This window comes from Nocardia lijiangensis NBRC 108240 (assembly GCF_001613045.1).
Lineage (GTDB): Bacteria > Actinomycetota > Actinomycetes > Mycobacteriales > Mycobacteriaceae > Nocardia > Nocardia lijiangensis.
In genome coordinates, this window is record NZ_BDBP01000069.1 from 1 (window position 1) to 57,192 (window position 57,192).

Sequence of the window (57,192 nt, forward strand, 5' to 3'; positions counted from 1 at the left end):
GCGCCCGCCGATGCCCCGGACGCCGCGCGGTCCGCGGCGGTGCTGCGGGAGACGCTGGCCGTGGTGATCCCGGCCGTGGCCGCCGTCTCCGGGGCGGGAGTGCCCGCGCTGTGGGCCATCGTCGCCGACGCGATGGGCAACCGCGCCCTCGACGCGGGCGACGGCCCCGCGGGAGCCGAGCTGGCCACCTCGGTGGGCGGGAAGTTGCCGGTGCCGCGTTTCGTGACGATCGGCGGACGCACCTTCGTGCGCCGGATCTCCTGCTGCCTCGTCTACGAGGTCCCCGGCTGCGAGATGTGCACGAGCTGCCCCAAACGCCCCGCCGCGGAACGCGAGGCGCTGCTGGCGAAGCTCGCCGCGGGCCGCTGATCCGCCTGCTCACGGCGGCGGAATTCGAGTTGCGCGCGCCCGGATGTGCTGCAAGATGGGTGCCGACACGCCGACAGCGAGCTACCCCGCGGCGACACCAGGTTTCGCGAGCACACCCACCCCTCACCGGATACGCCCAGAACCCGGCCGTGGACTCGGCAGCCGGCTCGTGACGCCACGCTCGAGGCGCTCGCGACCGGCGCGAATCGCCCGTCGGCGGGACCGCTAGCATTGGTCGCGCCGGGGCGATTCGCCGCCCGGTGACGACGCGCGGGAACAGGCCCGCCCACGAGAACCCCAAGGAGTGCGCCGCCGTGACCACCTCAGCCCCGATCAGCCCAGCCACCCTCGTCCGGGTGCCGGCCGGGACTACGGCGGGTGCCGCGGTGCGCGAGGCGGGTCTGCCGACCAAGGGACCCGACACCATCGTCGTGGTGCGCGACGCCGAGGGCGCGCTCAAGGACCTGTCCTGGACCCCGGACACCGACGTCGAGGTCGAGGCGGTCGCCGCGAGCACCGAAGCCGGACGCAGCGTGATCCGGCACTCCGCCGCGCACGTGCTCGCCCAGGCCGTGCAGCAGGAGTTCCCGGAGGCCAAGCTGGGCATCGGCCCGCCCATCAAGGACGGCTTCTACTACGACTTCCGCGTCGACCGCCCGTTCACTCCCGAGGATCTGGCCAAGCTGGAATCCCGGATGAAGAAGATCGTCAAAGGCGCGCAGCGCTTTTCGCGTCGCGTCGTGGAGCTCGACGAGGCCCGCGTCGAGCTGGCGAAGGAGCCGTTCAAGCTCGAGCTGATCAGCGACAAGTCCGGCATCGACGACCCCGAGGTCATGGAGGTCGGCGGCAAAGAGCTGACCATCTACGACAACCTGGATCCGCGCACCGGCGAGAAGATCTGGGGCGACCTGTGCCGCGGCCCGCACATCCCCACCACCAAGTTCATCCCGGCCTTCAAGCTGACCCGCAGCTCGGCCGCCTACTGGCGCGGCGACCAGAACCGCGAGGACCTGCAGCGCGTCTACGGCACCGCCTGGGAATCCCAGGAGGCCATGGACGAGCACCTGCACCTGCTCGCCGAGGCCGAGCGCCGCGACCACCGCAAGCTCGGCCTGGAACTGGACCTGTTCAGCTTCCCCGACGAGCTCGGCTCGGGCCTTCCGGTGTTCCACCCCAAGGGTGGCATCATCCGCAAGGAGCTCGAGGAGTACTCGCGCCGCCGCCACGTGGCCGCGGGCTACGAGTTCGTGAACACCCCGCACATCACCAAGGGCCACCTGTTCGAGGTCTCCGGCCACCTGGACTGGTACAAGGACGGCATGTTCCCGGCCATGCACCTGGACGCGGAGCTCAACGAGGACGGCACCGTCCGCAAGCCGGGCCAGGACTACTACGTCAAGCCGATGAACTGCCCGATGCACAACCTGATCTTCCGCGCCCGCGGCCGGTCGTATCGGGAACTGCCGCTGCGGCTGTTCGAGTTCGGCTCGGTCTACCGCTACGAGAAGTCGGGCGTGGTGCACGGCCTGACCCGGGTGCGCGGCATGACCCAGGACGACGCGCACATCTACTGCACCAAGGAGCAGATGCACGCGGAGCTGACCGACACGCTGCGCTTCGTGCTGGATCTGCTCAAGGACTACGGCCTGGACGACTTCTACCTCGAACTGTCCACCAAGGACCCGGAGAAGTCCGTCGGCTCCGACGAGATCTGGGAGGAGGCCACCGAGACCCTGTCAAAGGTCGCCTCGGCCTCCGGCCTCGAGCTGGTGCCCGATCCGGGCGGGGCGGCGTTCTACGGTCCGAAGATCTCGGTGCAGGCCAAGGACGCGCTCGGCCGCACCTGGCAGATGTCGACCATCCAGCTCGACTTCAACCTGCCCGAGCGCTTCAACCTGGAATACACCGCCTCCGACGGCACCAAGCAGCGGCCGGTGATGATCCACCGCGCGCTGTTCGGCTCCATCGAACGCTTCTTCGGCGTGCTCACCGAGCACTACGCGGGCGCCTTCCCCGCCTGGCTCTCGCCGGTGCAGGTGGTCGGCATCCCGGTCGCGGAAGCCTTTGCGCCGCACCTGGATCGAGTGATCGAGCTGCTGCACGACCAGGGTATCCGCGCCCAGGTGGACCGCAGCGACGACCGGATGCAGAAGAAGATCTTCAACAACACCGCGCAGAAGGTGCCGTTCATGCTGCTCGCCGGTGAGCGTGACGTGAACGCGGGCGCGGTGAGCTTCCGCTTCCGGGACGGCACCCAGGTCAACGGGGTGCCGGTGGCCGACGCGGTGGCCACCGTCGTGGCGTGGATCAAGCACCGCGAGAACGCCTCGCCCACCGCCGAGGGGTTCGAGATCGTGCAGGCGGGCCGGGAATGACCGCGGACGGGCTGTACGACCTGGACGACACGGAGCAGGGGAACATCGTGGACATCGGCGCGGGCGACCCCGATCGGCTGCAACGAATCTGGACCCCGTACCGGATGTCGTACATCACCGAGGCCGCGGGATCCCGTCCGACGGACGCCACCGGGCACCCGTTCACCGACATTCCCAAGATGTCCGACGAGGACGGCCTTATCGTCGCCCGCGGTGAGCTGGTGTACGCGGTGCTCAACCTGTACCCGTACAACCCCGGGCACATGATGGTGGTGCCGTACCGCAGGGTGGCTAACCTGGAGGACCTCACCGAGGCCGAGAGCGCCGAGCTGATGGCGTTCACGCAGCGGGCCATCCGGGTGATGAAGAGCGTCTCGCGCCCGCACGGCTTCAACGTCGGGCTCAATCTCGGCGGCATCGCGGGCGGCTCGCTGGCCGACCACCTGCACCAGCACATCGTGCCGCGCTGGGGCGGGGACGCGAACTTCATCACCGTGGTCGGCGGGGTCAAGGTGATGCCGCAGTTGCTGCGCGAGACCAGGGCGCTGCTTGCCGCCGCATGGAAGGAAACGGAGTGAACCACCGCCGTGGTGCGTCGTGCGTCCGAACCGACCGGGCGCGGGTGTAGCCGGTGCTGAGCTTCTTCGGCCGCGAGACGTTCGCCAAGGCCACCGCTCCGCTGGGCAAGGCGCTGGTACGCACCGGTCTGACGCCCGACGCCGTCACCCTCATCGGCACCGCCGCCTCCATCACGGCCGCGGTCACTCTCTTCCCGACCGGTCACCTGTTCTGGGGAACGATGGTGATCTGGTTGTTCGTCATGTTCGACATGCTCGACGGCGCCATGGCGCGGGCCCGCGGCGGCGGCACCAAATACGGCGCGGTGCTGGACGCCACCTGCGACCGGGTCGCCGACGGCGCGATCTTCGGCGGGCTGGCCTGGTGGGCGGTGTACCACGAGCACAGCAAGTGGTTGTTCTTCGCCACCCTGGTGGTGCTGGTGACCTCGCAGGTGATCTCCTACGCGAAGGCGCGTGCCGAGGCGAGCGGTCTGTCCGCCGACGGCGGCATCATCGAGCGCCCCGACCGGCTGGTCATCGTGCTCGTCGGCGCGGGCCTGACCGGTCTCGGCGGCCACTGGGGGATCGAGTGGCTCACCTGGGCGGTGCACGTGGCCATGTGGATCCTCGCGGTGCTCAGCATCGTGACGGTGTTCCAGCGGGTGCTCGCGGTGCGCAATTCGCCCGGCGCCCGCGAAGTCATCCCGCCCGCCGCGCCGCAGGAGGCGCGGTGAGCGCACGTGAACTGCGCGCACTGATCCGGGTTTTCGGTCGTATCGTCGGTGCTGTGGAATCGGGGGAACGGTGAGTATCGGGGAACGGCTGAGCGCTGCCGGATACGCGGCGGGCTGGCGGCTGGTCCGTGCGCTTCCCGAGGGCACGGCCCGCCGGTTGTTCGACTGGGGCGGTGCGCGCGCGGCCCGCAACGGCGGCCCGATCCAGTTGCGGCGCAACCTAGCCCGCGTGCTCGGCGTGGCGCCCGAGCGAGTGCCCGACGAACTGATACGGGCCAGCATGCGCTCCTACGCGCGGTACTGGCGCGAGGCGTTCCGGCTGCCGACGATGGATCACGCGGCGCTGGGTAAGTCGTCGCGGCTGCCCGTGGAGGAACTGCACAACTTGGACGCGGCGGTGGCCGCGGGGCGCGGCGTGATCTTGGTGCTGCCGCATTCCGGGAACTGGGACATGGCCGGGATGTGGCTGGTGCAGAACTACGGCGGGCTCACCACGGTGGCCGAGCGCCTGAAGCCGGAGTCGCTGTTCGAGCGCTTCATCGCCTACCGGGAAAGCCTCGGCTTCGAGGTGTTCCCGCTCACCGGCGGCGAGGAGCCGCCGTTCGGCAGGCTGGCCGAACGACTGCGCCAGAACAAGATCGTCTGCCTGATGGGCGAGCGCGATCTCACCGGCCGTGGGGTGCCCGTCACCTTCTTCGGTGAGCGCACCTGGATGCCCGCGGGCGCGGCCAAGCTGGCCATCGAGACCGGCGCCGCGCTCATACCGGTGCACATCTGGTTCACGGTCGGCGACGACGGCGTGGAGGCCTGGGGCTTGAAAACCGAGGCGCCGCTGGATGTCTCGGGTGGCGTGGCGGCGGCGACGCAGCTGCTTGCGGACCGGTTCGCGGCCAATATCGCCGAGCATCCCGCCGACTGGCACATGCTGCAACCGCTGTGGGAGAGCGATCTGTCCGAGGAACGCCGGGCCAGGATCGCCGCCGCGCAGACCGGGCCCGCGGTGCCGGGCGGGAGAGACGAGACGCCATGAAGATCGGCATGGTCTGCCCGTACTCGTTCGACGTGCCCGGCGGCGTGCAGGCGCACGTGGTGGACCTGGCCAGGGTGCTCATCGAGCGCGGGCACCGGGTGAGCGTGCTCGCGCCCGCCTCGGAGGGCACCTCGCTGCCGGAGTTCGTGGTCTCGGCCGGACGCGCGGTGGCGATTCCCTACAACGGCTCGGTGGCCCGGCTCTCCTTCGGACCCATGGCCTACACCAGGATTCGCCGCTGGATCGACGGCAACGATTTCGACGTGCTGCACATCCACGAGCCCAACGCACCGAGCCTGTCCATGCTCGCGCTCAAGATCGCCGAGGGCCCGATCGTCGCGACGTTCCACACCTCCACCACGAAATCCTTGGTGCTCAGCACTTTTCAGGGCGTGCTCCGGCCGTACCACGAGAAGATCAGCGGCCGGATCGCGGTGTCGGAGCTGGCCAGGCGCTGGCAGGTGGAGGCGCTCGGTTCCGACGCGGTGGAGATTCCCAACGGCGTGGACGTGACCGCCTTCGCGCGCGCGCCGATGCTGCCCGGCTATCCGCGCGCGGGCGGCACGGTGCTGTTCCTCGGCCGGTACGACGAGCCGCGCAAGGGCATGGACGTGCTGCTCGGCGCGCTGCCGGAGCTGGTGCGCCGCCACCCCGACGTGGAGATCCTGATCGTCGGGCGCGGCGACGAGGAAAGGCTGCGGCGCGAGGCCGGGCCGCATGCCGGGCACCTGCGCTTCCTCGGCCAGGTCTCCGACGAGGAGAAGGCCTCGGCCATGCGCAGCGCCGACGTCTACGTGGCGCCGAACCTGGGCGGGGAGAGCTTCGGCATCATCCTGATCGAAGCCATGGCCGCAGGCACCGCCGTGGTGGCCAGCGAACTCGACGCGTTCCGGCGGGTGCTGCGCGACGGCACCGCGGGGATACTCGTCCCGGTCGGCGATTCGGCGCGGCTCGCGGCCGCGCTGGACACCGTGCTCACCGACGAGGTGCGCAGGGAATCGCTGGTGCACACCGCGAATCAGGTGGTCGGCGAATACGACTGGCCGGTGGTGGCCGAGCAGATCCTGCGCGTCTACGAGACCGTCACCATCGGCGACACGCGGGTGCGGGCCGCCGGATGATCACCTTCTCGGCCACAACGGTCCTCGTTCTCGCACTCATCGCGGCCGTTGTCGTCGCGATCGGACTGTGGGCCTACTCGACCGCCAACCGGCTGGACCGGCTGCACGTGCGCTCCGACCAGTCCTGGCAGGCGCTGGACTCGGCGCTGGCGCGGCGCGCGGTGGTGGCCCGCGCCGTGGCGATGGCGATCGCGGGCCCGGTCTCCGATCCGGCGCTGGCCGAGCAGGCCACACGCTTGTCCGCTCTGGCAGGACGGGCCGAACGCGCGGGACGGGCGGAGCGCGAGACGGTGGAAAACCAGCTGTCGTCGGCGCTGTCGGCCGTCGACATCGCGCAGCTGCGCCCGCAATTGGTCGCCGAACTCGCGGACGCGGAGGCCAGGGTGCTGATCGCCCGGCGCTTCCACAACGACGCGGTCCGCGACACGCTCGCGCTGCGCACCCGGCGTCCCGTGCGCGTGCTGCACCTGGGCGGCACCGCCCCGCTGCCCACCTATTTCGAGATCACCGAGCGGGCGACGCCCGCCGCGTCGACCGGATTGGCGGTGGACACCATCCGCACGTCGGCGCGAGTCGTGCTGCTCGACGAGCAGGACCGGGTGCTGCTGATGCGCGGCAACGATCCGAAGACCCCGGCGGACTCGTTCTGGTTCACCATCGGCGGCGGTGTGGATCCGGGGGAGACGCTGCGGGCCGCCGCCGTGCGCGAGCTGTGGGAGGAGACCGGGCACCGCGCCGCCCCGGAGAGCCTGCGCGGTCCGATCTGGCGGCGCGTCGCGGTGTTCCCGTTCGACGGGCAGCTGATCCGCGCCGAGGAGTTGTTCTTCGCGCTGCGGGTGCCCGCCTTCACACCCGAACCGGGCAATCGGACCGTGATCGAGCGCCGATCCATCACCGGGCATCAATGGTGCACGCCCGCCGACATCGGCACCCTCGACCGCTCCGGTGAGACGGTCTACCCCTACCACCTCGACGAACTGCTTCCGGAGGCCGCCACGATCGCGTCCGGATCCGGCGATCCCGAGGTCCGCTCCATCCGCTGAGGCCGCTTGACACACCTGTGATCTGCTTCACGCTCGTGATAGCTTCGTGACTGAATCGCGCCCTGGCGGGTATCAGGTCTCCGTGCTCCCCGACGACGCGGAGCGGTCATTGTCCGGTTGTTGGAGGTTAGTTCCATGTCGTATCTGCTGTTCGATTTCCTGTTGCCGATCGTCGGTCCGGCGGCCGCCGAGTACTGGGCGCAGCTGCTCGTCGTGAATCCGATCTGAGTCCGGTAGACCCGGCGAATTCCGCGAGTGCGGACGCCCGCTCGATAGCGAAGGGTTCGCCGGGACACGGCGGGTGATCCACGGCGAGCATGGCGTGCGTCACGTCGCGCGGAGCTGGCCCCCGAGCTGACCTCGGCACCAGTCCAGTGGCCCGCAACTGGCTATCAAGTGGCTTTCTCTCCGCGCCTAGACTTAGGTCGTTTCGTTCCGCGCGACTTGATAGGCGCACATGACTCAGGAGTTTGCCGTGACCACGCCCGAGACCACCAACACCGTCGGCACCGCTCGCGTCAAGCGCGGCATGGCCGAGATGCTCAAGGGCGGGGTGATCATGGACGTCGTCACCCCCGAGCAGGCCAAGATCGCCGAGGACGCCGGCGCGGTCGCGGTCATGGCACTGGAGCGCGTGCCCGCCGACATCCGCGCCCAGGGCGGGGTGTCCCGGATGAGCGACCCCGACATGATCGAGGGCATCATCGCCGCCGTCTCCATCCCGGTCATGGCGAAGGCCCGCATCGGCCACTTCGTGGAGGCGCAGATCCTGCAGAGCCTCGGCGTCGACTACATCGACGAGTCCGAGGTGCTCACCCCCGCCGACTACACCAACCACATCGACAAGTGGAACTTCACCGTTCCCTTCGTCTGTGGCGCCACCAACCTGGGCGAGGCGCTGCGCCGCATCACCGAGGGCGCGGCCATGATCCGCTCGAAGGGCGAGGCGGGCACCGGCGACGTGTCCAACGCGACCACCCACATGCGCCAGATCCGCCAGGAGATCCGCAAGCTCGCCGCGCTGCCCGCCGACGAGCTCTACGTCGCGGCCAAGGAGCTGCAGGCCCCCTACGAGCTGGTCCGCGAGGTCGCCGAGACCGGCAAGCTCCCCGTCGTGCTGTTCACCGCGGGCGGCATCGCCACCCCGGCCGACGCCGCCATGATGATGCAGCTCGGCGCCGAGGGCGTCTTCGTCGGCTCGGGCATCTTCAAGTCCGGCAACCCGGCGCAGCGCGCCGCCGCCATCGTCAAGGCCACCACCTTCTACGACGACCCCGACGTGCTGGCGAAGGTCTCCCGTGGTCTCGGCGAGGCCATGGTCGGCATCAACGTCGAGGAGATCGCGCAGCCGCACCGGCTCGCCGAACGCGGCTGGTGAGCGTCGCGGCGCTTGCCGCACTTGCCTTTTCGTCACGCCCGGTCCCAGGCCGCAGCCAGGGGCCGGGCGTTTCGCGTTGCCCGGCCCTCGACTCTTCGACCCGCCACACAGCGATCACAGAGTTCCCACAGAGCTGCGGATTAGGTTCGATGCACGGCGAGCAGCACGGTCGCCGATGACGCCGACCGATTCGAACGCAAAGGACCACAGTTGATGCTTCGCAAGACCGGACGAATCGCGATCGCAGGCCTGGCCGTCGCGGCCGCGCTGAGCCTGACGGCCTGCGGCAGCGACGACAAGAGCCAGGACGCCACGCCTGCCCGCACCACCACCAGCGCCAAGGCCAGTGCCGCGGCAGCCGGCCTGCCGCCGGTTCCGAGCGTGCCGGAGTTGAACACGCAGCTGCAGCGGGCGCTCGACCCGGCGGTGCCGAACCAGGAGAAGCTGGCGATGATCCAGGGCGCCGAGGCCGATCCGGAGCTGCCGAGCCGGCTGTCGCAGGCCTACCAGCAGACCGGGGCCAGCGTCACGGTGACGGAGGTGACCGCCTTCGGCGACACCATCAACGCCAAGGCCAAGATCGTGCTGAACGGTCAGGAGAACATCGCGGACGTGCCGTTCGTCGCCGAGAACGGCACATGGAAGGTCCAGAAGGCATGGGCGTGCGGGATGCTGACCAACCTCGGCCAGCAGTCGGCCGCCTGCGCCTGACAGCGCTGATCCGCCGAAACGCGGATCGTGCCGCACACGTGTCGGCGGACGAGTGGCACACAACGTCGGGGGTGGCGGAAGCTCCGCTACCGCTGTGTGTGCCACTCGTCGAGTAACGCCGAATCTCTGCACCACCAAGACACCCGGTCGCGAATCGCGTCCGGGTGTCGGCTTTCCGCCCGGTGCGATCTGGTTTGTCCTGCGGCGCAACGGTATACGTGGGCCGGGTCTCAGATCCGGCTCAGCGCGGGGCGATCGGGATGGTCCCAGCGCACCGAAAATGTTGGTATCTCGGGATTCTCGCGGTCGTATCGCAGCAGGGCGGGGATGGTCCAGTGCTCGTCCGGCGGCGTCCGGCGGCGCAGTGCCGCTTCGCTGAGGTCCAGACGCACCGTCAGATCGCAGGCGAGATCGCGGCCGAGCAGCATGGGGCCCGCGAGGAACAGCACCAGATCGGCGGGGGCGGCGCGGACGGCGGCGCGGGCCGAGCGGTCGGCGGACTCGTCCCACAACGCGGGCAGCCAGCGGCCCTGCTCGCGCAGCGCGCCGACGACCTCGCGGCGGACCGCGTCGTAGTCGAACCACGCTGTGCGGTAGGAGTATTCGTCCTCGCGGCCGAACTCCATGCGCAGCGAGGCGGGACGCACGTAATCGTGCAGGGAGACCACCTCGGCGGACCGGCCCGTCCCACGCAGCCGTTCGGCGGCGCGCCGCGCGAACGCGGCGGGCTGTGCGGCGTCGGCCGCGTCGATGGCGATCAGGCGGCGGCCGGGCAGCGCGCGGACCCGGTCGGCGAGCAGGTCGGCGAGACCGTCCTGGGTGATCGGCACGAACTGCGGCACCGCTCCATCACAGCAGACACGCCGCCGGGACGCTCCGTGCGTCCCGGACTGCCGCGATCGCCGCACGGAGTTCGTCGCGGCGGAGGCGCGCGGCGATGTGACCGGCGCGACAATGGCAAACGTCGAGCATCCGGTCGCGTGCCTCGACCGGTGGCCGAACGGGAGGAATCGGACGCCGCGGGTTAACCTCTGCGCATGGCGACAATCGAAGAGGCATTGGAGATCGAACGCCTGGAGCGGGACATCTTCCGTGGCGCGTCCACGAAGACCCAGCTGGCTCGCACCTTCGGCGGTCAGGTCGCCGGGCAGGCCCTGGTATCGGCGGTGCGCACGGTGGAGCCGCACTTCCAGGTGCATTCGCTGCACGGGTACTTCCTGCGTCCAGGCAATCCGGCGGAACCCACGGTGTACCTGGTGGAGCGGATCCGCGACGGAAGGTCCTTCTGCACCCGCCGGGTGACCGGTGTGCAGGACGGCTCGGCGATCTTCACGATGTCGGCTTCGTTCCACGTCGGCGACGCGGGCCCGGAGCACCAGGACGTGATGCCCGAGGTGGCCGCGCCGGAGAACCTGCCCGACGCCCAGACCTCGATGAGCCCGGAGCGGCTGTGGGCGATGCGCGAATGGGAGCACTGGGACATCCGCACCGTGCCGCAGCAATCGGTGTCGCGCCGCGACGGCGTGGTCTCCCAGCAGCAGGTGTGGTTCCGCTACCGGCACCCGCTGCCCGACGACCCGCTGTTCCACGTGTGCACGCTGGCCTACATGAGCGATATGACGCTGCTCGGCTCCTCCAAGGTCACCCACCCCGACACGCCGACCCAGGACGCGTCGCTGGATCACGCGATGTGGTTCCTTCGCCCGTTCCGCGCCGACGACTGGCTGCTCTACGACCAGTCCTCGCCCTCGGCGGGGTTCGGCCGCGCGCTCACCGGCGGCAAGATCTTCAACCGCGAGGGCCAGCTGGTGGCCGCCGTCGTGCAGGAAGGACTGATCCGCACCCGGCGGGAGTGAGACGTCCGGAGCCGAACGCGGTGGCGCGAGTGTGGCCGACTCACGCCACCGCGACGGCCGAGCCCGGTCGGGCTCACGCCACCTGGACGCGCAGGTGGCAGATCACGGTGTCGGCGTTGCGGCGCAGCTCGCGCTCGAGTTCGTCGCTGCGATGGCTCGGGAGCACCCGATCCCAGCCGCCGGGCGGATCGACCTCGGCGATCACCACGACCTTGCGGCGGCCCGCGAAGTTCTCGCGCACATAGCGGGCGACCGGTCCGCCGACGGTGGCGTCGCTGTCTTCCAGCAGCACCAGGCGCACATCGGGATGCCACGCCTCCCACGCCTTGGTGAACGCCCGCGCCGATTCGCCCGGCAGGCAGACGTGCACCGCGACGACGTCCGAGCCCATGGACATCGCGGTCGACAGCGCCTCCCTGCTCAGCTCGGACACCTCGGAGACGGGCACCACGATCGTGGTGCCACAGGCCTGCGGCTGGGCCGGGATGACGCCCGCGGCGCGGCGGTCACCGATCCGGTGATAGGCCGCGTTCACCCGCAGCATGGCGAACACCAGCGCGGGCAGCACCAGCACGATCAGCCACGCACCCTCGGTGAACTTCATCGCGGTGGTGATCACCGCGGCCACGCACGTGAGCAGCGCACCGAACCCGTTGAGCGCGATCCGCATTCGCCACCCGTCGCTCCTGGCCAGCCACCAGTGCTTGACCATGCCCGCCTGCGCGATCGTGAATCCGACGAACACGCCGATGGCGAACAGCGGCACCAGAACGTTCATCATGCCGCCCGCGCCGACCAGCAGCACGCCCGCGCTCACGCCGAGCGCCAGCACCCCGTACCGGTAGACCTGGCGCGGTGAGCTGACCGCGAAGCGGTGCGGCAGGCAGTTGTCGTCGGCCAGGATCCTGGTCAGCGTCGGGAGTCCGCCGTAGGAGGTGTTGGCGGCCAGCGCGAGCAACACCACCGTCGCGAATTGCACGACGTAGTAGCCGAATCCGTGGCCGAGCGCGGCCTCGGTGAGTTGCGAGAGGACCGTGACGCCCTCGATTGGGCGCAGCGAGAACTTCTCGATCAACACCGCGAGCCCGATCAGCATGGTGCCGAGCAGCACGCCGAGGACGACCTCCGCCCGCTGGGCCCGCCGTACCCGGGGCTCGGCGAAGCTGGGCACCGCGTTTGCGATCGCCTCGACGCCCGTCAGCGCCGCGCACCCGCTGGAGAAGGCCTTGAGCAGCAACAGGATTCCCAGGGTGTGCATATCGGTGACCGCCGGGTCGCCGACGGTCACCGAGGCAGGTTCGCTGCGCAGCAGCCCGCCGACGATCACCGCCGCGATGCCGCCGACGAACACGACGGTGGGCAGCATGAACGCGCGTGCGCTCTCGGTGATGCCGCGCAGGTTCAGCGCCGTGATGCCGGCGAGCACGAGCAGGCAGATCGCCACCCTGTAGTCGTACAGCCCGGGGAATGCCGAGGTCAGGGCGGCGACGCCGGCGGCGATCGAGACCGCGACGTTGAGCACGTAGTCCACGATCAGCGAGGCGGCCGCGACGAGGCTGGTGCGGTGCCCGAGATGCCGCTTGGCCACCGCGTAAGCGCCGCCACCGTTGGGGAAGGCCGCGATCACCTGGCGGTAGGACGCGATCAGCACCGTGAGCAGGGCGACGATCGCCAGGGTCACCGGCAGCGTCGCGCCGAGTCCGGCCGCGCCCGCGGCGGCCAGCACCAGCACGATCGCCTCCGGGCCGTAGGAGACCGAGGCCATGGCGTCGAGGGAGAGGCCGGCCAGTCCGGTCGGCACCGTCAAACCGCGGTGGGGAGCGGCATTCGATTCTCCGCGCGGCGTGGCGGCCGGGCGGGGCACAACAGCAGTCACGTCCGTGAGTGTCACCCCGGTCGCGGTGATCCCGGGCCTTTGTTGACGCATCTTTGACGGCGACCGTGAGCGGGCCCACAGTTCCCGGCCTCGTAAGCTCGGCGGGATGAACGCATCATCGGTCGCTGCTCCCGCCAACGCGGCGCGGCAGACGTCGTCCCGGCCCACCATCGGTGTTCTGGCCCTGCAGGGCGATGTGCGTGAACACGTCTCGGCGCTGGCGCACTGCGGCGCGGAGCCGGTGCTGGTGCGGCGGGTCTCGGAGCTGGCCGCCGTGGACGGGCTGGTGCTGCCCGGCGGCGAGTCGACCGCGATCAGCAAGCTGCTGGAGGCCTTCGAACTGCTCGAACCGCTGCGCGCGCGGCTGCGCGCAGGCATGCCCGCCTTCGGTTCCTGCGCGGGCATGATCCTGCTGGCCTCCGAGGTGCTCGACACCCGGCCGGACGCCCAGCATCTGTCGGGCATCGATATGACGGTGCGCCGCAATGCCTTCGGACGCCAGGTCGACTCCTTCGAGACCGATCTGGATTTCGCGGGTCTGGACGACGGCCCGGTGCGCGCGGTGTTCATTCGCGCGCCGTGGGTCGAGCGGGCGGGCGAGGGCGTCGAGGTGCTGGCGACGGTGCCCTCCGGTCCGTTCGCGGGCCGCATCGTCGCGGTGCGCCAGGGCGCGGTGCTCGCCACCTCCTTCCACCCCGAGGTGACGGGTGACCTGCGGGTGCACCGCATGTTCGTCGAGATGGTCCGCGCTGCGTAGTCCGCGACGGCAGCGCAGGGGAAACGGGTAACCGAGTACTCGCGCTTCGGCGCGGCGGGCGGTGGATCATCGCTCCATCCGGGCGATCCCGACCGACCCGGCCGTGGTGGCGACACCACCCGACGAACGAAGCACGAACATGACCGAAGTGATCTCCGCACCCAGTGCGGGCAAGGAAGAACCGGTGCCTGCCGAGGCCCGGATCTGCAATCTGGTCCCGTCCCGCGGCACCGAGCGGGATTGGACGTTCGCCGACGCCGTGGCCGTCGGCGCGCTCGGCGCCGTCGGCGCGCTGCCGTCCTCGGTAGACCTGCGCCGCGACTGGTGGAGCATCGGTGACCAGGAGGACACCGGGTCCTGCGTCGGCTGGGCAACCGGCGACGGACTGATGCGCTACCACCTGGTGACCGCGACCAAACTGAACAGCGACCGCCGCATCTCGCCGCGGTTCGTATGGATGGCCTCCAAGGAGACCGACGCGTTCTTCCAGCGGCCGGAGACCTTCATCGAGGGCGCGGGCACCGAACTGAAGGCGGCCGTCGAGGTCTGCAAGAAGTACGGCGTGGTCGAGGAGTCGTGGCTGCCGTTCCACATCCAGACCAAGATGTACCGCGGTCAGGAGAACACCTTCTGGGCGCACGCGGCCACGCTGCGCATCGCCTCGTATTTCAACGTCGCCAAGAACCTCAAGCAATGGCGGACCGTGCTGGCCGACGGCCGCCCGATCCTCGCCGGGTTCATGGTGGACGACACCTGGGACAGCGCCACCGACAACGGCGGTTTCCTGGAGGAATTCGCGGCGGGCACCGAACGCGGCGGGCACGCCGTGGCCATCGTGGGCTACCTGCCCAGCGGGCACTTCATCATCCGCAACAGCTGGGGCACCGCGTGGGGCGACAAGGGCTTCGCCTACGCGTCGCCGAACTACATCCGGGACGCGTTCTTCCCGGAGGCGTACGTGGTCTCGCTCTGAGTCTCTCGGCGCGCCGGGCGGGGCGGATGGGTCCTGCCCCGGTCGCACGAGGGAATGGGGGCCGAAGCCGGGCCGACGGCGTCTACTAGGCTTGGGGAGTTGTCCGTCAACCGAGCCGAAGGAAGCAGGGAATGAGCGGCCACTCCAAATGGGCCACCACCAAGCACAAGAAGGCCGCGATCGATGCCAAGCGGGGCAAGCTCTTCGCGAAGCTGATCAAGAACATCGAGGTGGCGGCCCGCACAGGTGGCGGTGATCCGGACGGCAACCCGACGCTGTACGACGCCATTCAGAAGGCCAAGAAGTCGTCGGTCCCGAACGACAACATCGAGCGCGCCCGCAAGCGCGGCGGCGGTGAAGAGGCGGGCGGCGCCGACTGGCAGACCATCATGTACGAGGGCTACGGGCCCAACGGCGTCGCGGTGCTCATCGAGTGCCTCACCGACAACCGCAACCGCGCCGCGGGCGAGGTGCGCGTCGCGATGACCCGCAACGGCGGCAACATGGCCGACCCGGGTTCGGTGGCCTATCTGTTCCACCGCAAGGGCGTCGTCACCCTGGAGAAGAACGGGCTGTCCGAAGACGACGTGCTGATGGCCGTGCTGGACGCGGGCGCCGAGGAGGTCAACGACCTCGGCGAATCGTTCGAGATCATCAGCGATCCGAGCGATCTGATCGACGTGCGCAAGGCGTTGCAGGCGGCCGGGATCGACTACGACTCCGCCGAATCCGGTTTCCAGCCGTCGGTGTCGGTCGCGGTCGACGCCGAGGGAGCGCGCAAGGTGTTCAAGCTGGTCGACGCGCTCGAGGACAGCGACGACGTGCAGAACGTCTACACCAACGTGGACATTTCCGACGAGGTCCTCGCGCAGCTGGACGACTGATTCGTCACGATGAAGAGCCCCGGCCGCACGGCCGGGGCTCGTTCTCGTTTTCCGGGTCGGCCGCCGACCTGCGCGCGGTCAGGACGAGATCGCGGTCTCGATCGGCGGGTAGCGGGCGTCTGGTGGGCGGTACGGCGATTCGTCGGGTGCTCGCGGTGGGTGACGTAGGTCGGCTCGCGCCGGATACGACCGCGAGGTACCCGCGGGCGACCGGATCGATGGGTCGCCCACCCGAGAGGTCGCCGTCGGGCTATTCGGCGACCTTCGTGCGGTCACACCACTCGTAGACGGTCAGGCGACCGGACTCGGTGTCGGCCTGCCGCTGGGTGACCTTGAAGTGTTCGTAACCGCCCTTGAAGGGGATTTTGAGCTCTATTCCTGGCGGGGTGATGGGAACGACCCGCTCGGGCAAGTCCGCGGGCCCGCCTTCGAGGATGGCTTTCGCACCGTTGCTCATTGTCCGATGGTAGTTCCGGGAACGCCGCCGCCTCGGTATTTTCATCGGACCGCCGGTCGCGGGAGAATCCGAGGCATGGTCTCCCTCGAGTTCGTACGCGGCGACATCACCGAGCAGGCGGTCGACGCGGTGGTGAACGCGGCCAATTCCTCGTTGCTCGGCGGTGGGGGAGTCGACGGCGCCATCCATCGCAAAGGCGGGCCCGAGATCCTCGCCGAATGCCGCGACCTGCGCGCTTCCCACTACGGCAAGGGCCTGCCCACCGGAAAGGCGGTGGCCACCACAGCCGGCAGGCTGCCCGCGCGCTGGGTGGTGCACACCGTCGGCCCCGTCTGGTCGGCCACCGAGGACCGCTCCGAGCTGCTGGCCTCCTGCTATCGCGAATCCCTCCGGGTCGCGGATGAACTCGGCGCGGACACCGTCGCCTTCCCGGCCATCTCCACCGGCATCTACGGCTGGCCGATCGAGGACGGCGCGCGCATCGCGGTCGAGACCGTCCGCGCGACCGACACCGCAGTCCGGACCGTGCGCTTCGTGCTCTTCGACCAACGGGCGTACGCGGCGTTCGCCGAACGCGCATAGGCGTACCTCCGCCTTCGCTCCGGCCGTGCGCAGGCTGAGGACGGAGTCCCTCCGGCTGCGTCGATCAGGCGTATCTCCGCCTGCGCTCCGGCCGCTGGCGTCCTCCATCCGGCGGCGTTCCAGCGGGGCGCGGACCGTGTCGCTGGTGACCCGGCCCGCCGGTCTCCGTTAGACTCTCGAACAGTTGTTCGTGTCTGTGAGAGGGGAATTCGTGCGGGTGATGGGCGTCGACCCCGGGCTCACCCGGTGCGGCCTCAGCATCGTGGAGGGTGGTCTCGGCCGCAAAGTCACCGCACTCGCCGTCGATGTGGTGCGCACCCCCGCGGACATGGATCTGGCGCAGCGGCTGATGCGCGTCGCCGACGCCGCCGAGCAGTGGATGGACACCCACCGGCCGGGGGCGGTCGCGATCGAGCGGGTGTTCGCCCAGCACAATGTGCGCACCGCGATGGGCACCGCCCAGGCGGGCGGCGTGATCGCGCTGGCCGCGGCGCGGCGCGGGATCCCGGTGGCCTTCCACACGCCCAGCGAGGTGAAGGCCGCGGTCACCGGCAACGGCACCGCGGACAAGGCGCAGGTGACCGCGATGGTCACCCGCATCCTCGGGTTGCGGGTCGCGCCCAAACCGGCGGACGCGGCGGATGCGCTGGCGTTGGCGATCTGTCATTGTTGGCGGGCGCCGCTGCTGGAGCGGATGGCCGCGGCCGAGGCCAAGGCGGCCGAGGCGCGGCGGCGCTACACCGAACGACTGGCGGAACAACGGAAGGCGGTGCGCGGGTGATCGCGTCGGTACGCGGCGAGGTGCTGGAGATCGCGCTCGATCACGCGGTCCTCGAGGCGGCGGGTGTCGGCTACCGGCTCAACGCGACCCCCTCGACGCTGGCCGCGCTGACCCGCGGCGAGGAAACCCGCCTCTACACGGCGATGATCGTGCGCGAGGACTCGATGACGCTGTTCGGCTTCGCCGACACCGAGGCGCGCGACCTGTTCGGTCTGCTGCAGACGGTTTCCGGCGTCGGTCCGCGCCTGGCCATGGCCGTGCTCGCCGTGCTCGAGCCCGAGGCGCTGCGCAAGGCGCTGGCCGAGAGCGATGTCGCGGCGCTGACCAGGGTGCCCGGCATCGGCAAGCGCGGCGCCGAGCGCATGGTGGTGGAACTGCGCGACAAGGTGAATCTCGTTCCGGTGCAGGCGGGCCCGCCGGGCAGCGCGCCCGCACCCGTCCTCACCCCCGTGCGCGAGCAGGTCGTCGAGGCGCTGACCGGGCTGGGTTTCCCGGCCAAGCAGGCCGAGCAGGCGGTGGACACCGTGCTGGCCGACCAGCCCGCCGCCGACACCTCGACCGCGCTGCGCGCCGCACTGTCGCTGCTCGGCAAGAACCGATAGGCCGCGATGGACTACGACGAAACCGGTGCGGCCGAATCCCCGGTCAGCGCAAGCTATTTGACGTCCGACGGGGAGATCGAGGCGAGCCTGCGCCCGAAATCGCTCGACGACTTCATCGGCCAGCCCCGGGTCCGCGAACAGCTCACCCTGGTGCTGCGCGGCGCCAAGCAGCGCGGCGGCACCCCCGACCACGTGCTGCTGTCGGGCCCGCCGGGTCTCGGCAAGACCAGCATGGCGATGATCATCGCCGCCGAACTCGGTACCGCGCTGCGCATCACCTCCGGCCCGGCGCTGGAGCGGGCCGGCGACCTGGCCGCCATGCTCAGCAATCTGGTCGAGGGCGACGTGCTGTTCATCGACGAGATCCACCGCATCGCCCGCCCCGCGGAGGAAATGCTCTACCTGGCCATGGAGGACTTCCGCGTCGACGTGGTGGTCGGCAAGGGGCCCGGCGCGACGTCGATCCCGCTCGACATCGCCCCTTTCACGCTGGTCGGGGCCACCACCCGGTCCGGCGCGCTGACCGGTCCGCTGCGCGACCGCTTCGGCTTCACCGGCCACATGGACTTCTACGAGCCCGACGAGTTGCTGCTGATCCTGCTGCGCTCGGCTCAGATCCTCGGCGTAGCCATCGAGACCGACGCAGCGGCGGAGATCGCGGGCCGCTCCCGCGGGACGCCCCGCATCGCGAACCGTTTGCTGCGCCGCGTCCGCGACTACGCCGAAGTGCGTGCCGACGGGCTGATCACCCGTCCTATCGCGCAGGCCGCGCTCGAGGTCTACGACGTGGATTCGCTCGGCCTCGACCGCCTGGACCGCGCGGTCCTCGGCGCGCTGGTCCGCAGCTTCAACGGCGGCCCGGTGGGCGTCTCGACCCTCGCGGTCGCGGTGGGGGAGGAGGCCGCCACCGTCGAGGAGGTCTGCGAACCGTTCCTGGTGCGCGCGGGCATGGTGGCGCGCACGCCGCGCGGGCGCGTGGCGACGGCCGCGGCCTGGGAGCACCTCGGTCTGGTGCCGCCGCCCGACCTGGTGTTCGGCTCGATCGAAGTCCGTGGCCGGGAACCACATCCGACCCTGGATCTGTTCGACTGATCGGCGCGCTCGGCATCGGCAGCCGGACCGCAGGTGTGCGCCTCGTCTCGCCGATTGCCCGGGTTGCGCGCCCGGCGCGGTCGGACCCGCACCGATAGAGTCGGGACATGACGGTGGTTCAATCCGTGCTCGACCGCATCCCCGAGCCGTATCGCAGCAAGGCGATCGAGCATCGGGAGTTGCTCAAGTTCGCGACGGTCGGCGCCATCACGTGGTTCATCGACACGGGTGTCGTCTATGCCACCAAACTGACGGTGCTCGGCGAGAAGCCGCTCACCGCCCGCCTGCTCGGCGTGCTGATCGCCACCATCGCGTCCTACATCCTCAATCGCGAGTGGTCGTTCCGCACCAGGGGCGGGCGTCAGCGCCACCACGAGGCCGCGCTGTTCTTCGCGGTGAGCGCGCTCGGCATCGGGGTCACGATGATCCCGCAGGCGATCTCGCTGTACGTGCTGGATCTGCGGGTGCCGTACGTGGGACCGGTGACCCAGGCGGTGGCCAACTTCGTCACCGGCCAGATCCTCGGCGTGCTGCTGGCCATGGCCTTCCGCTTCTGGGCGCTGCGCCGCTTCGTCTTCCCCGACGACCTGCGCGAAGCCGAATTGCACAGCATCCAGGGCTGATTCGGCCCCGGTGTGCATCGATGTCCGGCGCGCGTCAGTGGTGCGCGTGCTCGAGCGCGGTGACCACCAGATCGAGGAAGGCGTCGACCTCGTCGCGCTGATACCCGCGGGTGCCGAGGCGCGCTTCGGTGAAGCGGACCGCGCGTACGTCGCCGACCGTGAGGCTGCCCGGCCCGCCGTGCGCGAGGGTGGCCGCCACCAGGTCGAGGAAGGCGTCCACCTCTTCCTCGTGGTAGCCGCGGCGGCCGACGGAGGACTGAGTGAACCGCATCCGGTGCACGTCGTCGGGGGTGAGCAGGGGAGCGGGGCCGGGGCCGTTGCCGCCCGCGGGCAGCGGACGCGTGCCGTTCTGGCGGTGTTCGAGTTCCGCGCGCACCCGGTCCAGGAATTCGTCCACCTGATCGGCCTGGTAGCCGCGGCCGCCGAAGCGTGGCGCGCCGAAGACGACGTGGCGGATGTCGTCGGCGGTGAGCGCGCCCTGACCGTCGAGGGTGGCGGCGACCAATTCCATGAACGCGTCGACCTCGCCCGCGTGATAGCCGCGATGGCCGACCGTGGGCATGGCGAAATGGATGCGGCTCACGTCCTCGGGCGTCATCATCCGCGACATTGTGTCAGGATCGCCGCCCACATCCGGGCGAATACCGGTATTTCGAACTGCGCGGTCTCGTCCGAACCCGTCTCTTCCAAACACGAACGCCCCCATGCGAACCACTGCGGTCTTGTGCACCCACACTGTAGTCGCCGGGGGCGGTTCGCACGGGCGGTCGTCAGTCCTTGCGCACGCCGTCGATGAGCAGCCGCCGGATCGCCTGGTTCAACCCCTGGATGGCCGCCTCGTCCGGGTCGCGCATGCCGTGGATGACGCCGGCGAGCAGCATGCCCGTCACCGCGCGTGCGGTGTTGGCGGTGTCCAGATCGGTGCGCAGGTAACCCATTTCGACGCCGTGCTCCAGATAGCCCGCGGTCAGTGCGTCGGCCGTGTCGAGCAGCCCGTAGAGCCGGGCGGTGAGCTCGTCATCGATGCCGGTGGCGTGGAACAGCAGCAGCTGCGGGATGCGCCGCTCCTCGATGAGGATGTGCGACAGCGCCGTGCCGATCCGCTCCAGCTGGGCGCGGTACTCGTCCAGCGAGGCCGCCGCGTCCGGGGCGTTCTGGGTGCCGAGCGCGTCGACGATGCGGGCGGACAGGTCGTCGATGACGTGGTCGATGATGTCGCGCTTGTTGGCGAAGTATCGGTAGAAGGTGCCGTGGCCGATACCGAGCTGGCTGGCGATGTCGGCGATGCCGGTGGCGTGATAGCCCTTCTCGGCGAAGCAGACGAACGCCGTGTCGATGATCTCCTGCCGCAATTCGGCCTTGCGTCGCTGCAGCGCGTTTCCGGCCGCCGACCGGGGCGCACGGGTGGATGGCTTCGTCACCCTGGCAATGATACTGTCGTCACAAACGGAATGATGTGTCATTCCGTGACAACTGATTCACATTTCTGGAGGTTCGACGTGGCGCCTCAATTCGACGCTGTCGTGGTCGGTGCGGGATTCGGTGGCATGGGGGCGGGTATCGAGCTCGACCGGCTCGGCCTGAGCAACTACGTGATCCTGGAGCGCGAGAGCGATCTCGGCGGCACCTGGCACGTCAATCGCTACCCCGGCCTCGCGGTCGACATCGCCTCGGTGACCTACTCGTACTCCTTCGAGCCCAATCCCTACTGGTCGCGGCTGTTCGCCCCCGGCAAGGAGCTCAAGAAGTACGCCGAGCACGTCGCCGACAAGTACGGCCTGCGCCGCAGGATGCGCTTCGGAACCGTGGTGGACGGCGCGCGCTGGGACGAGGAGCAGCAACATTGGGTGGTCTCGATCGCGGGCGGTGAGACCGTCACGGGCCGCTACCTGCTCACCGCGACGGGCTTCCTCTCCCAGCCCTACACGCCGCCGTTCCCCGGCATCGAGACCTTCGCGGGCAAGATCATCCACACCACCGCGTGGGAGGACGACTTCGATCTGACCGGTCGCCGCGCCGCGATCATCGGAACGGGCGCCACCGCCGTGCAGCTGGTGCCCGAGGTGGCCAAGAAGGCCGCCGCGCTCACCGTCTTCCAGCGCACCCCGATCTGGGTCGTGCCCAAGGTCGACGCGCCGATCCCGGCGCCGGTGCAGAAGCTGTTCGCCAAGGCGCCCGTCACCCAGAAGGCCGCGCGCATGGTCAACACCTCTTTGCTCGAGGCGCTGATGGTGGTCGGCGTGCTGCACTTCAAGCAGGCCAAGGCGATGAACAAGGGAGCGGGCCTGCTCGCCAAGGCGCACCTGCGCGCGCAGGTGCGCGACAAGCGGACCCGCGAGCAGCTCACCCCGCACTACGACTTCGGCTGCAAGCGTCCCACCTTCTCCAACCACTACTTCAAGACCTTCAACCAGCCGCACGTGCGGCTGGAGACGAACTCGATCGACCACGTCGAGGCCGACGGCATCGTCACCGCCGACGGGCACAAGACCGAGATCGACACGCTGATCCTGGCCACCGGCTTCAACCTCTGGGACGTGAACTTCCCGGCCGTCGAGATCATCGGCCGCGACGGGGCGAACCTCGGAAAGTTCTGGCGCGACAACCGTTTCCAGGCCTACGAGGGCATCACGGTGCCGAAGTTCCCGAACTTCCTGAGCCTCAACAGCCCGTACTCCTACAGCGGTCTGTCCTACTTCACCACCATCGAGGCCCAGATGAAGCACATGGGCAGGCTGCTCGGCGAGCTGTTCCGGCGCGGCGAGACCACCTTCGAGGTGACCGAGGCGGCCAACGCCCGCTTCCTGGACACCGTCACCGACAAGCTCGGCTCCTCGGTGTTCTACGGCGGCGACTGCGCCAGCGCCCGCAGCTACTACTTCAACCAGCACGGCGAGGCCGCGCTGCTGCGCCCGAACAGCACCGTCAGCACGCACCGCCAGGCGGTGAGCTTCCCGCTCGACGACTACGTCTACGGCGTGTCGGCCTGATCCGCTCCATCGCCCCGCGACCGGGAAATGCCTGGTCGCGGGGCTTTTCTTTGCCTTTATGGCACGGTTGACCGGCGGAAAAGACCGCCGAAGCGGACATGCGCGGGCGTGTCGCGCGCCGCTCGGAACGGGAGGCGTGGCGCACGTCAAGGGTGTGCCGGTGTGGCAGTGCCGACAACAGCTGGCAGACTGTGGTGGTACTTGTCCACTCCCACCCACAAGACAGGGACTGACTTCGACGATGGAACTTCTGTTTCCGCTGCTACTGGTAGCCCTGCTCGTGCCGATGTTCCTCGGTGTCCGCCGCCAGAAGCGGGAGGCCGAGAAGGTCACGGCCATGCAGGAAAGCCTGAAGATCGGCGACGCGGTAACCACTACGTCGGGTCTGTGGGGCACTGTTGTCGACCTCGACGACGACACGGTCGACCTGGAGATCGCCGAGGACGTCGTGACCACCTGGTTGCGCCAGGCGATCCGCGAGGTCCGCACCGTCGATGAGACGACCGCCGACGAGACCGGTACCGACGAGACCCCGGCGCCTGCCGCCGAGGAAACGCCCGAGCAGACCGAGACCCGGCTGACCAAGGACTGACGTCGGCTGCGCCACGACCGCGCGCCGGACGCCGCGGCGTCCGGCGGCACACGCGTGTGCGCGCCTGATCCACCCTCGACTTCCCGCCTAGGAGATACGAACTGTGCCACCTTCCCAAGGATCGGCGCATCCGCTCAGGTTGCTCGGTGTCTACGCCGCGCTGCTGGCCGTGATCTATGCGTTGGTGTTCTTCACCGGTGACAAGGCCCCAACCCCCAAGCTCGGCATCGATCTGCAGGGCGGCACGCGGGTCACGCTGACCGCCCGCACTCCGGACGGCAGCAAGCCGAGCCAGGACAGCCTGCAGAAGGCGCAGGAGATCGTCGAGAACCGCGTCAACGGTCTCGGCGTCTCCGGTTCCGAGGTGGCCATCGAGGGCGACAACATCGTGATCACGGTGCCGGGCGACGACGGCCAGCAGGCCCGCGCGCTCGCCACCACCGCCAAGCTCTACATCCGCCCGGTCCTGCAGGCCGTGCCCAAGGGCGCTGCCATGCCGCAGACGCCGCCCGCGCAGCAGCCCGCGCCGGACGCCGGACAGCCTGTCCCCGCGCCCGCTCCGGCCGAGGCTCCCGCACCGGAGGCTCCCGCGCCGGTAGCGCCCGCGCTGGAAGCTCCCGCACCGGAAGCGCCCGCCGAGGAGGTGCCCGCGCCGCAGCAGCGCGTCTTCCCCGCGCAGGCGCCGACCGAGCCCGCGGACCCGAACCTGACACCGCAGGAAGAGGCGCAGCGCGAGATCGCGACGGCCAAGGCGACACGGCAGAGCACCGACCAGGCCACCCAGCAGGCCGCGATGCTCGCACTGGACTGCACCAAGCCGGATCCGCTCGCGGGTAACGACGACCCGAGCCTGCCGCTGGTCACCTGCTCGCAGGACGGCACCGAGGTCTTCCTGCTGGACAAGAGCCGCATCGACGGCCAGGAGATCAAGAACGCCGTCGCCAACCTCGATCAGCAGCAGTCGCGCTGGGTGGTCGACCTGGAGTTCAAGTCGACCGGCAGCGACGCGTGGGCCGACCTGACCCGCGAGTACCTCTACAAGCGCGTCGCGTTCACCCTCGACTCCAAGGTGTTCAGCGCACCGCAGGTGCAGGCGGGTCCGCAGCTCGGCGGCACCACCCAGATCTCCGGTTCCTTCACCGCCAAGTCGGCCAAGGAACTGGCGAACACACTGAAGTACGGTTCGCTGCCGCTGTCGTTCCAGACCTCCGAGGCCGAGACCGTCTCGGCGACCCTCGGCCTCTCCTCGCTGCGCGCCGGACTGATCGCGGGCGCGGTGGGTCTGGCCGTGGTGCTGCTCTACTGCCTCGTCTACTACCGCATGCTCGGCTTCCTGACGGGTCTGTCGCTGGTCGCATCCGGCCTGGCCGTGTACGGAATCATGGTGCTGCTCGGGCGATGGATCGGCTTCACGCTCGACCTGGCGGGCATCGCCGGTCTGATCATCGGTATCGGTATGACCGCCGACTCGTTCGTCGTGTTCTTCGAACGCATCAAGGACGAGATCCGCGAGGGCCGCAGCTTCCGTTCGGCCGTGCCGCGCGGCTGGCAGCGGGCGCGGCGCACCATCCTGTCGGGTAACGCGGTGAGCTTCATCGCCGCCGCGGTGCTGTACGCGCTCGCGGCCGGACAGGTGAAGGGCTTCGCGTTCACGCTCGGCCTGACCACCGTCCTCGACGTGGTCGTCGTGTTCCTGGTCACCGCGCCGCTGGTGCTGCTGGCCTCGCGGAGCCCGTTCTGGTCGAAACCGTCGGTCAACGGGCTCGGTGCGATCCAAGAGGTCGCGCGCGAGCGCCGGGCCGCAGAAGCCGCAGTCGCAGAAGGCGTGAGGACGCGATGACCAACAGCCAGACCAGCCCCTCGCTGCGCAAGGACGCCGAGCGGCCGTTCGACGATTTCGTCCCCGGACCGAACGCGCCCCAGCACGGCTTCTTCAACCGGCTCTACACCGGAACCGGCGCGATCGATGTCATCGGCCGCAGGCGGATGTGGTACGGCATCACCGCTGTCATCGTGCTGATCGCACTGGCCAGCATCGTGTTCCGCGGCTTCAACTTCGGCATCGACTTCGAGGGCGGCTCGCGCGTCCAGTTCCCGGCGGGCAGCGCCACCACCTCCCAGGTGGAGGAGGTGTACCGCGACGCGATCGGCACCGACGCGGTCTCCGTGCAGACCGTCGGCACCGGGTCGACCGCGACGATGCTGATCCGCTCCGAGGCGCTGAACCAGCAGCAGGTCGACAAGCTCAACGCCGCGCTGTTCGCCGAGTTCAAGCCCAAGGACAAGAACGGCACCCCGAGCCTGGCCGCGATCAGCACCTCCGACGTCAGCGAGACCTGGGGCAGCCAGATCACCTCGAAGGCGCTGCGGGCGCTCGCGGTGTTCCTGGTGATCGTCACGATCTACATCGCCGTCCGCTTCGAACGCGACATGGCGATCGCCGCGCTGGCCGCGCTGGTCTTCGACGTGCTGGTCACCGCGGGCGTGTACTCGCTGGTCGGATTCGAGGTCACCCCCGCGACCGTGATCGGCATCCTGACGATTCTCGGCTTCTCGCTCTACGACTCGGTCGTCGTGTTCGACAAGGTCGAGGAGAACACCAGGGGTATCTTGCACCTGAGCCGCCGCACCTACGGCGAGCAGGCCAACCTGGCGGTGAACCAGACGCTGATGCGGTCGATCAACACCGCGCTCATCGGCATCCTGCCCATCGTCGGCCTGATGGTGATCGCGGTGTGGATGCTCGGCGTCGGCACCTTGAAGGATCTGGCGCTGGTGCAGCTGGTCGGTCTGCTGGTCGGCACGTACTCGTCGATCTTCTTCGCCACCCCGCTGCTCGTCTCGATCAAGGAGCGCTGGGGCCCGGTGGCCGCGCACACCAAGCGGGTGCTGGCCAAGCGCTCCGGCATCGCCGCGGCACGGGCAGGCGCCGCCGCCGAACGGCGCGCGGTGGCAGCGACCGGCCGCGGCCAGTCCGACGCTCCGGCCCGGCGGTACCGAGAGGCAGACCAGTCTCCGCGGCCGGGTGCCCGCCCGTCCGGTAAGCGAACCAAGAAGAGGCACTGACCACCGACACAGTAGGGGGTTTCGTTCCATGCGACAGCCACGCAGCGTTGCGGTGCGTCTGATAGGAGCGGCCGCCGTGGGCGCCCTGGCCGCCGGCTCGGTGGCCGGGTGCTCCGGTCAGAACCAGGTTCCCTCCATCGGCTATGCCGTCGATGCCGTGATCGCCAGCTACAACGGCGGCAGCACGCTCGGCGCGAGCAGCGGCTCGGCGGCGGTGTTCCAGCGGGTGCTGACCGGGTTCTTCTACACCGGGCCCGACGGGCAGCAGGTCGCCGACACCGATTTCGGCACCGCCAAGGAGGTGCCCGGCGAGTCCCAGACCATCCAGTACCGGCTCAACCCCGACGGCGTGTACTCCGACGGGGTGCCCACCTCCTGCGACGATCTGGTGCTGACCTGGGCCGCGCACAGCGGGCGGTTCACCAAACCCGGCTCCGTTCCGCTCTTCGACGCCGCCGACACCGCGGGCTACGCGGATATCGAGCGGGTCGACTGCCAGCCGGGCTCCAAGGACGCCACCGTGGTGTTCCGCCCGGACCGGCGGTTCGTCCCGTGGCGCGACCTGTTCACCGCGGGCGAGGTAATGCCCGCGCACGTGGCCGCGCGGGTGGCCGGCGTGCCGAATGTGGTGTCGGCTCTGCAATCCGGTGATCCCGGCGCGGTGCAGCGGCTGGCCGACTTCTGGAATACCGGGTGGACCCTCGGCGCCGAGGGCCTCGACCTCTCGCGGTTCCCGGCCTCGGGTCCCTACCGGATCGAATCCTTCGACCCGAAGAACGGCTTGGTGCTGATCGCCAACGAACGCTGGTGGGGCAACAAGGCCGAGACCGGACGCATCGTCGTGTTCGACAAGACCGCCGACCTGAAGGCCAAGGTCTCCGACAACTCCGTGAGCGTGGTCGACGTCGGCGCGAACTCGGTGGCAGACCTCGATCTCGGCGGCTTCTCGTCTAAGACGGTGCCCGGCCGCGGCGCCGAGCAACTGGTGCTCGCCACCGCGGGCGTGTTCGGTTCGGTGGAGGCGCGCCGTGCCTTCGCGCTGTGCGTGCCGCGCCAGGCCCTGTTCGACACGCTGGGCAAGGCCGCCGACGTGCCGGACACCGGCCTCGGCGCCGGACCGCTGAATGCCCGTCTCACGCAGCAGGATTCGCTGTTCTACCCCGCGACGACCGGCGCTGCCGAGCGGTACCGCGGCACCGACATCTCCGCGGCCACCGCCACGCTGGCCGCCGGGCGCGCGGCCAATCCGACGGTCCGCATCGGTTATCTCGCTCCCGACGAGCGGCGCGCCAGGACCGTGCAGATGATCGCCGAGGCGTGCAGGCCCGCGGGCATCACCGTGGTGGACGCGGGCGCGCCCGACTTCCGTCCCGGCCAGCTCACCGAGGGGCGCGTCGACGCCGTTCTGTCGAGCACCGCGGCGGCGCCCGGCCCGGCCGGTTCGCTGACCGGCGTGGCGGCGACCAGCGCATTGCGCACCGGTAACGGGCTCAATTTCGGGCGATTCGGAAACGGCCGCTACGATGCGATCACCGATCAGCTTGTGGCCGACGACAACTCGGCCGCGCAGCTGGGTCTGCTGACCGAGGCCGAGAATCTGTTGTGGTCGGAGATGCCGAGCATTCCCCTGTTCGCCACTCCGCGCACGATCGCTTTCGGCGAAGGTCTGCACAACGGTGCGGCCGGTCCCACCCAGGGTGGCACCGGCTGGAACATGGACCGCTGGGTGTTGCGGCGGTGACAGGTGTTGGTGGGTGAGTGATCATGGAGAGGTGTCGATGAGTAAGCACGCGGCGGTGGAGTCCGATCAGATCGTTGCCGAGCGGACCGCCAAAGCGGCCGAGCTGGTCGAACGCCTGACCCGCTGGCGCGACGATTTCCCGACGCCCGGCGTTCGCTTCGCCGACCTCACGCCCGTCTTCGCCGACCCCGAGGGCTTCCGCGCGGTCATCGATTGCCTCGCCGCCTGCGCGCCGGACGCGGACCTGGTCGCCGGGGTGGACGCGCGCGGCTTCCTGCTCGGCGCGGGCGTCGCCGCCACTCTCGGCACCGGAGTCCTGGCCGTTCGCAAGGCGGGCAAGCTGCCACCGCCCGTGCTCACGCGCGAGTACAGCCTCGAGTACGGCACCGCCGCCCTGGAGATCCCGGGTGAGGGCGTCGACCTGAAGGGGCGGCGGGTGCTGCTGCTCGATGACGTGCTCGCCACCGGCGGCACACTGGCCGCCGCCGCGGACCTGTTCCTCGCGGCGGGCGCCGAGATCGTCTCGGCCGCCGTCGTTCTCGAGCTGAGCTTCCTGGAGGGCCGGAGCCGTCAGGGGGACTACCCGCTGACCTCCATCGTCCGGCTCTGATCTCGCCGGCGACGGTTGACGTGGCATGTTTCGACGTGCCGACCGGCCCGTAGATCCCGTATCCCCCGGTAGCTGATTGCTATCGTCCCTGTCGTTCTCGAGTGATCGGTGACGATGGAGAGGGTAGGGGTGGCCAGGACGTTGCAGCCGCGTGCGCTGTCGGGCTCGATGATCAGATCCGCGATCGGCGCGGTCGCGGTCGTGCTGGCGGTGGTCGCCGTCGGGGTGTATCACCCATCCCCGCAGCAGCCGGATCTAACTCTCACCGACCGGTGGACCGAACTGCACGACGGGCCGCAGCCGTACTCCGATGTGAACATCCAGTGGGACGTCCCGATCGCCATGAGCGACGGCGTCGTCCTCAAGGCCAATGTGTACCGGCCCGCGCGGACCGGCGGGGCGGTGGAGTCGCAGCCGCTGCCGACGATCGTGAATCTCACGCCCTACACCAAGCTCTTGACGAATCTCATCGATTCGGCGTTGGCGATTCCGGGCCTGCAGCCGCTCACGCTGGATCTCGTGCGGCGGACCAACGTTTCGGGCACGCCGTACACCGGATTCGGCGATCTGCTGCACGCGCTGGACGGCGGAACCGTGCAGACCGTGCTCGGCATCGATCGCAAGCTGATCCGCAGCGGCTACAACCTCGTCGTGGTCGACGTCCGCGGCACCGGTTTCTCGCAGGGCGCCTGGGAGACTCTGGGCGAGCGCGAACAGCTCGACACGCGTGAGGTGATCGACTGGGCCGCGGTGCAGCCCTGGTCCAACGGCAAGGTCGCGATGAGCGGCGGGTCCTATGCGGGCATCAACCAGTTGCGGGCCGCCGAGGACGCGCCCGCCCCGTTGAAGGCGATCTTCCCGGTGGAGCCGGGCAGCGACCTGATGCGTGACGTGGTGGCCCCCGGCGGCGGCATCGGCACCACCTTCCTGCCGATGTGGCTCAACAACGTCAACCAGCTGAAGCTGATCCCCGACGTCTCCTCGATGCTGAAAGGCACGTTCGACTGGCAGTGGTTCCACGAGCGGATGTCGGATCCGGGCACCCACTTCGACCTGCTCGCCCAAGCGCTGCTGACGCCGACGCTGGAGGACGTTCCGCCCGCACTGGCGGCTGCGCTCGACGCCGACAGCCCGTTCCGGCGGGGCATCCTCGGCCATCCGGAGCGGGTGAACGTCCCGGCCTTCGTCTACGGCGGCTGGCACGACATCTTCGCCAACAGCGCCACCACGCTGTACAACGCGATACCGCTGCCCGAAAACCAGAAGAAGCTCGTCGTCGGCGACACCTACCACGCCAATCCCGGAGCGGGCACCGGTGTGCCCGGCGCCCCGCCCCGGCTGGACGTACTGCAGCGCGCCTGGTTCGACAAGTGGCTCAAGGACATCGACAACGGCATCGAGGGATACGGTCCGGTCGTGGTCTGGGAGCAGGGTGGCAGCTGGATCACCTTGGAGCGCTTCCCGCAGCCCGGCGTCGTGCACCGTCGCGTCTATCTGTCGGCGCAGGCCAGCGGCACCGCGGGCGACGTGGTGCACGACGGCTCGTTGATCGCGACCCATCCGGCCGACGCGCAGATGCTCACCGTCGCGCCCGGTCTCACCACGATCTGCTCCCGCGACACCGCCCAGGCCTCGGCGGGCCTCAGCGCGTTCGTGGACAGGTGCACCAAGGACTCTCGGGTCGCCGAACGCAATGCGCTCACCTTCACCAGTCCGCCGGTCGCCGAGGCGACCGTGATCTCCGGGCCGATCAACGTGCACCTCAACACCGTGCACGACGCGAACGACGGCTACTGGAACGTCACCGTCAACGACGTCTCGCCCGACGGAACGTCGCGGGTACTGACCACCGGCCAGCTGACCGCCTCGATGCGCGCCGTCGACGAGTCCAAAAGCGCCCGCTCGCCCTCCGGCGACTACACCGCGCCGCACAACCCGATCACCCTGGACAGCATGCTGCCGGTTGTCCCCGGCGAACCGGTCGCGCTCGACATCGCCGTCATTCCCACCCAGGCGGTGCTCCAACCCGGCCATCGGTTGCGGATCGACGTCTTCGCGGGCAACTCGCCGAAGGCGCTCGCGTTCCGGCCGATGCTCAACAACACCGAGTTCAAACCGCAGTACCTGAGCATCGATCCGGACGCGCCCAGCTTCGTCAACCTGCCCACCGATCGCCCGCTGTAGGCGTACCTCCGCCCTCGTTCCGGCCGTGCGCGGATCGAGGGCGGACTACGTCCGGCGGCGCCCAAGGCCGGATCGGGCGACCGCGGCGTGCTAGTGGGCGGCCCGCGCCCGGCGCATCACCTGCGGGTAGCGCAGCAGGCCGGGGCCGAGCTTCGCCGCCAGGAAACTCAGCGCGAGCCAGGGGCGCAGGTGCGGATCGAGCCTGCGGATGCGGCCGTCCTCGGCGAGGTCGAGGACCATGGCCTCGGTCATCCGGAACGGGCCGACCTTCGCCTCGGCCAGCAGCACCCGGCGCGCGCCGTCGCCGAGACGCGCGGTCCAGCGCAGCCCGGAGATGCCTCGGTAGACCACGGTCAGCAGGATCCGCAGGTCGTCGTGCCCGCGGAAGACGAGGGTGCCCGAGATCGGTGAGTGCAGCTCGGCGTCCGGGGCGAGCGTGTCCATCAGGGCATCGATATCGGCGGTCTCGGTCGCCGCACAGAACTGGTCCACCACGTCCGACATGTCTTCGCATCCTTCTGTTGGTCGCATCGGTCGATCGCCTGGGCGCCAACGTAATCGAGTCACTTGCTTTTTGCAACGGACTAGACTGGGGCAGTGGCCAAGGCTGACCTTTCCGAGATCGTCTGCTCGATCGCCCGCACGCTGGACGCGGTGGGGGAGCGGTGGACGCCGCTGATCTTGCGTGATCTGTTCGTCGGGATGACCCGCTTCGAGGACATCCGCCGCGATCTCGGCATCGCCTCGAACGTGCTATCCACCCGGCTGGACACCCTGCGGGCGCACGGCATCGTCGAATCCCGGGTCTACCGAACGAATCCGGTGCGGCAGGAGTATCTGCTCACCGGCAAGGGGCGCGATCTGTATCCGGTGCTGGCGACGCTGATCGCGTGGGGCGACAAGTGGAGCGCGGGGACGGAGGGCCCGCCCGTGGTCACCGTCCACCGGTCGTGCGGGCAGCACGCGTCGGGGGTGGTGGTGTGCGAGGAATGTGGTGAACCGCTCACCGCCGAGTCGGTGCACTGGCAGTCGGGGCCCGGCGCGCGGCGGGGGCCGGGGACGATGCTGGTGGGTGACTTCATCGAGGCCGCCGAATGATTCCGCGACCAGGCCGGTAATGCCGCCGCCGATATTGTGAGCGAAATTGCACTGGCACGATCGCCCCGTGTGTGTCTAACCTGGACGAGTCTTGTCCCCGTCGATCGGAGCATGTGTTGATTTCTTGAGGTAGCGCTTTCGGGCGGCCCGCGTTCGCGCGCCGCGTTTCCGTCGCAACCTCAGGGGTTCCGCATGACCTTTCTGTCTCTTTCCGATCTCACGTTCTCCTGGCCGGACGGCACCCCGGTGTTCGACAGCCTCGGCGCGGTGTTCCCGGCCGGGCACATCGGCTTGGTCGGCGTCAACGGCGCCGGGAAATCCACCCTGCTGCGGCTGATCGCGGGTGAGCTGACGCCCGCGCGCGGATCGGCCACGGTGGCCGGGCATCTCGGCTATCTGCGCCAGGACCTCGGGCTGGCCGACGGTCAGCGGGTCGACGCCGTGCTCGGCATCGATGCGGTGCGAAAGGCCTTGCACCGCATCGAATCCGGTGCGGGCGACGAGCGCGATTTCGAGACCGTCGGCGCCGCATGGGATGTCGAGGAGCGGGCCGTCGCGCTATTGGGCAGGCTCGGTCTGCACTACGTGGCGGATTCGGCCGAGGGGCTGGACCGCCGCCTGGACACGCTGTCCGGCGGCGAGACCGTCCTGCTCGGGCTGGTGGCCGAACTGCTCGCCGAACCGGACGTCCTGTTGCTCGACGAGCCGACCAACAACTTGGATCACGTTGCGCGCGAACGCCTCTACGAGGTGATCGGGCAGTTCTCCGGGACGGTGCTCACGGTCAGCCACGATCGCGAACTGCTCGAGCGGATGACCGCCATCGCGGAGCTGCGGACCGGCGAGCTGCGGCTGTTCGGCGGGAACTACAGCGACTACGAGCGCGTCGTCGAGGCCGAACAGCAGGCGGCGCGGTCCGCGGTGCGCGACGCACGCAACGATGTGCGCAGGCAGGCGCAGGAACTGGCGGAGACGCGCATCAAACTCGACCGCAGGCAGCGCTACGGCAAGAAGCAGGCCGACAACATGCCGAAGATCCTGGTCGGGGCGCGCAAGCGCGCGGCGCAGGTGTCGGCGGGCAAGCTGCGCAACACCCACATCGAGCGGCTGGACACCGCCAAGGAACAGCTCCAGCAGGCGGAGGAACTGGTCCGCGACGACAAGGAGATCCGCATCGACCTGCCCGGCACCCGGCTCTACCCGGGGCAGGAGGTGCTCGCGCTGGACGAGGTGACGCTGGCCTGCGGGCCGACGGTGACGCTGCGGGTGTCGGGGCCCGAGCGGATCGCGCTCACCGGACGCAACGGGATCGGCAAATCGACGCTGCTGCGCCGGATCGCGGACGCACCGCCCACGGTGGCGTGGCGGATGCTGCCGCAACGGCTCGACCTGTTCGACGAGAGCCGCTCGGTGTTCGAGAACGTGTCCGCCGCCGCGCCGCACGCGACGCCGCTGCAGGTCCGTTCCCGCTTGGCGCGCTTTCTGTTTCGCGGCGGCGACGCCGACGTCGCGGCGGGCGCGCTGTCGGGCGGTGAGCGGTTGCGGGCCGCCCTCGCCATGCTCCTGCTGGCCGACCCGGCGCCGCGTCTGCTGCTGCTCGACGAGCCGACCAACAACCTCGATCTGCCCAGCCTGCACCACCTGACCCAGGCGCTGGCCGGATTCGAGGGCGCGCTGATCGTGGTCAGCCACGACCCGCGTTTCCTCGACGACATCGGGGTCACCCGGCGGCTCGAACTCACCGAGGACGGGCTGGTCGACGCCGACAGAATCGCCGGCGACGAGGCGCCGGAGCCGGATCCGGTGGTCTGACGTGCGCGCCTTGCGCGCAGGCGCTTCCGCCTGGCAATATGTCCGGGTCGTCCGATTCGGGATGAAAAGTACTGTCGGGCAGACGCTTCCGCGGCGCCCCGTAATGAAGGGGGTCGACCCGGTGCAGTTCGCCCGACGCCTCGCCACCACGTTCTTCGCCGCCGCGGCCCTGGTCGCGCTGGGCTCCGCCGCCGCGGGAACGGCCCAGTCGGAGCCGTACTACAAGAACTGCGCCGAGGTCCGCGCCGCGGGCAAGGCCCCCCTGCACGAGGGCGAACCGGGCTACGCCGAGCACCTGGACCGCGACCGCGACGGCATCGCCTGCGAATCGAAGCGCTGATCCCTGATCCGCAGGCCGGTCGTGGCGCCATCGCCGGACGGGGCGGCGGTAGCGAGGGAGGCGGGTCGGTGACGCTGGTGGAAGGTGGCACTTTCTGCCTGTCGAACCGACGTCGGAGCGCGGCAAACCGCCGCGGGGACGGGCGCCGTCGGCCGGAGCCGAGGCGTCTTCGCCGGGCGAGCGATCTACAGCGAGCGAAGGCGCCCGATCGCGGCCGGGACGAGCGGCAGTGGTCCGAGCCGAGACGGCGGTCGTAGGATCGGTGGATGGCGGGCGAGCGACAATCCCGGTGGCTCGGCGCGGAGTACACGGAGACTTCCGCGCATCACCGCGCGGTGGACGAATGGTTCCTGACGCGGATCCGGCCCGAGCCGGAGGACACCGTCGTCGACCTCGGATGCGGTAGTGGTGAGTTCACCGCCGTTCTCGCCGAGTCGGTGCCACGCGGCCGCGTGATCGGGGTGGACGACGATCCGTCCATGCTCGCGGCAGCGGACCGGTTCTCGGCGCCGAACCTCGAGTTCGTGCGCGCCTCGGCCACCGAGTTCGATCGGCATCTCGAGCCGGGCGTCGCCGATCTGGTGGTGAGCCGGTCGATGCTGCACTGGCTCGCGGTCGCGGAGTATCCCGCGGTGTTCGCCGCGGTGTACCGGACGCTGCGACCGGGCGGCTGGTTCCACTCCGAATCCGGCGGCGCGGGGAACACGGCGGGCCTGATGGCGCTGCTCGAGCGCATCGCGGTCGCCAACGAGCTGCGGCCGCCCGCGCCGTTTCCGGACGCCGGAACCGTGTTCGACATGCTCCGGACCACGGGGTTCGACATTCCGGCCGACGGCGTGCGCACGGTCGCCCAGCTGCGCCCGTTCACCCGCGCCCAGCTCGCCGACATGGTGCGCACGACGGCGTCCGTTTCCCTCACCCGCCAGGTCGATGGCCCCGACACCCATCACCTGGTCGACGAGCTCGTCGCGGCCACCGACGACCTGCTCCGCTCGGACGGCACCTACGACCAGACCTTCGTCCGCCTCGAAATCCTCGTCCGCCGCCCTTCGGAGTGAACCGGCACTTCGTCGACCGGCGCTCAGCTCACCAGGCCGAGGCACAGCTTGAACGACGGCGTGCCGCCCATCAGGTACGCGCCCGCGGACTGCAGGATGCGGTCCTGGGCGACGATGTGCTGGCACATGGTGTTGGTGTCGCGCAACCAGCGATCCAGCGGCGACGGCCGGTAGATGGAGGCCGTCTGACGCAGGTCGTAGAGGCGGCCGACGATGGTGCGGGCGGTGCGGAAGGCGTGCAGGCGGGAGAGGGGCAGTGCGGCGCGCTCGGTCGGAGTGAACTCATCGAGTGTGCCTCCCGCGCCGAGGATTTCCCACTGGCGCCGCAGCGCCGCGTAGACGCCGGAACGGGCGGCGTGCAGGTCGGCCTCGCATTCGGCGATGGTCACCTGGACGCGGTAATCGTCGGCCTTGGCGGCGGATTCGGCGCGCGCGTAGTCGAGCGCGGCGCGCGCGACGCCCAACGGAACGGCGGGCATGTTGCGCATGTGCACCTCGGGCTGGCCGAGCGGCCCGAAACCGTGTCGCACGGAAGCGAACTCGAGCGTGTGCTCCTCGGGAACGAACACCTCGGCGATGCGGTAGTCGCAGCTGCCGCTGCCCGCCAGGCCCGTGGTGTGCCAGGTGTCGACGATCTCCACCTGCGCGCGCGGCACCATGAACAGCCGCGAATCCGGTGCGCCCGAGGCGTCGCGTTCGGGCTCGCCGTCGCGAACGACGAACGCGCCGGACACCACCCAGTCGGCGTGGGTGATGCCGCTGCCGAACTGCCAGCGGCCGCTGAGCCGGAACCCGCCGGGGACGCGCTCGGCGCGGCCGGTCGGGAACAGCAGGCCCGCGGTCACCATGTCCAGGCTCGGGAACATCTCCTTGGCGACCGTCTCGTCCAGGAACCGGGCGTAGAGGCCGGTGTCGGAGCCGATCATGGCGCACCAGCCGACCGAGGCGTCGCCGTAGGCCAGCGCCTCGACCACCTCGGTCTGCTCGATCGAGGTGAGTTCGGGCCCGCCCCAGTCGCGGGCGAACGCCATACGGAAGACGCCCGCGTCGCGCAGCAGCTCGACGATATCGCCGGGCAGGCGGCGGGCGGCCTCGATCTCCTCGGCGCGCTCGCGCAGCTGCGGCGCCAGCGCCTGGGCGCGGGCCAGGATCTCGGCGCCGGAGCCGAGCGGTGAGGTGCGGGGTTCGTCGACGAGGGTCATCCTCGGATCTCCTTGCTGAGCGGGGTGATCGCCTGGGGGAAACGGAAGAAGCCGTCCGGGTCGTACCGGTGCTTCAGCCGCGCCAGGCGGGGGTGGTTCGGTCCGTAGTAGGCGGACAGGTCGGTGAGGGCGGGGTCGGTGAAGTTCACGTACGCGGCGTCGGTGGCGTATCGGCCCATCTCCTCGTAGAGGCCGTCGAGCCATTCGAGGTTGCACCACACCGTCTGCGCCGAATCGGTGTCGCTCCACGAGGTGTCCATGGAAACGAGGAACAGCGTGTCGCGGTGCGGGAAGGCGGTGTCGCCGACGGGGATTCGGTTGATCGCGCCGCCCCAGGTGAACAGCGCGACCCCGGCGCCGTCGGGATTGGCGCTGCCCGGCCAGTGATCGACGGCATCGATCACGACGTCGATTCCGGCCTCGGTCAGCGGTTTCGGCGTGCACCTGGTGCGCACCGCGAAGGGGTCGCCGGAGGTCTCGTGGTGCAGGAAGTCCTTGGCCTGCCAGTAGTCGCGATCGGCGATGTCCACCCGGTGCGGCGTGGCGGTCGCGAGCGCGGGTTCGAGCAGTTCGCGCAATTCCGATGCGGGACCGAGGTGTTGGCCGATCACCGAGACCACGCCGGATGCGTCGCCCGCGCGGCTCGCGCCGATGCGCGCCGCGAACTCGTCGGGCGCGGCCGCCATGATCTCCTGCATGACCGCGAGCACGCGCCGCGCGTCGCTCCACTCCCACAGCAGCAGGCAGGTCGAGCTGAGGACGATGGGGCGGGCCTGGAACGTGAACGACGTGTTCACCCCGAGGTTTCCGCCGCCGCCACCGCGGCAGGCCCAGAACAGGTCGGCGTTCTCGCGCGCGTTGCAGCGCAGCGTGGTGCCGTCGGCCAGCACGATCTCGGTCTCCACCAACGCGTCCGCGGTGAGCCCGAACGCGCGCGACACCGCGGCCACGCCGCCGCCGAGCACCAGCCCGCCGATGCCGACCTGATTCGAATTGCCCAGCGGCACAGCAAGATCGTGCTGCTGCAACGCGGCGTACACCGCACCGTTGGTGGCGCCGCCGCCGACGGTCACCAGCCCGTTCGCCGCGTCGACCCGCACGTCGCCCAGGCCACGCAGGTCGAGCACCAGCCCGGTGCCGACCGAATGACCCGCGTAGCTGTGCCCGCCGCCGCGCGCCACCAGCGGCACGTCTTCCTCGCGCGCCCAGCGAATGGCGCGCGCCACGTCGGCTGTGTCGCGCACCGATAGCACCGCGCTGGGCTGGATGTCGGCGTAGCGCTTGTTGAACGGGACGCTGGCCGCCCCGAAGCCGTCGTCGCCGGGGTAGCGCACCGTCCCCGCGCCGAGGTGATCCAGACTCGCGATCATCGGCCTACCTCTGCCGAGGTCGCGCGGCCGTAACCGTCGAAGGCGGCGAAGTCCGGCGTACCGCGTCCGATCGCCGCCCAGCGACGACCGGACCCGCGGCTCGCCGCAGCCGACCGATCCGCGTCATCGATTCCATTGCCGGACAGAGTGACTCGTCGAGCCGTATGGGCCGTGGTTCGTTCCGCCTGATCCATCGCAGCCCGCCATACCGAGGCGGGGCTCTCGTCGATCGTGTTGCCAGGCAATGCCGACGCCCGGTCTTCCTCGACGCGGGCGGACTCATCCCACGGTCGCGCCCCGAACCTTCGCAGCAGCCGGTTCATCGGATCTCCTCCAGGTAGGAGATCCCGCTGCTCGGGTTGGCCCCGTAGCGTTCCCATTCCTCGCGCAGCCGCAGCGGGCCGCCGTCGGAGGGTTCGGGCTCCGAACGCGTGAAGCCCGAAACGATATCGCCGCCGTGCAGCACCATCGTGTAGGCCAGGTGCAGCACCCCATCGGCGTCGCACAGGCCGTTGAGCGCGCCGCGGCGCACCTTGCCGCCCGCGAAGACCGCCCACACCAGATCGCCGCGCTGGTGGTACCGCGCGACGACCCCGTCGTCGCTGTCCGGGTTACGGAACCGGCGGCCGTCGTAATCGATCATTTGTCGGCGTCCAGGAGTCCGGCGGGCAGGGTGAACGCGGAGCCGGGCGCGAGCGGTTCCAGCGGATCGCCGACCAGTTCGACCGAAGCGCTTGCCGCCTTGAGCAATTCGGTGCAGCGCGGGGCGTCGGCGGCCTCGCACACGACGAACGAATGCCGGGCGATGTAGCCGCCGGGCGGCAGCCGCAGCTCGGCGCCGGGCTCCACCATCGCGGCGGCGGTGACGAGACCGGGCGCGTGCTCGGGCACCGTCACCGAGCGCACCAGGGTGTCGCGTTCGGGGTAGCCGAACCGAATGCCCGCCGCGGCCTTGCGGGTCGGGCCGGTCGAGGGCCGGTGGCCGGTGGCGACGTCGACCAGCACCTCGCCGGGGTCGATGCCGGTGGCGATCTTGCCGAGGAATGGGATCAGGTCGCCGCCGAGGCGGCCGTTGACCTCGATGATGAGCGGGCCGCGCGCGGTCAATCGCACCTCCGAGTGCGTGATGCCGTTCTCCACCCCGAGTTCGCGGTGCGCGGCGGCCAGCGTGCCGATCAGGGTCTCGTCGTCCAGCAGCGGGTCGGCCGCGTCGACGAGGTGACCGAGCTCCTCGAAGTAGGGCTCCAACCCGGTTCGCTTGCGCGCCAGGAACATCGGCAGGTACTCGCCCTTGTAGACGGCGGCGTCGATGCTGATCTCCGGTCCGACCGCGAACTCCTCCACGATCGCGGTGCCGCGGAACGGCTCGTCGCCGATGGTGCTCGCGCCGGTGGCGGTGGCGAAGGCGGCGTCGAGTTCGGTGCGGTCGGCGGCCAGCACCACGCCCATGCTCGCGCCGAGCGCCTGCGGCTTCACCACTACCGGATAGCCGATGCGGTCGGCGGCCGCCCGCGCCTGCTCGAGCGTGCCGGTGAGCTCGAAACGGGGCTGGACGAGGCCGGCGTTGGTGAGCACCGAGCGGGTCCGGTTCTTGTCGCGGCAGCCGCGCACCCCGGTGGCGGTGAGCCCGGGCACACCGAACTCGTCGGCCATGTCGGCGGCGGGCTGGACCAGCGGCTCGTCCCAGCACAGCACGCCGACCACCCGTCTGCGGGCGGCGACCTTGCGCGCCTCGGCGGCCAGGAGGGCGTGATCGAAGACGTTGGCGACCACGATCTCGTCGAAATAGGCGTGCTGCCAGGTGGGTTCGATGTTGTTGAGCAGCACCAGGTCCAGGCCGCGGGAGCGGGCCCGCGCCGTGACCGAGCGCACCAGGTATTCCCGGTAGAGGCGCAGTCCGCTGCCGATCACCAGCAGTACGTCGTTGGTGGGGGTCATGGTTGTTCCTTTGCGCATCAGGCGGCCGGTCGGGCGGCCGCAAGCTCTACGAGGTGGTCGGCGACCAGCGGGGCGGTGCGGAACCCGTCGCCGCCGGTGGCGGCGCGGGCCACGACCGCGGGTCCCGGCCGGGCGAGGGTGGCGCCGCCGGTCGCGGCGTCGACGGTGTAGTGGCACTGCTTGACCGCGGCGATCCGGTACCGGTGCGCGTCGGTGAGCACTCGAGTCACGTAGTCCGTTGCCGCACCGAGGCTTTCGGCGTCCTCGCCGAGGTTCTCGACGATGCGGCACAGCCGCGAGGAGCTGAGCTTGAGCAGGGTGCCCGCCCCGGGCGGCATGAGCCAGCCGGTGCCGTCCGCGCCGATCCGCCCGGCGCTGGGCGCCTGCTCCCACCACGCGGCCAGATCCGCGGGCGGTCGCAGGTAGACGGTGGTCTGCCGGTGCAGCACCGTCGGCACGTCGACGAGTTCGCCCGTCCACGCCCCGGTCGCCAGCAGCACCAGATCACCGGTGAGCCGGGTGCCGTCGCGCAACCGGAGCCGGGCGGCGTCGGTGTCCACGTCGACCACCTGCCGCCAAGGCAGCAAGGTAACCGCGGGGTGCGCGCGCAGCCAGCGGGCGGCGGCGTGCAGCACCCGTTCGGCGAGCAGCACACCGGCATCGGCCTCCAGCAGCCCCCAGTGACCCGCGGGAAATACGATGTGCGGCAGCGCCTTCGGCTCCACCACGGTCACGGGAAGTCCGCCGCGGTGGGCCACGTCCACCACGGCGTCGATCGAGGCGGCGGGCCAGCCGGTGACCACGCCGATACGCCGGTAGAAGTGGCCGCCAAGCAGCGCTTGCAGCCGCAGCCAGCGCCGGTGCAGCGCCGCCGCGGCGGCGGTGGCGCCCGGGTCGCCGGGGCTCAGCGCCCGCACGGCCCGGTGGTGATCGAACGAACTCGACGCCGGGTTCGGGATCGGGCCCCGATCCACCACCGTGACCCGGTGCCCGGCCCGCGCGCAGCGCACGGCCGCGATCAGGCCGGTGACACCGGCGCCCGCGATGACGACGTCGGTCATGTCAGGCCCTCACCGCTGACAGGCGAGGCAGCCGGACCGGTTCGATGACGCTGCGCCGGGCCACTTCTCGCAGATCGGTTCCCGGCAGCATGTCCGAGCCCGCCAGCGCCGCCTCGGCCAGATCGACGAGCAGCGGCGCAGCGCAACGCACCAGTATGTCGGCCTGGTGGCAGAAGTCCCCGCCGTCGATGACCGGCGCGCGGTCCAGCCGGGCGAGCTGCTGGGTCAGCGTTTCGGCGACCCGGTTCAGGCTGAACCCGGGCAGCTCGTAGGCCGCGCGGAACCGCTCGACCATGCGCAGCGCGTCGGACCTGCCCCGATCCGAGACCGGCAAACCGCCGCGCCACACCCAGTCGTCGGCCTTGGCGGCCACCCGGTTCCACGGCTCGACGAGCCGGGTCTTGGTGAGCGCCACCAGTTCGTCGTGGCTGAAGCTGGTCCGCTGGAATTCCGGGCTGTTGCCCGCGAGGTGGAAGCGGATCAGATCGCGCGGCGCCTGCGCCGCCAGATCGCGGCCCCACACCAGGTGTCCCCGGCTTGTCGAGAACTTCTCGTGACGCAGCTCGTAGAACTCGTTGGTGAGGAACAGTTTCGGCAGCGCGTAGTCGCCGAGGGCAAGCAGCATCGCCAGCCCGGAGATCCCGAACGGGTGGATGTTGTCGATGCCGAGGAAGTAGACGATCTCCGCCGCGGCCTCGGGACGCCACAGCGCGTCCTCCGAACCCGGTTCCAGGCCACGGTTTTCGGCGGCCAGCATGGTGCAGTACATCGTCCACGCGACCGGCTCGGCGTTCGGATTCACCACCTGTCCCGGCACATCCGGAGCCGGGATACCCCAGGAGACCGGGTATGTGACCGGGAAGTCCGGCATCGGCCGGTCCAGCAGCTCGGCCACCACCTGCGCCGCGTGCGGGCGCAGCAGTCCGGCGGCCTGGGCGAAGTGGGCGCGCAGCCGCTCCCGATAGTCCTCCAGCGGGAGGACGAGCACCTCGACCTCGCGGATCTCCAGCGGCTCGCCGGGGTTCCTCGTCGACCGCGGATCGAGCAGCTCGCCCGCGGTCACCGCGTGCCCGCAGCTCTCGCACAGTCCCGCGCAGCTGTCGGTCAGGCAGACCGGGCAAGCGCCGGCGACGTGCCCGTCCACCAGGTACTCGCCGGTCCTCGGCGCGTACGGGAACGGCATCGGCCGCACGCGCAGTGCGCCTTTGGCGCGCAGTTCCGTGACGACCCGCGTGACGTACGAGGTGAAGCGCCGCTCCCACCCGGTGAAGGCGTCGACGGCGATGCCCAGCGCCGCCAGCGTCGCCTCGACCTCCTTGGCGGCACGCTCGACGAGCGCCTGCGGCTCGAGGCCGAGCCGGTGCGCGGTGGTGGTGACGTAGGTGGAGGTGTCCTGCACACCGGTGCCGAACAGCACCTCCCGTCCGGTCGCCCTGGCGTAGCGGGTGTAGACGTCGGCGGCGAGGAAGGGGCCTGCGATGTGCCCGAGGTGCAGATCGCCGTTGGCGGTCGGCGCGGGGGAGATGATGAGGGTGGGCCCGTTCACGACGTCACCGAATCTTCCTGCTGCCCAGCCGGATTCGTCTCCTGCGACGATCCGGCTTCGTGCCTGCGCGCGAATTCGGCCGACATGTCGGTGTCCCACCAGAGCGCGTACCACTCGAAATCGGTGGTCCCGGCATTGCGCACGTGATGGGTCGTGCCGGGAATCAGGTGGGCCAGATCGCCCGCCACGAATTCGCGCTGCTCGCCGTCCACGTCGAGGACCGCGCGGCCCGTCAGCGCGATGAACAGCTCGTACTCGTGGTGGGCGTGCGCGGTGGAGACGTCGCCGGGGCGCAGCACGCACCACGCGCCCTCGAACGGCGCGTTGAGCCCGGGCCACGGCAGCAGGCGTTCGGAGGCGACGCCGTAGGCCTCGGTCAGGCCGTCCCGGTTCAGGCTGCGGATCTCGATCATGCCGTGCGGCTTTCCGGGAAGGCGCCCGCGGTGACGTGGCGGCGGTCGAGCATGTCGTCGACGATGTCCTGCGAGCGGTGCGCGAGCACGCTGATCAGGGTGTCGGAGATGCCGTGCGTCTGTTCGTTGACGCCCTGCAGATACACCGCGCCCCAGGCGGATTCGCCGAGATCGAGGCGGTAGCGGCGGCTCACCGAGACCTCGTCGAGGCCGAGGCGATCCGCGAGATCGCGGACCAGCGCGGGCATCTGCTGCTCGTAGCCGGTACCGAGCAGCACCACGTCGCAGCGCAGCGGCTCGATCTTGCCGTTCTTGAGGTCGCGCAGCTCGAGCACCACCTCGTCGCCGTCCATGCGCGCACCGACCACCTCGGTCATCGAGCGGACGGTGGAGCGCTCCTTGCCGAGCATGCGCTGCTGGTACAGCATGGCGTAGATCTCGTCGAGGAACGGCGGGGCCAGGCCCGCGTAGTTGGTCAGGTGCACCTCGTCGAGGATGCGGCCGCGCACGTCGGCCTCGGAGTGATAGAACTCGTCGACGAAGGACGGGAAGAACAGCTCGTTGACGAACTTGCTCGTCTGGTAGTTCTGCAGGCCGATCGAGCGCATGACGATGACCGGCGCGCTCTGCGGCAGATCGGTGTGCAGCGCCATGAACATCTCCGCGGCGCTCTGCGCGCCGCCCACCACGACCGGCCGGATCGGGCGGCCTGCGGGCAGCTCCGCCACCCGGGTGCAGTACTGGGTGCTGTGAATCACCCTGTCGGCGGGCAGGTTCCGGAAGACCTCGGGAACGTGCGCGTCGCGGCCGGTGCCGATGACCAGATCGCGGCAGTCGACGGTGTCGCCGTCGGCGAGGGTGACGGTCCAGCCGACGAGCCTGCCGTCGCCGGTGCGGCGGGGCTCGACCGAGGTGACCCGGGCGTCGTAGCGCACCGAGACGTGCTCCAGCGAATGCGCCACCCACTGCTGATAGTCCGACAGCTCCCACCGGTAAGGGTTGAAGGTGGCCAGGTTGACGAACTCGTCCAAGCGCCTGCGCTCGAACAGGAAGTTGAGGAAGGAGAACCGGCTGCGCGGATTGCGCAGGGTCACCAGGTCTTTGAGGAACGACACCTGGCTGCGCGCCCACGGAAGCAACAGGTTGCGCTGCCATTTCACGTCGGGATGCTGCTCGAGCAGCAGGGTCCGCTGGGCCAGCCGCGGCGCGTCGGATTCCTCGAGCGCGACAGCCAGCGCGAGGTTGGCGGGACCGGCGCCGATGGCCAGGACGTCGACTTCGTGATCGCTCACATTTCCACCTGAGTCTCGATGGTTACCACTTGCTCCGATCCAGTGAATGCGCTGCGCGCGTTGACCGAAACCCGCGTGCCGATCTGCACGACAACCTGTCGAAACGGCGGCCGTTCGGCCGCTCCGAGCGCCCTGACAGTCGATTGAATGTTCTTCCGGCGCAGCACCGCCGATCAATTCCGAGCTCTGCTGAGCTGGCCAGATGAGCATCTCGACCAGATCACTAGCGCTCCGCGCCGCCGCGGGGATCACCGTTCTCGCGTCCGCCGCGCTGCTCACCGTCGCCTGCGACAGTTCGCCGCGCGCGAACGCTCCCGACCGGGGCGTCATCAGCTACAACGGAACCGAACCGGAGAACCCGCTGATCCCCGGCGACGCCACCGAACGCGACAGCGTCAAGATCGTGAACGCGCTGTTCACCGGGCTCGTCGAATACGACACGGCCACCGCCGAACCCCGCAACGCGGTGGCCGAATCCATCGCCACCGCCGACTCGCGCGTCTACGCCATCACTCTCGCGCCGGGCTGGACCTTCCACGACGGAACACCGGTCACCGCTGAGAGTTTCGTGGATGCCTGGAACTACACCGCCTACGGGCCGAACAAACTGCAGGGCGCGACCTACCTGTCGCACATCCAGGGCTACGAGGCGCTGCAAGACGGCTCGGCGCGGCAGTTCTCGGGACTGCGGATCATCGACGACCGCAGGTTCGAGGTCACCCTGGCGGCCCCGTTCTCCGCCTTCCCGACCCAGCTCGGCTACGCCGCGTTCTTCCCGCTGCCCGCCGGCTTCTTCGCCGACCGGGCCGCGTTCGAGACGCACCCCGTCGGCAACGGACCCTTCCGGTTCGTCTCGCACACACCGGGCGAGAACATCGTCGTGCGCCGGTACGACGCCTACGGCGGCGCCCGCAAGCCGCACATCGAGGGCGTCGAATTCCGGTTCTACAAGGCGCTAGAGGACGCCTACGCCGACGTGGTCGCGAACAAACTGGATTACCTCGACTTCGTGCCCGCCGACGCGCTCGCGGGCGGCCGGTACAAATCCGAGTTGTCCGGACGGAATCTGTCGCACACCTATCTGGGCGTGCAATCCGTGTCGTTCCCGCTCTACGACCCCCGATACGCGGATCCGCGCTTGCGGCAGGCGATTTCGATGGCCATCGACCGGAAGTACGTGGTGGACACGGCCTTCGACGGCGACAAGATCCTGGCCGACGGACTGGTGCCGTCCGCGGTGCCCGGTCACGTCGCAGGACAGTGCGGGCAACTGTGCGGGTACCACCCCGAACGCGCGCGCGAGCTGTTCGAATCGACCGGCTTCGCGGGGCCGATCGAACTGACCTCGAACGACGACTCGGCCAATCAGGTGTGGATGGACGCGGCCTGCGCGACAATTGGCAAAGCCCTCGGCCGGGAGTGCCGGTACGCGCCGGTGCCCACGTTCGGCGAATTCCGGACGTTGATCAACGACCGCCGCATGTCGACGATCTTCCGCTCCGGCTGGGTCGCCGACTATCCCTCCATCGAGAACTTCCTCAACCCGATCTACCGCACCGGCGCCGCGGTGAACGGCACGGCGTACTCCAGCCCGGAGGTCGACGCGCTGCTGGCGAGCGCGGACGCCGCGCCGACCGAGCGCGAGGGGTGGGTGCTCTACCAGCGGGCCGAGCGGCGGATCCTGCAGGACATGCCCGCGATCCCGCTGTGGTTCCAGAAGGTGCAGTCCGGCTGGTCGAACCGGACCAGAGACGTCGCCGTCTCGCAGCTGCTGCAACTGGACCTGTTCGCGGTAAAGGTGGACTGACCGCGCCGGACACGACAAAGGCGGCGGCGTGTGAAACGCCGCCGCCTTTCGCTGTGCCGGAACGGAATTCGCCGCTAGTCCAGTGCGCTCACCGAGCCGCTGCTGTACAGCCGCCGCGGCGTGATGACCAGGGCCGCGGAGAACATCGCGGCGAACTCCGCCGGGGCGCCGAACATCGCGCCGATGCGTTCGGCGTACTTCGCCGCGTAGTGCGGCTCCCGGTCCGCGGGCGGCAGGTCGGGGGCGAGCTCGGCGGTGCCTTCCAGGCGCACGATGTCGCGGCCGATGTCGGTGACGTCCAGGCCGAGGCTCACATTCGGGTTGGCCGCCACATTGCGCAGCTTCTGCTTGCCCGGCTGGCTGTAGACCAGGATCGTCTCGTCCTCGCGCAGCAGGAACCAGACCGGCACGCTGTCGGGCCTGCCGTCCGGGCGGACCGTCGTGAGCCACGCGATGAGATTGCTGCGCAGCCTGCCCTCGACATACGCGCGGCGACCGGCGGGAAGGTGGGATGTCAGGTTCATGGATGCCTTCGTCTCGTACGAAAGTGCCTGTTCGGCAGGGGATGTCGTGCGACCTGCGGGTCCCGAGGCTAACGCAGCGGGCGGTGTCGTCGCGCGGCGATGCGAGATCCTCGCGACCGCGGGGAAACCTGGCGTGAACGCGAAGCATCCGCCGATCGTGGCGGTGATCGGCGGATGCCTCGGCGGAGTCCGGAGCTCACGCCCCGGTGCTGGTTTTCGCGGCAGGCGCGGGGGCGCCGGTGTTGTGAATCGGTACCGGCGTGCTGGATTCGGCGAGCGCCGCCGGAGTGTCGGAATCCGCGGTCGACTCTTCGATATCGGTTGTCGCCGTTGATGTCTCGGCGTCGTCCGCTGGGCTCACGTCCCCGTCGTCGTCCTCGCGCATCCCGGCGTAGGCGCACCAGGCGGCGAAGAGTCCGAGCACGCCGCACAGCGGCCAGATTCCGGCGCCGAGGCGGTCCCACGCGAGGACACCCAGCGTCGGGCCCAGCGCCATGCCCAAGCCGAAGGTGGCCTGATGGGTGCCGATGTAGCGGGCCTTCACCGCGGCGGGGAAGCTGGACGGGTAGGCGAACATGGTGGGGCCGTTGATCATCACGCCGAGCACGAACACCACCGTCGCCAGCAGGATCGGCGCGGCGCCCTGCCCGGCGAAGGAGTACCCGGCGACGCCGAGTCCCATGATCGCCGTACCCACGGCGCCGACCAGCGGCGGCCGCAGATGCTTGACGTACGAGGTGATCTTCAGTTCGCACAGAATCAGCACCACCGACGCCGTGACCAGCACCGCGCTGTACAGGCCGGTGGAACGACCATCGGCGGTGATGTTCAGCGGCAGTGCGACGGTGTACTGCACGTAGATGATCGAACCGACCAGCACCGAAGCCAGGAACAGGTGGTAGCGCCGGTCGCGCAGGATCACGCCGTAGCCGGTGCGCTTGCCCGGCGCCGGCTCCGGCGCGTCCTGCACCGCGGACACGTTCGGCAGGAGCAGCAGCGCCAGCACCGCGTAGGTGAGGGCGGTCGCGGCGTCCAGCCAGAGCAGCAGGTTCCAGTCGATCAGGATCACCGCCGCGGCGACCAGCGGCGCCAGCGCCGCGCCCGCGTTGAGCGCGATGCGCATCATCGAAAAGCCCATCACCCGATGCTCTTCCGGCATCAGGTCGCCGAGCAGCAGCGCCGCGGCGGGCCGGTAGGACTGGGTGACCAGACCCGCCGCGCCCACCGCGACGAGCAGCACGGCGAACCTGCCCGGTGCGGCCAGCAGCGGGATCACCGCGAGCAGTGCGGCCGATCCGGTCATCGCGGCGATGATGGTCGATCGCGGGCCGAGCCGGTGGGTGAGCTCGCCGCCGAGCATGGTCCCGAAGACCGCCCCCGCGCTGTAGGCGGTGAGCGCGAGACCGGCTTGGCCGATGCTGAATTCGCGATGCGTCAGATAGAGCACGAGGAAGGTCTGCACGAAGGCGCCGAGCTGGTTCACCAGCACGCCGATGAGCAGATAGACGACCGGGCGCGGGGTCTGGCGCAGCGCGGCGAAGACGCCGGTGCGGGAGTCGGTTCTGATTGCGTTCATCGTGAGTCCTTGGTGCCCAGACGGCTCAGCGCAGCAGCGCTTCGACGGCGCCGAAGTCCAGCGCGCCCGCGAGCGCGCCGTAGGTGCCGGTGTCCAGGAGTTCGCGGGCGGCGGCCGCGGCCTGCCCGTAGGCGGCCTGGGCCAGCGCGGGGCCGAGGCTGATCCGGCGCACACCGGCGGCGGCCAGTTCCGGCACGCTGGGCGCGCCAGGTCCGGTCATCACGTTCACCGGAAGCGGCGACTTGCCCGCCAGATCGGTGAGCGTCGGCACGTCGAGCAGGCAGGGGACGAACAGGCTGTCCGCGCCTGCCTCGGCGTAGTCGACGGCCCGGGCCAGCACCTCGTCGAAGCGGTCCTCGGGTGCGCCGATGCCGAACAGGTACACGTCGGTGCGCGCGTTGATCACCAGTTCGGGCAGGCCCGCCTCGGCAGCCGCGGTGCGGGCGGCGCGCAGCCGATCGCGCTGCGCGGCGCGGTCGAACAGCGGTCCGCCCGGCGCGGTGGAGTCCTCCAGGTTGACCCCGACCGCACCGACGCCGATCACGGCGGCGACGGTAGCCGCGACATCCTCCGGCGCGGGGCCGTAGCCGTCCTCCACGTCGGCGGTGACCGGCACGTCCACGGCGGCGACGATGCGACCCACCTGGGCGACGACCTCGTCCCTGGTCAGCTGCTGGCCGTCGGTGCGGCCCAGCGCCCAGGCCACGGCCGCGCTGGTGGTCGCGATCACCTGGGCGCCCGCCTCCGCGATCACCGCGGCACTGATCGGGTCCCAGGCGTTGGGCAGCACGAATGTGCCTGCCGCGTGCAGGTCTCGAAACGCGTTCGCCCGGCTCTGCTGGATGTCGTCCGCCACGTCGGCTCCTCCTGAGTCGTTGATCCTGATCTGTTCGACGAACCTAACCCCGGATCCGGCCACGTCCACGCTGCTCACGACCACCGCGGACAAACGAACGTCAAAGCCGGACAACGCGAGCGGTTCAGCGTGCGAAACCGCCCTCGAAACCGATGGCCGCGCGTAGCGGGTCGGCGTCGAGCTCGTCGGCCCGGCGGCGCAGCGCGAACCGGTCGGCTTCCTGGGCGACGAGCTGGCCGAACAGCGGCGACATCACATAGCGCTCCGGTTCCGGAACCCGGTGCAGCAGACCGCCGTCGATGAGGCTGTCCATCGCGTACTCGGCCGACTCGATCGAGATGTGCAGGGAGCGCGCCAAGTCCGCGGGCGTCACCTCGTCCGCACCGCCCGCCAGCATGTGCAGCACGTGCTTGGCCAGCGGCGGACGCGACAGGTAAGCGGGCAGCACCGCGTCGGCCAGGCTCACGTCGCCGATCCGCAGCCAGTTCGACACGTTCACTCCCTCGCCGAGGCGCGCCGCGATCTCCGAAAGCCGCCGCCCGGGCTGGGCGGCGATCTTGCGGCCCGCGATGGTGAGCGCCAGCGGCAGATGTCCACAGAACTCGGCGATGCGGACCGCCGCAGCGGGCTCGGCGCCGACCCGGTCGCCGCCGATGAGCAGGCGCAGCAGATCGACCGACTCGGCCTGCGCGAGCGGGCCCAGCGTGATCCGACGCACCCCGTCCAGACCGAGCAGCCGCGAGCGGCTGGTCACCACGATCTGGCTGTTCAGCGAGCGCGCCAGCAGCGGACGGACCTGCGGTTCGTCGCGGACGTTGTCGAGCAGCACGATGACCCGCCGCTCGGCGAGCATCGAGCGGTACAGCCCGATGCGGTGCATGTCGTCGGCGGGCACCTGCTCGGGCGGCACGCCGAGCGCGCGCAGGAAACCGGCCATGACCTCGAGCGGAGCGGCTTCGTCGCCGCGGCGGACGGCCATGTCGGCGAACAGCTGCCCGTCGGGGAACTGTTCGGCGAGCCGGTGCGCGAAACGGAGCGCGAACGCGGTCTTGCCGACGCCGACCGACCCGCGCACCACCACCGGGACCCGCGAATCCGCGATGCCGGCCGTCGCCGCGCGGGTGCCGTCGAATTCCGCTACGCGGCCCACGAAATCGTGCGGGCCGATGGGAAGCTGGACGGGACGGGGCGGTCCGGCATCGGATGCCTCGTCCACCACGATCGGCAAGGGCTCGGTCGGCGCGCCGTCCCCGCGCGCCTCGCGCCAGCGACGCTCCCATTCCGCGGGGTCGCCGCCGCAGGCGCGCGCGAACGCCAGCGCCACCGGCAGCGTCGGGAGCCGATGACCGCCCGCGGCGTCCGACAGCACCGAGGGAGAGTAGAGGGCTACGCTCGCCAGCTGCCGGTAGGACGGATTGCCTGCCGCGGCTCGCAGCTTGCGCAGATCTCCCGCGAACGCGGCTACCGGGCCCGACCGGATATCGATCGGCTTCTCTCGTCTCCCCATCGGTGCTCCACTCCCTGAAATGCGTTGCGGCACACTTGCCCCTGTACCGCTGCCTGGCAGCCGACAACCTTGTCGGCTCCCCCCATGACGCGCACCGCCTTAGCGAGCACCGGCCTCGGCGGTTTTTCCCCTGATGACACCGCACTTCCGGGGAGCTCCGCACCGCGCATCCGGCGAGTCCGAATTTCCCGTTCCGCGATGGTCCATCCGGAGGGTGAACGGCCAGCGTCGCTATGGCATGCAATAGGCGACGTGCCGCCTAAGCCTGAATCGCGCTGCGTGCCTTGGGTATTAACACGCCGAGGGGCCCGGATCGGGTCAGCGCCCTTGACTGGATTTGTTTTGGTCCAATACACTAAAACTCATCACGAGAGGAGCGGCGACATGGGATACGGACACTGGGACGACACCGCCTACCGGGCGGCCAAGACCTATCGCGCCAGCCGGGGGATCGACGACTTCGGCTACACCGCCGAGATGCGCGCGCAGCCGTACACGAGCTGGCGCGCGCACCCGGCGCTCGACCCGCTGGGCGTCGGCGCGCGGGAATGCCGGGACTCCGACGAGCACGGGAACTCGCTGCCCATCGCGGTGTTGTTCGACGTGACCGGCTCGATGGGGCAGGTACCGATCATCATGCAGGACAAGCTCGGCAAGCTGCACGGATTGCTGCAGCGCAAGAAGTACGCGGAGGATCCGCAGATTTTGTTCGGCGCGGTCGGCGACGCCGACACCGATCGGGTGCCGCTGCAGATCGGGCAGTTCGAATCCGACAACCGGATGGACGAGCAGCTGCGCAACATCCTGCTGGAGGGCGGCGGTGGCGGGCAGAAATCCGAGAGCTACGAGCTGGCCGCGTACTTCATGGCCACCCACATCGTCACCGACGCGTGGGAGAAGCGGCGCAAGCGCGGGTACCTGTTCTTCATCGGCGATGAGCTGAACAAGCCGCGACTGGCCTCGCGGCACATCCGCGCGGTCATCGGCGACCACGTGCGCAGCGATATCGCGGTCGACTCGATCTATCGCGAACTCGCCGAGAAGTGGCACATGCACTACATCCTGCCGAACCAGTCCAGCTACTACGACGACCCCGCCGCGGTGTGCGAACTCATCGCGCTCACCATCGGGCTCGCGGAGGGGCGGGTCGACATCGACACGGGTCTGGCGGATCTGCGCGACGTCGGGTCGGGGACGGAAGTGGATTCGGTCGGCAAGGCGCTGGGTGCGCACGACCGCTCCGCGATGCGTGCGCTGCCGGGCGGGTCGCACTGAACGCGGGTGCGCCGCATCGTCGCGGGGTCGGTGCGGCGCGTTCGGGAATGCGCACAGGTTCTGGGAGTTCCGAGGCGGCGACTCAGCCTCGGCGCACAGGGAGGCGGAACAGGATGATCGGCTCGCATCTGATCGTCGTCGACCTCGGCTTCGGCGACGCGGGGAAGGGCGCGACGGTGGACTGGCTGTGCTCGCCGGAGGCGGGTCTGGACGTATCGGCCGTCGTCCGCTTCAACGGCGGCGCGCAGGCCGCGCACAACGTCGTCGCCGACGGGCGGCACCACACGTTCGCGCAGTTCGGGTCCGGCACGTTCTCCGGCGTACCGACCCTGCTGTCGCGGCACATGCTGGTCGAACCGATCGCCCTGGCGGGGGAGGCGCGGCGGTTGGCCATGCTCGGCGTCCGGGATCCGCTGTCGCTGTTGCGTATCGAGGGCCGGGCGCTGCTGACCACGCCGATCCACATCGCCGCCAACCGTGCCCGCGAGGACGCCCGCGGCGCGGCGCGGCACGGGTCCTGCGGGCGCGGCATCGGCGAAACCGCCTGGTACGCACTCGAACACGACGCGCCGACGGTCGCCGACTGCCGTGACCCCGCGGCCCTGCGCGCCAAGTTGCGCGCGCTGGCCGCCCACTACGCGCCGTTGATCGCGCCGCACCGCTACGAGCCGATCGACGACCTGGTCGACATGTACCGCGAGTTCGCGGCCGCGGTGCGCATCGTGGACGGCGGCTACCTCGCGCGGGCGGCCCGGCGCGGCCGCCTCGTCTTCGAGGGCGCGCAGGGCGTGCTGCTCGACGAGTGGCGCGGATTCCACCCGCACACCACCTGGTCCACCGTCGAGCCGCGCAACGCGCGCGCCATGCTCGCGGGCATCGGCCACACCGGCCGCACCCTCGGCGTCACTCGCACCTATCAGACCAGGCACGGCGCGGGCCCGCTGCCGACCGCGGACCCGGGACTCGCTATCCCGGAACCGCACAACGTCTTCGGGGAGTACCAGGGCGCGTTCCGCCTCGGCCACCTCGACGCGGTGCTGCTGCGCTACGCCGTCGCGGCGTGCGGCGGTATCGACGGACTCGTGGTGAACCACCTCGACGCGGCGGGAACCGGCCGGGCCGCAACGGGTTACCGCACGCGCGCCGGTGTCGTCCGGGAACTCCCGCTCGGGCCGTGGCGCGACCTCGACCACCAGCGCCTGCTCACGCGGCTGCTCGCCACCGCGGAGCCGATCCTCACCGAGCTCCCCGGCGACCGGCTGTCCTGGTTCGAGCGGACGCTCGGCGCGCCGGTCGTCCTCAGCGCGGACGGGCCTGCCCGCGCGCACCGAACCCCGCACCGGGCGGCGGCCGCCGCCTGAGGGCAGGATGGTTCGGCGTGGAGCAATCCGTTGTGTCGGTCGATGTGGTGACGCTCCGGTTCTGGCCCGAGGACGCCGGGGTCACGATCGGAATCGCGCCGCGCGGCCACGAACCGTTCACCGGCGAACTCGCGCTGCCGGGCGTGCTGCTCGGCCGCGGCGAGCGCCTCGTCGCGGCCGCGCGCCGCGCGGTGCACACCAAACTCGGCGTCCCCGAGGCCGCGATCGGCGCGGTCGGCCAGCTCGTCACCTTCGACGAACCGCATCGCGACCCGCGCGGCCCCACCCTGTCCATCGCCATGTGGGCGGTGGTCGGCGTGCACGAAGGCCCGGCCCGGTGGGTCCCCTTCGACCGGACACCCGCGCTGGCGTTCGACCACAACCGCATCGTCGAGGCGTCGCGCGCCGTACTGGCCCGGCTGCTCTGGAAAGACGGCGTCTTCACCCGCGCCCTGCTCGGCGCCGAATTCCCCGCCACCCGCGCCGTCGACCTCAGCACCTCCCTGCTCGGCACCCGCCCCGACCCGGCCAACCTCAACCGCACCCTCTCCGCCCTCCCCGGCCTGGAACGCACCGCCGAACGCCGCCGCACCAAGTCCACCGGCCGCCCCGCCGCCGTCTGGGCGTTCACCTCGCCGGAGCCAGATATCGCCGAATAGAACTGCGCCCGAACGGCTTACCCGCCGTAGGGTGGCGACGTGGGGGGCACGCCCGATGAAGTGCCCTGGTTCGGGCGCAGGAATGGACAGGCTCCCACGCTCGACGAGGCCGGGCTCGCCGCGCTCTGCGCGCGGCTGGCAACGCATTTCGCGGCCGCGTGAGAGGTGGTCAGGTGCGTGGGGCGTACATGATCACCGCGACGCCGATCAGGCAGATGGCCGCGCCGAGGTAGTCCCAGCGGTCGGGGCGGAACTTGTCGACGACCATGCCCCAGGCGAGCGAGCCCGCGACGAAGACGCCGCCGTAGGCGGCCAGGATGCGGCCGAAGTGCGGATCGGGCTGGAAGGTGGCCACGAATCCGTAGGCGCCGAGCGCGAGGACGCCCGCCGCGATCCAGAGCACGCCGCGGTGCTCGCGCCAGCCCTGCCACACCAGCCAGGCGCCGCCGATCTCGGCGAGCGCGGCCAAGGCGAACAGCAGCAGGGACCGGGCGACCATCATGCCGCGGAACCTACCGGTCGGGCGCCGTTCGGCGGGAGTTCAGGGAGGCGACCGGCACCGAGTCGAGCGATGAAAGCTCGATGAACAGACCGGGAAGAGGCTGGCAGGGGGAGTGGGCGAGCCGTCATCGTCACGGTATGCGGAGACGGTCGCTATTGCGCGCCACGACTCTCGTGGCGGCCTCCCTGGTCCCCGGCGCATACACCGCCACCGCCGCTCCCGCCGGCGCCAAGGTCCTCGTGATCGGCCTCGACGGCGCGATGTACAACAAGATCCGCGAGGTCCGTGCGCCGAACCTGTTGCGGCTGGTCGCGGCGGGCACCCTGTCTCAGACCTCGCTCGTGCCGCACATCAGCCTGTCCGGCCCCTCCTGGGCGACGGCCCTCACCGGCGTCTGGGACCGCAAACACGGCATCACCCACAACGACTTCGACGCCGCGCCGTTCGACCGATACCCCACGGTGTTCACCCTGCTCGAGCGCGCGGGCCGCCGCACGGCCGCCGTCGCGACCTGGTCGAAGATCGCCACCATCGCGGGCAGCGGCACGCCGCCCGCGGGCCGGATCGTCACCACCGCGCCCGTGCCGGACGACCCGGACGAGGCGAAGACCGACGCCGCCACCGCCGACGCGGCGATCGCCGCCCTCACCGGCGACGCCCCCGACTTCCTGTTCGTCCACCTCGACCAGGTGGACTTCGCAGGCCACCGGCACGGCGCGGCCTCGCGGGCCTACCTGGACGCCACCACCCGGGTGGACCGCGAGGTCGGCCGGATCGTCGCGGCGGTGGACGCGCGCGCGGGCGAACGCTGGACCGTGCTCGTCACCACCGACCACGGCCACCTCCCCAAGGGCGGCCACGGCGGCCAGACCCGCGACGAGACCGCCACCTTCGTCATCGCCCGCGGCCCCGGCTTCGACCCCGGGGTGACCGACGCCCACTACGCCCTCGTCGACATCACCCCGACCGCCCTCGATCTGCTCGGCGTCCCGATCCCGCGCGGCCTCGACGGCGGTTCGATGCGTGCGGTCCGCTTCGCGCCCCGGTGATGCGTGCGGTCCGCTTCGCGCCCCGGTGAGGGACGGTCCGCTCCGCGCCCCGGTGAGGTGCGGTCCGCTCCGCGCCCCGATGACGGTGGGTGACGGTCCGCTCCGCGCCCCGAGGATGGGGGCGGTCCGCTTCGCGCCCCGGTGAGGTGGCAGGTGACGGTCCGCTCCGCGCCCCGGTGATGGGGGCGGTCCGCTTCGCGCCTCGAGGATGGGGGCGGTCCGCTTCGCGCCCCGAGGACGGTGGCAAATTCGTTGTGCCCCGGGCGGGTTGGGTTTGGGCGATTCGGCCGGCCGGGTGCTGCGATCGGGTCGGAAAGTCCGATCGCAGCGTCCGAAACCGGACAGGTTCCGGTCTCGGCATCTGCGGATCCGACTATGCGCCGGGGTGGGGACTAAAGTTGTGGTCTGGGCGGTTGCAGCGGTCGGATAGGGTGGTCCGACCGCGGCGTGGAGAGGTGGTGGCATGACTCAGCATCTGGGCGAGGCGAATGTCGAGCAATCGGCGGCGTCTGCCCCACAGTCGAACGGTGCGGCGCCCGCCGCCGCGAACCCGTCGCCCACCCGGCCGACACCCAACGATGTACCCCAGCGGCAGTCGAGCGCGCCGCAGCGAGAGACGCCCCAGCGACAGCCGGGCACCGCCGCCGTCCCCACCTCCGCCTCGCGGCGAGTGCGTGCGCGGCTGGCCCGCCGGATGACCGGTCAGCGCGGCATCGCCGCCGTCAAGCCGGTGCTCGAACCCCTCGCGACGGTGCACCGCGAGCTGTACCCGAAGGCGAACCTCACCCTGCTGCAGCGGGCCTTCGACGTCGCCGACGAACGCCACGCGCACCAGTTCCGCAAGTCGGGCGACCCGTACATCACCCACCCGCTGGCCGTCGCCAACATCCTGGCCGAACTCGGCATGGATACCACGACGCTGGTCGCGGCCCTGCTGCACGACACCGTCGAGGACACCGGCTACTCGCTGGAGCAGCTGACCGCCGATTTCGGCGCCGAGGTCGCGCACCTGGTGGACGGCGTCACCAAACTGGACAAGGTCAACCTCGGCGCGGCCGCCGAGGCCGAGACGATCCGCAAGATGATCATCGCCATGGCACGCGACCCGCGCGTGCTGGTGATCAAGGTGGCCGACCGCCTGCACAACATGCGCACCATGCGTTTCCTGCCGCCGGAGAAGCAGGCGAAGAAGGCCAAGGAAACGCTCGAGGTCATCGCGCCGCTGGCCCACCGCCTCGGCATGGCCACGGTGAAGTGGGAGCTGGAGGACCTCGCCTTCGCGATCCTGCATCCCAAGAAGTACGACGAGATCGTGCGCCTGGTCGCCGACCGCGCGCCCTCGCGCGACACCTATCTGGCGAAGGTGCGCGCGGAGATCGTCAACACCCTCGCCGCCTCGCGCATCAACGCGATCGTCGAGGGCAGACCCAAGCACTACTGGTCGATCTACCAGAAGATGATCGTCAAGGGTAAGGACTTCGACGACATCCACGACCTGGTCGGCATCCGCATCCTGTGCGACGAGGTCCGTGACTGCTACGCGGCGGTCGGCGTGGTGCACTCGCTGTGGCAGCCGATGGCGGGCCGGTTCAAGGACTACATCGCCCAGCCGCGCTACGGCGTCTACCAGTCGCTGCACACCACCGTGGTCGGCCCGGACGGCAAGCCGCTGGAGGTGCAGATCCGCACCCAGGACATGCATCGCACCGCGGAATTCGGCATCGCCGCGCACTGGCGCTACAAGGAGACCCGCGGCAAGCACTCCGGTGACGCCGCCGAGGTCGACGACATGGCGTGGATGCGTCAGCTGCTCGACTGGCAGCGCGAGGCCGCCGATCCCGCGGAGTTCCTGGAGTCGCTGCGCTTCGACCTGAAGTCGCCCGAGATCTTCGTGTTCACCCCGAAGGGCGATGTGATCACGCTGCCGCAGAAGTCGACCCCGGTCGATTTCGCGTACGC

Annotated in this window: 54 protein-coding genes (1 of these 54 only partly in view); 35 read left to right on the top strand and 19 right to left on the bottom strand. The window is 70.1% G+C overall.

The genetic code is table 11. From position 1 onward, the window contains the following. From NL1_RS24190 to NL1_RS24230, 9 genes are all read left to right on the top strand, one after another. Positions 1-369: (2Fe-2S)-binding protein (locus NL1_RS24190; protein ID WP_162272765.1), on the top strand; the 369-nt coding region annotated here is incomplete at its 5' end. Positions 370-683: 314 nt separating this feature from the next. Next, complete coding sequence (gene thrS, locus NL1_RS24195; RefSeq protein WP_067843775.1) at positions 684-2,744, top strand: threonine--tRNA ligase; 2,061 nt, start codon at positions 684-686, stop codon at positions 2,742-2,744. Beyond that, on the top strand, positions 2,741-3,322 hold the full coding sequence (locus NL1_RS24200; protein ID WP_067843635.1) for an ATP adenylyltransferase: 582 nt from the start codon (positions 2,741-2,743) through the stop codon (positions 3,320-3,322). The genes thrS and NL1_RS24200 overlap by 4 nt, the downstream gene beginning before the upstream one ends. 53 nt (positions 3,323-3,375) lie before the next feature. Continuing rightward, positions 3,376-4,038 carry a phosphatidylinositol phosphate synthase gene (gene pgsA, locus NL1_RS24205; RefSeq protein ID WP_067843638.1) on the top strand — a complete coding sequence of 221 codons (663 nt, stop codon included), beginning with the start codon at positions 3,376-3,378 and terminating at the stop codon, positions 4,036-4,038. 70 nt (positions 4,039-4,108) lie between these two features. Beyond that, positions 4,109-5,068, top strand: coding sequence for a phosphatidylinositol mannoside acyltransferase (locus NL1_RS24210; RefSeq protein WP_067843649.1), 960 nt, complete (start codon positions 4,109-4,111; stop codon positions 5,066-5,068). After that, positions 5,065-6,189, top strand: coding sequence for a glycosyltransferase family 4 protein (locus NL1_RS24215; protein WP_067843651.1), 1,125 nt, complete (start codon positions 5,065-5,067; stop codon positions 6,187-6,189). Before NL1_RS24210 ends, NL1_RS24215 begins: the two co-directional genes overlap by 4 nt. Continuing rightward, positions 6,189-7,232, top strand: coding sequence for an NUDIX hydrolase (locus NL1_RS24220; RefSeq protein WP_067843776.1), 1,044 nt, complete (start codon positions 6,189-6,191; stop codon positions 7,230-7,232). The genes NL1_RS24215 and NL1_RS24220 overlap by 1 nt, the downstream gene beginning before the upstream one ends. Positions 7,233-7,689: 457 nt before the next feature. Then, entirely contained in the window at positions 7,690-8,610 is a 921-nt protein-coding gene (gene pdxS / locus NL1_RS24225) for a pyridoxal 5'-phosphate synthase lyase subunit PdxS (protein WP_067843653.1), read from the top strand. Positions 8,611-8,823: 213 nt separating this feature from the next. Further along, positions 8,824-9,321: a WKL family lipoprotein gene (locus tag NL1_RS24230; RefSeq protein ID WP_307623656.1), complete on the top strand. Its 498-nt coding sequence runs from the start codon at positions 8,824-8,826 to the stop codon at positions 9,319-9,321. 230 nt (positions 9,322-9,551) lie between these two features. On the opposite strand, the gene NL1_RS24235 is transcribed toward NL1_RS24230, so the two are convergent. Continuing rightward, positions 9,552-10,163 (bottom strand): hypothetical protein, encoded by a 612-nt coding sequence (locus tag NL1_RS24235; protein ID WP_067843656.1) that lies wholly within the window; start codon positions 10,161-10,163, stop codon positions 9,552-9,554. Between the two features lie 195 nt (positions 10,164-10,358). Here NL1_RS24235 and NL1_RS24240 point away from each other — a divergent pair, with 195 nt between their 5' ends. After that, on the top strand, positions 10,359-11,177 hold the full coding sequence (locus NL1_RS24240; protein WP_067843659.1) for an acyl-CoA thioesterase: 819 nt from the start codon (positions 10,359-10,361) through the stop codon (positions 11,175-11,177). A 73-nt stretch (positions 11,178-11,250) separates the two neighbouring features. On the opposite strand, the gene NL1_RS24245 is transcribed toward NL1_RS24240, so the two are convergent. Then, entirely contained in the window at positions 11,251-13,053 is a 1,803-nt protein-coding gene (locus NL1_RS24245) for an APC family permease (RefSeq protein WP_444980022.1), read from the bottom strand. A 106-nt stretch (positions 13,054-13,159) separates the two neighbouring features. On the opposite strand from NL1_RS24245, the gene pdxT reads away from it, so the two are divergent. The 3 genes from pdxT to NL1_RS24260 all read left to right on the top strand — a co-directional run bounded on the left by pdxT (position 13,160) and on the right by NL1_RS24260 (position 15,667). Beyond that, a complete protein-coding gene (gene pdxT / locus NL1_RS24250) occupies positions 13,160-13,810 on the top strand; it encodes a pyridoxal 5'-phosphate synthase glutaminase subunit PdxT (RefSeq protein WP_067843665.1) in 651 nt (216 codons plus the stop codon). A gap of 139 nt (positions 13,811-13,949) precedes the next feature. Continuing rightward, the gene (locus NL1_RS24255; RefSeq protein ID WP_084510915.1) at positions 13,950-14,783 is read left to right on the top strand and encodes a C1 family peptidase; all 834 of its coding nucleotides are present in this window, start codon (positions 13,950-13,952) and stop codon (positions 14,781-14,783) included. A gap of 131 nt (positions 14,784-14,914) precedes the next feature. After that, positions 14,915-15,667: a YebC/PmpR family DNA-binding transcriptional regulator gene (locus NL1_RS24260; RefSeq protein ID WP_067843669.1), complete on the top strand. Its 753-nt coding sequence runs from the start codon at positions 14,915-14,917 to the stop codon at positions 15,665-15,667. Between the two features lie 250 nt (positions 15,668-15,917). Here NL1_RS24260 and NL1_RS24265 read toward each other — a convergent pair whose 3' ends face one another. Beyond that, positions 15,918-16,124: a DUF5988 family protein gene (locus tag NL1_RS24265; protein WP_067779834.1), complete on the bottom strand. Its 207-nt coding sequence runs from the start codon at positions 16,122-16,124 to the stop codon at positions 15,918-15,920. A 75-nt stretch (positions 16,125-16,199) separates the two neighbouring features. Between NL1_RS24265 and NL1_RS24270 the strand changes: the two genes are divergently transcribed. The 5 genes from NL1_RS24270 (at position 16,200) to NL1_RS24290 (ending at position 19,804) form a co-directional block, all read left to right on the top strand. Then, positions 16,200-16,706, top strand: a complete 507-nt coding sequence (locus NL1_RS24270; protein WP_067843677.1) for an O-acetyl-ADP-ribose deacetylase — start codon at positions 16,200-16,202, stop codon at positions 16,704-16,706. Between the two features lie 211 nt (positions 16,707-16,917). Then, on the top strand, positions 16,918-17,487 hold the full coding sequence (gene ruvC, locus NL1_RS24275; protein WP_067843679.1) for a crossover junction endodeoxyribonuclease RuvC: 570 nt from the start codon (positions 16,918-16,920) through the stop codon (positions 17,485-17,487). Then, the gene (ruvA, locus tag NL1_RS24280) at positions 17,484-18,089 is read left to right on the top strand and encodes a Holliday junction branch migration protein RuvA (RefSeq protein WP_067843682.1); all 606 of its coding nucleotides are present in this window, start codon (positions 17,484-17,486) and stop codon (positions 18,087-18,089) included. Before ruvC ends, ruvA begins: the two co-directional genes overlap by 4 nt. A 6-nt stretch (positions 18,090-18,095) precedes the next feature. Then, positions 18,096-19,181, top strand: coding sequence for a Holliday junction branch migration DNA helicase RuvB (gene ruvB / locus NL1_RS24285; protein ID WP_067843686.1), 1,086 nt, complete (start codon positions 18,096-18,098; stop codon positions 19,179-19,181). Positions 19,182-19,288: 107 nt separating this feature from the next. Beyond that, a complete protein-coding gene (locus tag NL1_RS24290) occupies positions 19,289-19,804 on the top strand; it encodes a GtrA family protein (protein ID WP_067843689.1) in 516 nt (171 codons plus the stop codon). Positions 19,805-19,838: 34 nt separating this feature from the next. On the opposite strand, the gene NL1_RS39950 is transcribed toward NL1_RS24290, so the two are convergent. Together NL1_RS39950 and NL1_RS24300 are read right to left on the bottom strand one after the other, a co-directional pair. After that, positions 19,839-20,405 carry a DivIVA domain-containing protein gene (locus NL1_RS39950; protein ID WP_281180855.1) on the bottom strand — a complete coding sequence of 189 codons (567 nt, stop codon included), beginning with the start codon at positions 20,403-20,405 and terminating at the stop codon, positions 19,839-19,841. Between the two features lie 169 nt (positions 20,406-20,574). Continuing rightward, positions 20,575-21,267 (bottom strand): TetR/AcrR family transcriptional regulator, encoded by a 693-nt coding sequence (locus NL1_RS24300; RefSeq protein WP_084510910.1) that lies wholly within the window; start codon positions 21,265-21,267, stop codon positions 20,575-20,577. A 36-nt stretch (positions 21,268-21,303) separates the two neighbouring features. Here NL1_RS24300 and NL1_RS24305 point away from each other — a divergent pair, with 36 nt between their 5' ends. The 7 genes from NL1_RS24305 to NL1_RS24335 all read left to right on the top strand — a co-directional run bounded on the left by NL1_RS24305 (position 21,304) and on the right by NL1_RS24335 (position 30,987). Then, positions 21,304-22,794: a flavin-containing monooxygenase gene (locus NL1_RS24305; protein ID WP_067843691.1), complete on the top strand. Its 1,491-nt coding sequence runs from the start codon at positions 21,304-21,306 to the stop codon at positions 22,792-22,794. 241 nt (positions 22,795-23,035) lie between these two features. Continuing rightward, entirely contained in the window at positions 23,036-23,386 is a 351-nt protein-coding gene (gene yajC / locus NL1_RS24310; protein ID WP_067843693.1) for a preprotein translocase subunit YajC, read from the top strand. 103 nt (positions 23,387-23,489) lie between these two features. Further along, positions 23,490-25,226 (top strand): protein translocase subunit SecD, encoded by a 1,737-nt coding sequence (gene secD / locus NL1_RS24315; protein ID WP_067843696.1) that lies wholly within the window; start codon positions 23,490-23,492, stop codon positions 25,224-25,226. Then, positions 25,223-26,452, top strand: coding sequence for a protein translocase subunit SecF (gene secF, locus NL1_RS24320; RefSeq protein ID WP_067843698.1), 1,230 nt, complete (start codon positions 25,223-25,225; stop codon positions 26,450-26,452). Before secD ends, secF begins: the two co-directional genes overlap by 4 nt. Positions 26,453-26,480: 28 nt before the next feature. Continuing rightward, positions 26,481-28,193: an ABC transporter substrate-binding protein gene (locus tag NL1_RS24325; RefSeq protein ID WP_067843700.1), complete on the top strand. Its 1,713-nt coding sequence runs from the start codon at positions 26,481-26,483 to the stop codon at positions 28,191-28,193. A 37-nt stretch (positions 28,194-28,230) separates the two neighbouring features. After that, complete coding sequence (locus NL1_RS24330; protein WP_067843703.1) at positions 28,231-28,803, top strand: adenine phosphoribosyltransferase; 573 nt, start codon at positions 28,231-28,233, stop codon at positions 28,801-28,803. A gap of 168 nt (positions 28,804-28,971) precedes the next feature. After that, positions 28,972-30,987, top strand: coding sequence for a CocE/NonD family hydrolase (locus NL1_RS24335; protein ID WP_067843787.1), 2,016 nt, complete (start codon positions 28,972-28,974; stop codon positions 30,985-30,987). A 90-nt stretch (positions 30,988-31,077) separates the two neighbouring features. Here the strand turns inward: NL1_RS24335 and NL1_RS24340 are convergent, their stop codons facing one another. Further along, positions 31,078-31,491 (bottom strand): nuclear transport factor 2 family protein, encoded by a 414-nt coding sequence (locus NL1_RS24340; RefSeq protein ID WP_084510911.1) that lies wholly within the window; start codon positions 31,489-31,491, stop codon positions 31,078-31,080. Positions 31,492-31,584: 93 nt separating this feature from the next. On the opposite strand from NL1_RS24340, the gene NL1_RS24345 reads away from it, so the two are divergent. The 4 genes from NL1_RS24345 to NL1_RS24360 all read left to right on the top strand — a co-directional run bounded on the left by NL1_RS24345 (position 31,585) and on the right by NL1_RS24360 (position 35,295). After that, positions 31,585-32,085, top strand: a complete 501-nt coding sequence (locus tag NL1_RS24345; protein ID WP_067843706.1) for a winged helix-turn-helix transcriptional regulator — start codon at positions 31,585-31,587, stop codon at positions 32,083-32,085. Between the two features lie 192 nt (positions 32,086-32,277). Further along, complete coding sequence (locus NL1_RS24350; RefSeq protein WP_067843716.1) at positions 32,278-33,897, top strand: ABC-F family ATP-binding cassette domain-containing protein; 1,620 nt, start codon at positions 32,278-32,280, stop codon at positions 33,895-33,897. A gap of 103 nt (positions 33,898-34,000) precedes the next feature. Beyond that, the gene (locus tag NL1_RS24355) at positions 34,001-34,237 is read left to right on the top strand and encodes an excalibur calcium-binding domain-containing protein (RefSeq protein WP_067843718.1); all 237 of its coding nucleotides are present in this window, start codon (positions 34,001-34,003) and stop codon (positions 34,235-34,237) included. 266 nt (positions 34,238-34,503) lie between these two features. Further along, positions 34,504-35,295: a class I SAM-dependent methyltransferase gene (locus NL1_RS24360; RefSeq protein ID WP_067843720.1), complete on the top strand. Its 792-nt coding sequence runs from the start codon at positions 34,504-34,506 to the stop codon at positions 35,293-35,295. Between the two features lie 23 nt (positions 35,296-35,318). On the opposite strand, the gene NL1_RS24365 is transcribed toward NL1_RS24360, so the two are convergent. The 8 genes from NL1_RS24365 to NL1_RS24400 form a co-directional block, all read right to left on the bottom strand. Continuing rightward, entirely contained in the window at positions 35,319-36,497 is a 1,179-nt protein-coding gene (locus NL1_RS24365) for an acyl-CoA dehydrogenase family protein (protein ID WP_067843723.1), read from the bottom strand. Further along, complete coding sequence (locus tag NL1_RS24370) at positions 36,494-37,867, bottom strand: FAD-binding oxidoreductase (protein WP_067843726.1); 1,374 nt, start codon at positions 37,865-37,867, stop codon at positions 36,494-36,496. Before NL1_RS24370 ends, NL1_RS24365 begins: the two co-directional genes overlap by 4 nt. 319 nt (positions 37,868-38,186) lie before the next feature. Continuing rightward, positions 38,187-38,510: an avidin-fold protein gene (locus NL1_RS24375; protein ID WP_067843729.1), complete on the bottom strand. Its 324-nt coding sequence runs from the start codon at positions 38,508-38,510 to the stop codon at positions 38,187-38,189. Beyond that, a complete protein-coding gene (locus tag NL1_RS24380; protein WP_067843732.1) occupies positions 38,507-39,805 on the bottom strand; it encodes an ATP-grasp domain-containing protein in 1,299 nt (432 codons plus the stop codon). The genes NL1_RS24375 and NL1_RS24380 overlap by 4 nt, the downstream gene beginning before the upstream one ends. A 17-nt stretch (positions 39,806-39,822) precedes the next feature. Beyond that, on the bottom strand, positions 39,823-40,866 hold the full coding sequence (locus NL1_RS24385; RefSeq protein ID WP_067843735.1) for an NAD(P)/FAD-dependent oxidoreductase: 1,044 nt from the start codon (positions 40,864-40,866) through the stop codon (positions 39,823-39,825). A 1-nt stretch (position 40,867) separates the two neighbouring features. Continuing rightward, the gene (locus tag NL1_RS24390) at positions 40,868-42,412 is read right to left on the bottom strand and encodes a class I tRNA ligase family protein (RefSeq protein ID WP_067843737.1); all 1,545 of its coding nucleotides are present in this window, start codon (positions 42,410-42,412) and stop codon (positions 40,868-40,870) included. Next, positions 42,409-42,825, bottom strand: coding sequence for a cupin domain-containing protein (locus NL1_RS24395; protein ID WP_218024481.1), 417 nt, complete (start codon positions 42,823-42,825; stop codon positions 42,409-42,411). The genes NL1_RS24390 and NL1_RS24395 overlap by 4 nt, the downstream gene beginning before the upstream one ends. After that, positions 42,822-44,117: a lysine N(6)-hydroxylase/L-ornithine N(5)-oxygenase family protein gene (locus tag NL1_RS24400; RefSeq protein WP_067843739.1), complete on the bottom strand. Its 1,296-nt coding sequence runs from the start codon at positions 44,115-44,117 to the stop codon at positions 42,822-42,824. The genes NL1_RS24395 and NL1_RS24400 overlap by 4 nt, the downstream gene beginning before the upstream one ends. Before the next feature lie 202 nt (positions 44,118-44,319). On the opposite strand from NL1_RS24400, the gene NL1_RS24405 reads away from it, so the two are divergent. After that, positions 44,320-45,924 carry a peptide ABC transporter substrate-binding protein gene (locus NL1_RS24405; protein WP_084510912.1) on the top strand — a complete coding sequence of 535 codons (1,605 nt, stop codon included), beginning with the start codon at positions 44,320-44,322 and terminating at the stop codon, positions 45,922-45,924. A gap of 74 nt (positions 45,925-45,998) precedes the next feature. On the opposite strand, the gene NL1_RS24410 is transcribed toward NL1_RS24405, so the two are convergent. The 4 genes from NL1_RS24410 to NL1_RS24425 form a co-directional block, all read right to left on the bottom strand. Next, complete coding sequence (locus NL1_RS24410) at positions 45,999-46,448, bottom strand: TIGR03667 family PPOX class F420-dependent oxidoreductase (RefSeq protein WP_067843740.1); 450 nt, start codon at positions 46,446-46,448, stop codon at positions 45,999-46,001. A gap of 196 nt (positions 46,449-46,644) precedes the next feature. Next, entirely contained in the window at positions 46,645-48,024 is a 1,380-nt protein-coding gene (locus NL1_RS24415; protein WP_067843744.1) for an MFS transporter, read from the bottom strand. Between the two features lie 25 nt (positions 48,025-48,049). Beyond that, a complete protein-coding gene (locus NL1_RS24420) occupies positions 48,050-48,880 on the bottom strand; it encodes an isocitrate lyase/PEP mutase family protein (RefSeq protein WP_067843803.1) in 831 nt (276 codons plus the stop codon). 124 nt (positions 48,881-49,004) lie between these two features. Then, positions 49,005-50,387: a helix-turn-helix domain-containing protein gene (locus NL1_RS24425; RefSeq protein WP_067843747.1), complete on the bottom strand. Its 1,383-nt coding sequence runs from the start codon at positions 50,385-50,387 to the stop codon at positions 49,005-49,007. A 384-nt stretch (positions 50,388-50,771) separates the two neighbouring features. Between NL1_RS24425 and NL1_RS24430 the strand changes: the two genes are divergently transcribed. From NL1_RS24430 to NL1_RS24440, 3 genes are all read left to right on the top strand, one after another. Further along, positions 50,772-51,662 (top strand): hypothetical protein, encoded by an 891-nt coding sequence (locus tag NL1_RS24430; protein WP_067843750.1) that lies wholly within the window; start codon positions 50,772-50,774, stop codon positions 51,660-51,662. Between the two features lie 113 nt (positions 51,663-51,775). Then, positions 51,776-53,023, top strand: coding sequence for an adenylosuccinate synthetase (locus NL1_RS24435; protein WP_067843753.1), 1,248 nt, complete (start codon positions 51,776-51,778; stop codon positions 53,021-53,023). Positions 53,024-53,040: 17 nt separating this feature from the next. After that, a complete protein-coding gene (locus NL1_RS24440; protein ID WP_067843756.1) occupies positions 53,041-53,682 on the top strand; it encodes an NUDIX hydrolase in 642 nt (213 codons plus the stop codon). A gap of 169 nt (positions 53,683-53,851) precedes the next feature. Here NL1_RS24440 and NL1_RS24445 read toward each other — a convergent pair whose 3' ends face one another. Then, positions 53,852-54,184 carry a YnfA family protein gene (locus NL1_RS24445; RefSeq protein WP_067843762.1) on the bottom strand — a complete coding sequence of 111 codons (333 nt, stop codon included), beginning with the start codon at positions 54,182-54,184 and terminating at the stop codon, positions 53,852-53,854. Positions 54,185-54,321: 137 nt separating this feature from the next. Here NL1_RS24445 and NL1_RS24450 point away from each other — a divergent pair, with 137 nt between their 5' ends. Both NL1_RS24450 and NL1_RS24455 read left to right on the top strand, forming a co-directional pair. Continuing rightward, a complete protein-coding gene (locus NL1_RS24450) occupies positions 54,322-55,233 on the top strand; it encodes an alkaline phosphatase family protein (protein WP_084510913.1) in 912 nt (303 codons plus the stop codon). 463 nt (positions 55,234-55,696) lie between these two features. Then, positions 55,697-57,192: the 5' portion of a RelA/SpoT family protein gene (locus NL1_RS24455; protein ID WP_067843772.1), read on the top strand. The gene runs 946 nt beyond the window's last position; the window shows 1,496 of its 2,442 coding nt (coding positions 1-1,496); it begins with the start codon at positions 55,697-55,699; the stop codon falls past the right edge of the window.

Bases quoted from the DNA above. Each gene is read 5' to 3' on its own strand.
- NL1_RS24200 (WP_067843635.1), top strand. From the start codon at position 2,741: ATGACCGCGGACGGGCTGTACGACCTGGACGACACGGAGCAGGGGAAC.
- NL1_RS24215 (WP_067843651.1), top strand. From the start codon at position 5,065: ATGAAGATCGGCATGGTCTGCCCGTACTCGTTCGACGTGCCCGGCGGC.
- pdxS (WP_067843653.1), top strand. From the start codon at position 7,690: ATGACTCAGGAGTTTGCCGTGACCACGCCCGAGACCACCAACACCGTC.
- NL1_RS24230 (WP_307623656.1), top strand. From the start codon at position 8,824: ATGCTTCGCAAGACCGGACGAATCGCGATCGCAGGCCTGGCCGTCGCG.
- NL1_RS24240 (WP_067843659.1), top strand. From the start codon at position 10,359: ATGGCGACAATCGAAGAGGCATTGGAGATCGAACGCCTGGAGCGGGAC.
- pdxT (WP_067843665.1), top strand. From the start codon at position 13,160: ATGAACGCATCATCGGTCGCTGCTCCCGCCAACGCGGCGCGGCAGACG.
- NL1_RS24255 (WP_084510915.1), top strand. From the start codon at position 13,950: ATGACCGAAGTGATCTCCGCACCCAGTGCGGGCAAGGAAGAACCGGTG.
- NL1_RS24260 (WP_067843669.1), top strand. From the start codon at position 14,915: ATGAGCGGCCACTCCAAATGGGCCACCACCAAGCACAAGAAGGCCGCG.
- NL1_RS24265 (WP_067779834.1), bottom strand. From the start codon at position 16,124: ATGAGCAACGGTGCGAAAGCCATCCTCGAAGGCGGGCCCGCGGACTTG.
- NL1_RS24270 (WP_067843677.1), top strand. From the start codon at position 16,200: ATGGTCTCCCTCGAGTTCGTACGCGGCGACATCACCGAGCAGGCGGTC.
- ruvB (WP_067843686.1), top strand. From the start codon at position 18,096: ATGGACTACGACGAAACCGGTGCGGCCGAATCCCCGGTCAGCGCAAGC.
- NL1_RS24290 (WP_067843689.1), top strand. From the start codon at position 19,289: ATGACGGTGGTTCAATCCGTGCTCGACCGCATCCCCGAGCCGTATCGC.
- NL1_RS39950 (WP_281180855.1), bottom strand. From the start codon at position 20,405: ATGATGACGCCCGAGGACGTGAGCCGCATCCATTTCGCCATGCCCACG.
- NL1_RS24300 (WP_084510910.1), bottom strand. From the start codon at position 21,267: ATGACACATCATTCCGTTTGTGACGACAGTATCATTGCCAGGGTGACG.
- yajC (WP_067843693.1), top strand. From the start codon at position 23,036: ATGGAACTTCTGTTTCCGCTGCTACTGGTAGCCCTGCTCGTGCCGATG.
- secF (WP_067843698.1), top strand. From the start codon at position 25,223: ATGACCAACAGCCAGACCAGCCCCTCGCTGCGCAAGGACGCCGAGCGG.
- NL1_RS24325 (WP_067843700.1), top strand. From the start codon at position 26,481: ATGCGACAGCCACGCAGCGTTGCGGTGCGTCTGATAGGAGCGGCCGCC.
- NL1_RS24330 (WP_067843703.1), top strand. From the start codon at position 28,231: ATGAGTAAGCACGCGGCGGTGGAGTCCGATCAGATCGTTGCCGAGCGG.
- NL1_RS24335 (WP_067843787.1), top strand. From the start codon at position 28,972: ATGATCAGATCCGCGATCGGCGCGGTCGCGGTCGTGCTGGCGGTGGTC.
- NL1_RS24340 (WP_084510911.1), bottom strand. From the start codon at position 31,491: ATGTCGGACGTGGTGGACCAGTTCTGTGCGGCGACCGAGACCGCCGAT.
- NL1_RS24350 (WP_067843716.1), top strand. From the start codon at position 32,278: ATGACCTTTCTGTCTCTTTCCGATCTCACGTTCTCCTGGCCGGACGGC.
- NL1_RS24355 (WP_067843718.1), top strand. From the start codon at position 34,001: ATGAAGGGGGTCGACCCGGTGCAGTTCGCCCGACGCCTCGCCACCACG.
- NL1_RS24360 (WP_067843720.1), top strand. From the start codon at position 34,504: ATGGCGGGCGAGCGACAATCCCGGTGGCTCGGCGCGGAGTACACGGAG.
- NL1_RS24365 (WP_067843723.1), bottom strand. From the start codon at position 36,497: ATGACCCTCGTCGACGAACCCCGCACCTCACCGCTCGGCTCCGGCGCC.
- NL1_RS24370 (WP_067843726.1), bottom strand. From the start codon at position 37,867: ATGATCGCGAGTCTGGATCACCTCGGCGCGGGGACGGTGCGCTACCCC.
- NL1_RS24375 (WP_067843729.1), bottom strand. From the start codon at position 38,510: ATGATCGATTACGACGGCCGCCGGTTCCGTAACCCGGACAGCGACGAC.
- NL1_RS24380 (WP_067843732.1), bottom strand. From the start codon at position 39,805: ATGACCCCCACCAACGACGTACTGCTGGTGATCGGCAGCGGACTGCGC.
- NL1_RS24385 (WP_067843735.1), bottom strand. From the start codon at position 40,866: ATGACCGACGTCGTCATCGCGGGCGCCGGTGTCACCGGCCTGATCGCG.
- NL1_RS24395 (WP_218024481.1), bottom strand. From the start codon at position 42,825: ATGATCGAGATCCGCAGCCTGAACCGGGACGGCCTGACCGAGGCCTAC.
- NL1_RS24405 (WP_084510912.1), top strand. From the start codon at position 44,320: ATGAGCATCTCGACCAGATCACTAGCGCTCCGCGCCGCCGCGGGGATC.
- NL1_RS24410 (WP_067843740.1), bottom strand. From the start codon at position 46,448: ATGAACCTGACATCCCACCTTCCCGCCGGTCGCCGCGCGTATGTCGAG.
- NL1_RS24415 (WP_067843744.1), bottom strand. From the start codon at position 48,024: ATGAACGCAATCAGAACCGACTCCCGCACCGGCGTCTTCGCCGCGCTG.
- NL1_RS24425 (WP_067843747.1), bottom strand. From the start codon at position 50,387: ATGGGGAGACGAGAGAAGCCGATCGATATCCGGTCGGGCCCGGTAGCC.
- NL1_RS24430 (WP_067843750.1), top strand. From the start codon at position 50,772: ATGGGATACGGACACTGGGACGACACCGCCTACCGGGCGGCCAAGACC.
- NL1_RS24435 (WP_067843753.1), top strand. From the start codon at position 51,776: ATGATCGGCTCGCATCTGATCGTCGTCGACCTCGGCTTCGGCGACGCG.
- NL1_RS24445 (WP_067843762.1), bottom strand. From the start codon at position 54,184: ATGATGGTCGCCCGGTCCCTGCTGCTGTTCGCCTTGGCCGCGCTCGCC.
- NL1_RS24450 (WP_084510913.1), top strand. From the start codon at position 54,322: ATGCGGAGACGGTCGCTATTGCGCGCCACGACTCTCGTGGCGGCCTCC.